The organism is Pseudomonas sp. MT92 (assembly GCF_058792515.1).
Genome location: NZ_JBXAFA010000010.1, coordinates 55,801 through 113,264 on the forward strand (window position 1 = coordinate 55,801; position 57,464 = coordinate 113,264).

At 59.9% G+C, this 57,464-nt stretch carries 45 protein-coding genes, 1 tRNA gene and 4 pseudogenes (1 of these 50 running past the window's edge); 26 read left to right on the plus strand and 24 right to left on the minus strand.

The window, feature by feature from the left end; genetic code table 11:
* Positions 1-70: 70 nt before the first annotated feature.
* Positions 71-793 (minus strand): lysophospholipid acyltransferase family protein, encoded by a 723-nt coding sequence (locus tag AC1Q6D_RS19165; protein ID WP_047531584.1) that lies wholly within the window; start codon positions 791-793, stop codon positions 71-73.
* 210 nt (positions 794-1,003) lie between these two features.
* A complete protein-coding gene (locus tag AC1Q6D_RS19170) occupies positions 1,004-1,693 on the minus strand; it encodes a crotonase/enoyl-CoA hydratase family protein (RefSeq protein ID WP_090463920.1) in 690 nt (229 codons plus the stop codon).
* A gap of 308 nt (positions 1,694-2,001) precedes the next feature.
* On the opposite strand from AC1Q6D_RS19170, the gene AC1Q6D_RS19175 reads away from it, so the two are divergent.
* Positions 2,002-2,091 (plus strand) — tRNA-Ser (locus AC1Q6D_RS19175).
* Between the two features lie 215 nt (positions 2,092-2,306).
* On the opposite strand, the gene AC1Q6D_RS19180 is transcribed toward AC1Q6D_RS19175, so the two are convergent.
* The gene (locus AC1Q6D_RS19180; protein WP_371919872.1) at positions 2,307-3,524 is read right to left on the minus strand and encodes an MFS transporter; all 1,218 of its coding nucleotides are present in this window, start codon (positions 3,522-3,524) and stop codon (positions 2,307-2,309) included.
* 264 nt (positions 3,525-3,788) lie between these two features.
* Positions 3,789-5,288, minus strand: a complete 1,500-nt coding sequence (gene pdxR / locus AC1Q6D_RS19185; protein ID WP_103402601.1) for a MocR-like pyridoxine biosynthesis transcription factor PdxR — start codon at positions 5,286-5,288, stop codon at positions 3,789-3,791.
* 232 nt (positions 5,289-5,520) lie between these two features.
* Between pdxR and AC1Q6D_RS19190 the strand changes: the two genes are divergently transcribed.
* The 6 genes and pseudogenes from AC1Q6D_RS19190 (at position 5,521) to AC1Q6D_RS19215 (ending at position 9,601) form a co-directional block, all read left to right on the plus strand.
* Positions 5,521-6,771 carry a benzoate/H(+) symporter BenE family transporter gene (locus AC1Q6D_RS19190; protein ID WP_103402602.1) on the plus strand — a complete coding sequence of 417 codons (1,251 nt, stop codon included), beginning with the start codon at positions 5,521-5,523 and terminating at the stop codon, positions 6,769-6,771.
* A gap of 15 nt (positions 6,772-6,786) precedes the next feature.
* Positions 6,787-7,005, plus strand: a pseudogene (locus AC1Q6D_RS19195) (heavy metal-binding domain-containing protein); the annotation flags it as partial.
* 141 nt (positions 7,006-7,146) lie between these two features.
* On the plus strand, positions 7,147-7,335 hold the full coding sequence (locus tag AC1Q6D_RS19200; RefSeq protein ID WP_103402740.1) for a hypothetical protein: 189 nt from the start codon (positions 7,147-7,149) through the stop codon (positions 7,333-7,335).
* A 310-nt stretch (positions 7,336-7,645) separates the two neighbouring features.
* Complete coding sequence (locus AC1Q6D_RS19205) at positions 7,646-8,014, plus strand: hypothetical protein (protein ID WP_047531564.1); 369 nt, start codon at positions 7,646-7,648, stop codon at positions 8,012-8,014.
* A 110-nt stretch (positions 8,015-8,124) separates the two neighbouring features.
* Positions 8,125-8,586 (plus strand): glycine zipper domain-containing protein, encoded by a 462-nt coding sequence (locus AC1Q6D_RS19210; protein ID WP_371919869.1) that lies wholly within the window; start codon positions 8,125-8,127, stop codon positions 8,584-8,586.
* A 319-nt stretch (positions 8,587-8,905) separates the two neighbouring features.
* Positions 8,906-9,601, plus strand: coding sequence for an HAD-IA family hydrolase (locus AC1Q6D_RS19215; protein ID WP_103402604.1), 696 nt, complete (start codon positions 8,906-8,908; stop codon positions 9,599-9,601).
* A 50-nt stretch (positions 9,602-9,651) separates the two neighbouring features.
* On the opposite strand, the gene AC1Q6D_RS19220 is transcribed toward AC1Q6D_RS19215, so the two are convergent.
* The 3 genes and pseudogenes from AC1Q6D_RS19220 to AC1Q6D_RS19230 all read right to left on the minus strand — a co-directional run.
* Entirely contained in the window at positions 9,652-10,398 is a 747-nt protein-coding gene (locus tag AC1Q6D_RS19220) for a 3-oxoacyl-ACP reductase family protein (RefSeq protein WP_103402605.1), read from the minus strand.
* Between the two features lie 530 nt (positions 10,399-10,928).
* Positions 10,929-12,206 (minus strand): O-acetylhomoserine aminocarboxypropyltransferase/cysteine synthase family protein, encoded by a 1,278-nt coding sequence (locus AC1Q6D_RS19225; RefSeq protein WP_103402606.1) that lies wholly within the window; start codon positions 12,204-12,206, stop codon positions 10,929-10,931.
* A 526-nt stretch (positions 12,207-12,732) separates the two neighbouring features.
* Positions 12,733-12,846, minus strand: a pseudogene (locus AC1Q6D_RS19230) (hypothetical protein); the annotation flags it as partial.
* 206 nt (positions 12,847-13,052) lie between these two features.
* On the opposite strand from AC1Q6D_RS19230, the pseudogene AC1Q6D_RS19235 reads away from it, so the two are divergent.
* Positions 13,053-13,451: pseudogene (locus AC1Q6D_RS19235) on the plus strand (methyl-accepting chemotaxis protein); the annotation flags it as partial.
* 279 nt (positions 13,452-13,730) lie between these two features.
* Here the strand turns inward: AC1Q6D_RS19235 and AC1Q6D_RS19240 are convergent.
* The 3 genes from AC1Q6D_RS19240 to AC1Q6D_RS19250 form a co-directional block, all read right to left on the minus strand.
* Positions 13,731-14,459, minus strand: coding sequence for an aspartate/glutamate racemase family protein (locus AC1Q6D_RS19240; RefSeq protein WP_103402607.1), 729 nt, complete (start codon positions 14,457-14,459; stop codon positions 13,731-13,733).
* 57 nt (positions 14,460-14,516) lie between these two features.
* Positions 14,517-14,915: a cytosine permease gene (locus tag AC1Q6D_RS19245; RefSeq protein ID WP_371919870.1), complete on the minus strand. Its 399-nt coding sequence runs from the start codon at positions 14,913-14,915 to the stop codon at positions 14,517-14,519.
* A 473-nt stretch (positions 14,916-15,388) separates the two neighbouring features.
* The gene (locus AC1Q6D_RS19250) at positions 15,389-16,129 is read right to left on the minus strand and encodes a phosphoadenylyl-sulfate reductase (protein WP_103402608.1); all 741 of its coding nucleotides are present in this window, start codon (positions 16,127-16,129) and stop codon (positions 15,389-15,391) included.
* A gap of 162 nt (positions 16,130-16,291) precedes the next feature.
* Here AC1Q6D_RS19250 and thrH point away from each other — a divergent pair, with 162 nt between their 5' ends.
* Positions 16,292-16,909, plus strand: a complete 618-nt coding sequence (gene thrH / locus AC1Q6D_RS19255; RefSeq protein WP_103402609.1) for a bifunctional phosphoserine phosphatase/homoserine phosphotransferase ThrH — start codon at positions 16,292-16,294, stop codon at positions 16,907-16,909.
* A gap of 110 nt (positions 16,910-17,019) precedes the next feature.
* Here thrH and pabB read toward each other — a convergent pair whose 3' ends face one another.
* From pabB to rloA, 4 genes are all read right to left on the minus strand, one after another.
* Complete coding sequence (gene pabB, locus AC1Q6D_RS19260) at positions 17,020-18,363, minus strand: aminodeoxychorismate synthase component I (protein WP_103402610.1); 1,344 nt, start codon at positions 18,361-18,363, stop codon at positions 17,020-17,022.
* A 108-nt stretch (positions 18,364-18,471) separates the two neighbouring features.
* Complete coding sequence (locus AC1Q6D_RS19265; RefSeq protein ID WP_047531533.1) at positions 18,472-19,458, minus strand: alpha-L-glutamate ligase-like protein; 987 nt, start codon at positions 19,456-19,458, stop codon at positions 18,472-18,474.
* Complete coding sequence (rloB, locus tag AC1Q6D_RS19270) at positions 19,458-20,993, minus strand: osmotic stress tolerance membrane protein RloB (protein WP_103402611.1); 1,536 nt, start codon at positions 20,991-20,993, stop codon at positions 19,458-19,460. Before rloB ends, AC1Q6D_RS19265 begins: the two co-directional genes overlap by 1 nt.
* A 5-nt stretch (positions 20,994-20,998) precedes the next feature.
* Positions 20,999-21,535 (minus strand): retropepsin-like aspartic peptidase RloA, encoded by a 537-nt coding sequence (gene rloA / locus AC1Q6D_RS19275; protein ID WP_047531528.1) that lies wholly within the window; start codon positions 21,533-21,535, stop codon positions 20,999-21,001.
* A 303-nt stretch (positions 21,536-21,838) separates the two neighbouring features.
* On the opposite strand from rloA, the gene AC1Q6D_RS19280 reads away from it, so the two are divergent.
* The 6 genes from AC1Q6D_RS19280 to prpD all read left to right on the plus strand — a co-directional run bounded on the left by AC1Q6D_RS19280 (position 21,839) and on the right by prpD (position 30,377).
* Positions 21,839-22,555, plus strand: a complete 717-nt coding sequence (locus AC1Q6D_RS19280; RefSeq protein ID WP_177329355.1) for a GntR family transcriptional regulator — start codon at positions 21,839-21,841, stop codon at positions 22,553-22,555.
* A complete protein-coding gene (prpB, locus tag AC1Q6D_RS19285) occupies positions 22,552-23,445 on the plus strand; it encodes a methylisocitrate lyase (RefSeq protein ID WP_047531524.1) in 894 nt (297 codons plus the stop codon). The genes AC1Q6D_RS19280 and prpB overlap by 4 nt, the downstream gene beginning before the upstream one ends.
* A gap of 146 nt (positions 23,446-23,591) precedes the next feature.
* A complete protein-coding gene (gene prpC / locus AC1Q6D_RS19290) occupies positions 23,592-24,719 on the plus strand; it encodes a bifunctional 2-methylcitrate synthase/citrate synthase (RefSeq protein ID WP_103402612.1) in 1,128 nt (375 codons plus the stop codon).
* 194 nt (positions 24,720-24,913) lie between these two features.
* The gene (acnD, locus tag AC1Q6D_RS19295) at positions 24,914-27,508 is read left to right on the plus strand and encodes a Fe/S-dependent 2-methylisocitrate dehydratase AcnD (protein WP_103402614.1); all 2,595 of its coding nucleotides are present in this window, start codon (positions 24,914-24,916) and stop codon (positions 27,506-27,508) included.
* Between the two features lie 66 nt (positions 27,509-27,574).
* On the plus strand, positions 27,575-28,765 hold the full coding sequence (gene prpF / locus AC1Q6D_RS19300; RefSeq protein ID WP_103402615.1) for a 2-methylaconitate cis-trans isomerase PrpF: 1,191 nt from the start codon (positions 27,575-27,577) through the stop codon (positions 28,763-28,765).
* A 34-nt stretch (positions 28,766-28,799) separates the two neighbouring features.
* Positions 28,800-30,377: a 2-methylcitrate dehydratase gene (prpD, locus tag AC1Q6D_RS19305; RefSeq protein WP_256590087.1), complete on the plus strand. Its 1,578-nt coding sequence runs from the start codon at positions 28,800-28,802 to the stop codon at positions 30,375-30,377.
* A gap of 118 nt (positions 30,378-30,495) precedes the next feature.
* On the opposite strand, the gene ppsR is transcribed toward prpD, so the two are convergent.
* A complete protein-coding gene (ppsR, locus tag AC1Q6D_RS19310; protein WP_047531512.1) occupies positions 30,496-31,314 on the minus strand; it encodes a posphoenolpyruvate synthetase regulatory kinase/phosphorylase PpsR in 819 nt (272 codons plus the stop codon).
* A gap of 175 nt (positions 31,315-31,489) precedes the next feature.
* Between ppsR and ppsA the strand changes: the two genes are divergently transcribed.
* The 8 genes from ppsA to AC1Q6D_RS19350 all read left to right on the plus strand — a co-directional run bounded on the left by ppsA (position 31,490) and on the right by AC1Q6D_RS19350 (position 39,685).
* Positions 31,490-33,865 carry a phosphoenolpyruvate synthase gene (gene ppsA, locus AC1Q6D_RS19315; RefSeq protein ID WP_090463871.1) on the plus strand — a complete coding sequence of 792 codons (2,376 nt, stop codon included), beginning with the start codon at positions 31,490-31,492 and terminating at the stop codon, positions 33,863-33,865.
* A 193-nt stretch (positions 33,866-34,058) separates the two neighbouring features.
* A complete protein-coding gene (locus AC1Q6D_RS19320) occupies positions 34,059-35,048 on the plus strand; it encodes an alpha/beta fold hydrolase (protein ID WP_103402617.1) in 990 nt (329 codons plus the stop codon).
* A 137-nt stretch (positions 35,049-35,185) separates the two neighbouring features.
* Positions 35,186-35,677, plus strand: coding sequence for a ribonuclease E activity regulator RraA (rraA, locus tag AC1Q6D_RS19325; RefSeq protein WP_103402618.1), 492 nt, complete (start codon positions 35,186-35,188; stop codon positions 35,675-35,677).
* A 35-nt stretch (positions 35,678-35,712) separates the two neighbouring features.
* Positions 35,713-36,708, plus strand: coding sequence for a zinc transporter ZntB (locus tag AC1Q6D_RS19330; RefSeq protein ID WP_103402619.1), 996 nt, complete (start codon positions 35,713-35,715; stop codon positions 36,706-36,708).
* Between the two features lie 63 nt (positions 36,709-36,771).
* Positions 36,772-37,020, plus strand: coding sequence for a hypothetical protein (locus AC1Q6D_RS19335; RefSeq protein WP_047531500.1), 249 nt, complete (start codon positions 36,772-36,774; stop codon positions 37,018-37,020).
* 2 nt (positions 37,021-37,022) lie between these two features.
* Complete coding sequence (locus AC1Q6D_RS19340; protein WP_008048604.1) at positions 37,023-37,847, plus strand: mechanosensitive ion channel family protein; 825 nt, start codon at positions 37,023-37,025, stop codon at positions 37,845-37,847.
* Positions 37,848-37,937: 90 nt separating this feature from the next.
* Positions 37,938-38,528 carry an RNA polymerase sigma factor SigX gene (gene sigX / locus AC1Q6D_RS19345; protein ID WP_075949123.1) on the plus strand — a complete coding sequence of 197 codons (591 nt, stop codon included), beginning with the start codon at positions 37,938-37,940 and terminating at the stop codon, positions 38,526-38,528.
* A 107-nt stretch (positions 38,529-38,635) separates the two neighbouring features.
* Positions 38,636-39,685 carry an OmpA family protein gene (locus AC1Q6D_RS19350; RefSeq protein WP_103402620.1) on the plus strand — a complete coding sequence of 350 codons (1,050 nt, stop codon included), beginning with the start codon at positions 38,636-38,638 and terminating at the stop codon, positions 39,683-39,685.
* An 85-nt stretch (positions 39,686-39,770) separates the two neighbouring features.
* Here AC1Q6D_RS19350 and cobA read toward each other — a convergent pair whose 3' ends face one another.
* The 7 genes and pseudogenes from cobA to AC1Q6D_RS19385 all read right to left on the minus strand — a co-directional run bounded on the left by cobA (position 39,771) and on the right by AC1Q6D_RS19385 (position 49,742).
* Complete coding sequence (cobA, locus tag AC1Q6D_RS19355) at positions 39,771-40,535, minus strand: uroporphyrinogen-III C-methyltransferase (protein WP_103402621.1); 765 nt, start codon at positions 40,533-40,535, stop codon at positions 39,771-39,773.
* A gap of 10 nt (positions 40,536-40,545) precedes the next feature.
* Complete coding sequence (locus AC1Q6D_RS19360; RefSeq protein WP_103402622.1) at positions 40,546-43,263, minus strand: nitrate reductase; 2,718 nt, start codon at positions 43,261-43,263, stop codon at positions 40,546-40,548.
* Between the two features lie 20 nt (positions 43,264-43,283).
* Positions 43,284-44,519: pseudogene (locus AC1Q6D_RS19365) on the minus strand (NAD(P)/FAD-dependent oxidoreductase); the annotation flags it as partial.
* Positions 44,520-44,809: 290 nt separating this feature from the next.
* Positions 44,810-46,477: a bifunctional protein-serine/threonine kinase/phosphatase gene (locus AC1Q6D_RS19370; protein ID WP_103402624.1), complete on the minus strand. Its 1,668-nt coding sequence runs from the start codon at positions 46,475-46,477 to the stop codon at positions 44,810-44,812.
* 7 nt (positions 46,478-46,484) lie between these two features.
* Complete coding sequence (locus tag AC1Q6D_RS19375; protein ID WP_103402625.1) at positions 46,485-47,696, minus strand: nitrate/nitrite transporter; 1,212 nt, start codon at positions 47,694-47,696, stop codon at positions 46,485-46,487.
* A 243-nt stretch (positions 47,697-47,939) separates the two neighbouring features.
* Positions 47,940-48,515, minus strand: coding sequence for an ANTAR domain-containing response regulator (locus AC1Q6D_RS19380; RefSeq protein WP_103402626.1), 576 nt, complete (start codon positions 48,513-48,515; stop codon positions 47,940-47,942).
* 15 nt (positions 48,516-48,530) lie between these two features.
* Complete coding sequence (locus AC1Q6D_RS19385; protein WP_103402627.1) at positions 48,531-49,742, minus strand: CmpA/NrtA family ABC transporter substrate-binding protein; 1,212 nt, start codon at positions 49,740-49,742, stop codon at positions 48,531-48,533.
* A 228-nt stretch (positions 49,743-49,970) separates the two neighbouring features.
* Here AC1Q6D_RS19385 and AC1Q6D_RS19390 point away from each other — a divergent pair, with 228 nt between their 5' ends.
* Positions 49,971-50,990 carry a quinone-dependent dihydroorotate dehydrogenase gene (locus tag AC1Q6D_RS19390; protein ID WP_103402628.1) on the plus strand — a complete coding sequence of 340 codons (1,020 nt, stop codon included), beginning with the start codon at positions 49,971-49,973 and terminating at the stop codon, positions 50,988-50,990.
* Positions 50,991-51,137: 147 nt separating this feature from the next.
* Here AC1Q6D_RS19390 and rmf read toward each other — a convergent pair whose 3' ends face one another.
* The gene (gene rmf, locus AC1Q6D_RS19395) at positions 51,138-51,353 is read right to left on the minus strand and encodes a ribosome modulation factor (RefSeq protein ID WP_003223300.1); all 216 of its coding nucleotides are present in this window, start codon (positions 51,351-51,353) and stop codon (positions 51,138-51,140) included.
* A 530-nt stretch (positions 51,354-51,883) separates the two neighbouring features.
* On the opposite strand from rmf, the gene rlmKL reads away from it, so the two are divergent.
* Together rlmKL and AC1Q6D_RS19405 are read left to right on the plus strand one after the other, a co-directional pair.
* Entirely contained in the window at positions 51,884-54,154 is a 2,271-nt protein-coding gene (gene rlmKL / locus AC1Q6D_RS19400; protein ID WP_103402629.1) for a bifunctional 23S rRNA (guanine(2069)-N(7))-methyltransferase RlmK/23S rRNA (guanine(2445)-N(2))-methyltransferase RlmL, read from the plus strand.
* 141 nt (positions 54,155-54,295) lie between these two features.
* The gene (locus tag AC1Q6D_RS19405; RefSeq protein ID WP_103402630.1) at positions 54,296-56,707 is read left to right on the plus strand and encodes a sensor domain-containing diguanylate cyclase; all 2,412 of its coding nucleotides are present in this window, start codon (positions 54,296-54,298) and stop codon (positions 56,705-56,707) included.
* 112 nt (positions 56,708-56,819) lie between these two features.
* Here the strand turns inward: AC1Q6D_RS19405 and dacB are convergent, their stop codons facing one another.
* On the minus strand, positions 56,820-57,464 hold the 3' portion of the coding sequence (dacB, locus tag AC1Q6D_RS19410) for a D-alanyl-D-alanine carboxypeptidase/D-alanyl-D-alanine endopeptidase (protein ID WP_103402631.1). It continues 816 nt past the right edge of the window; only the last 645 of its 1,461 coding nucleotides appear in the window; the start codon falls outside the window, past its right edge — the gene reads right to left on this strand; the stop codon is at positions 56,820-56,822.

Here is a 57,464-nt window from a genome sequence, read left to right on the forward strand (position 1 = left end):
CAGTGAAATCTATTGAGTTCGCAGGCAAAAATTCGCAGGCAAAAGAAAACCCGCACGCGGCGGGTTTCTTTCAAGCGGCTTGCAGTTGCCGGTCCATCGAGTCGATGCATTCGCGCATCTGCTCACGGCACTGGGCAATCAGCATCGGCAGGTCATCCAGGCTCAAGCCTGCCGTAGGAATCGCCGGTAGCGAGCGAATCAGAATTTTCCCACTGCGCCAGCGGTTCAATCGCATGTGCTTGACGTAACTGCTGACACACACCGGCACGATCGGCACCCCGGCAGCGATCGCCATTTGGAAGGCGCCTTTCTTGAACGGCAACAGCTCCTCGCCCAGATTGCGTGTGCCTTCCGGGAAGACCCAAATCGAGGTGTCTTCGTTTTGCAGGGTGTGGGTGGTGGTCAGCATCGACTGGCGTGCCTTATGCGCATTGCCGCGATCGATCAACACATTGCCGGCCAGCCAGAACAATTGGCCAAACAAAGGCACCCATTTCAGGCTCTTTTTGCCGATGCACACGGTACGGCGGGGCACCACGTTGCCAAACACAAACAGATCATAGTTGGACTGGTGGTTGGCGATGATCACGCAACTGTCGGGTTTGTCCATCAAGGGTCCGACATCGGCTTTTACCCGCAGGCGCAAAATACGCATCGCCGGCCACGCATAAAGGCGCGCGCACAAACGGCTGTTGTCAGGGTTGAACGGGCGACTCAGGCCCAGCAGGACGCCCAGCACGCCTGCCAGAATAAAGTGCAGGCCCATCAATGACATACGTAAAGCAAACAGCATTTGCAGGCCCATCGGGACAAAAGGTGGCGCAGTGTACGGATGTGCACTGTTTTCGGCAATTGCCGTTATATAGGTAGGAGATAGCGGATGTTTAAGTGCATGTTTCCGACTGAAGGGTCAGACCCGTGCTAGAGCAGTTGTGGGCTTTCAACAGACTGCATAGGAAAAGCCCGACACGACGGTCGGGCTTTTCGTTATTGCCGGCCCGGATTAGCCCAGATGTTCCTGATCCAGGATGATCGCGTTATCCAGGGCTTCCAAAAACTCTTTGCGCACTTTCAGTTTGGTGTTCTTGTGCGCGGTCATATTGATCTTCTTCAACTGACGAGCCGCAGCCAGCGCCGCGCCTTGCAGTTCCTCGGCCGATACCACGACGTCAAGGAAGCCGGCATCCACGGCGCTCTTCGGGTTGAACATCTCACCGTTGATGACCGAACGCGGGAATGCCGATTTGCTCAAGCGATCACGCGCGATCTCGATACCCGCGTGATGCATGGTCATGCCGATCTGCACTTCGTTGAGGCCGATGCTGAACGGGCCATCTGTACCAATGCGGTAGTCCGCCGACAACAGCAGGAAGGCACCCTTGGCCACCGCGTGGCCGGGGCACGCCACGATCACCGGGAAGGGGTGGGACAACAGACGACGGGCCAGTGTCGAGCCGGCAGTCACCAGCGCGACGGCTTCCTTGGGGCCGGACGTCATCACTTTCAGATCGTAGCCGCCCGAGAGAATCCCGGGCGTACCGGTAATGATCACCACCGCACGATCAGACACTGCCTGATCCAGCGCAGCGTTAAACGCAGCAATCACGTCCGGAGAGATGGCATTCACCTTGCCATTGCTCAAGGTCAGGGTCGCGATACCGTCTTCGAGATGGTAGGAAATCAACTCACTCATGACGCTATTCCTTTTATTAAAGTTGGGCAGACGTTACCCACCGTCACAGGCCAGGTAAAGCGCCGTGACTGACCCGCCAGTCACGCTTCGCGCGCCCGGCAAGCGTGCTCCGCTACGCCAGCCAAGCGTTGCCCTCTATATAGAAGGGCGGTCGGAGCCGGAGAATGGCCGGTTTGCCATTGCCTTCATCGGTTCAAAACCCTTGATCGAGTTAAGCGCATGAAAATTCTCAAAAAAATGTTTGCCAACAGAAAAGCTTTCGACTACATTAGCGCGCCTCGACAGACAGAACATGTTTGAAGAGATACGGTGAAGTGTCCGAGTGGCTTAAGGAGCACGCCTGGAAAGTGTGTATACAGGAAACTGTATCGAGAGTTCGAATCTCTCCTTCACCGCCACATTCAGTAAACGCAAACCCCTGATTTTCCTAGAGAAAGTCGGGGGTTTGTGGTTTTTGGCGTCTGAAAAAAGGCTCATATGGGAACACGGGTTGTTGTCAAAGCCGCTGACAGGGGGTGAGCCGCTCCTGGTGTTCAGGAAAGCGAAGTGCAACTTGTACTTGTGAATCGTCTTGTCGTCCCGTTCGACGATGCCGCAGAGGCCTTATCCCAAGTCATTTAAAGGCCTCAGGCAGGGGCGTCGATGTTCTGGTTCTTGCCAGGTACCACTCCTGCATCAGGGTCAGCACGACGGTCAGGCTCATGAATGTCACGCTGGCCCAGAAGATGGCCGTTGGGTGCCCTTGGTCCAGCATCCAGCCGAAGCCGATGGGCCCGATTGCGCCACCGATGTTGAAACCGGTGGAGACGATGCCGAAGGTTTTGCCTTCTGCACCCTTGGGCGATGCCGCCCGCACGAGCATATCGCGCGAGGGTGCGATCAACCCCGTCAGAAACCCCACGGCGCCAAGAGCGATGATCAATGCCAGTTCGCTCAATCGGGTCGTGGCGACGATGGCCGTCAACACGGCGGCCAGTGCAAAGGCAGTCGCGGCAACCACCCCATGACGTTGGGTACGATCGGCCAGCGCACCGCCGGCGAGCACGCCAAAGGCGCTGGCAAACAGGAACGCCGTCAGCGCCGAGTTGGCCCAGGGCAACGTTGCACCCTGTCCTTGCATGAGGGCGGCGACAGAAAACTTTTCAATCGCACTGGTGCTCAAGTTCAACAATACGAACAGCAAGGTCAGGCTCAGGATCATTGGCGAGAGCAGTGACAGCCTTCGGGTGCTGGCGATTTTGAGTGCAGGTTCGTGTGCGTGGTGAGTCCGAGTCACCCGTGCCAGCCCCGAGCCGGGTATCAACAACAGCCCCAGCGCGACAAAACCCACCAGCGCAGCGCCAACGAATGCGAGCCCCGGGCTGCTCGCAGTGGCGATCCCCAACAGAAAAACCGGTGCAATGGCAGCGCCCAGAAACCCGGCAAAGGTATGGACAGAGAATGCTTTGCCGATGTGGGCGGGATTGATTTCTTGAGAGAGCAACGCGTAGTTGGCCGGGTGGTAGACGGCGTTGGCAACCCCGGCCAATGCCATGGCAATCAGCAAACAGCCGTAGCTGGGGAACAGTGCGATCAGCAGGAAGCTGATGCTGCCCAGGGCAACCCCGGCGATCAGCAAACGCCTGGCCCCGTAATGATCAACGACAAAGCCCATAGGGGCCTGCACCAGTGCCGTGACGATATTGAAGATGCTCAGGGCCAGGCCCAGCTCGACATAACCCACGCCAAAAAAAACCGGCAGCAGGGGGAACAGGGCCGCCAACACCATGATGTGCAAATGACTGACAAAGTGCGCCGTTGCGACCTGAGGAAGCAATCCGACATGAACGATCGACATGGCTAAACCTGTTCTATGAGCATTAACGCTCTGGCAAGAAGTGGTCTGCCAAACCGGTTGGTTCTGCGCCTGCTGGCGGTCGAAACACTACGTGACCGGGTTGGCTCGGCGCTGATATTAAGCACGTCATGGTCTTGCGTAATAGTCCATTGTCGGCGAGGTAACCAGACCACTTCAAACATCGCCAGAGCGCGTGGCGCCGCTACTGCGCCGGTTGCCGCGATGTCGATGCGCGGTATTCCAATGCCAGACGTTGTCCTAGCGGGTTTTCAGTGCATGGGCCAGGCGCTGCATGGCCGCTTCGATTTCGTAAGCGGTCAAGGACGAGTAACCCAATAGCCAGCCTTGTTTCTTCCTCTCGCCGGCGTACAAACGGCTCAGGCCGGAAAGCTGTATGCCCGCGCTGGCCGCTTGGCGGATGGTTTTTTCCTCAGACCAGCCATCGCGCAGCAGGCAGGGGATTTGCAGTCCGCCGGGAGGGCGCAAGGCGGTAATGATGCCATCCAAATGCTTGCCGATCGCGTCGAGCATGCTGGTGCGGCGCCCGGCATACAGCTTGCGCATGGCCCGGATATGGGCGTTGTAATGGCCGTCTTCCATAAAGCGCGCCAGGGTCAGTTGCAGGATTTGCGGTGTGTGACCGTCCATCATGCTGCGCGCATAGGTGAAGGCTTTGATCAACTCATGGGGCAGTACCATGTAGCCCATTCGCAACCCAGGGTAGAGGGTCTTGCTGAAGGTGCCGATGTAGAGCGTACGCTGGTACTTGTCCAGGCCTTGTACGCAGGCGGTCGGCTGCCCGTCGTAGTGAAACTCGCTGTCGTAGTCATCTTCGATGACCCATTTGCCCTGCTGCGCCGCCCAGTTGATCAACTCAAGACGACGCTCCAGCGGCAGGGTCGCGCCGGTGGGGTATTGATGAGACGGCGTGACATAGACGCAATTGGCGCCGCTTCGGTCGGCGTTCAGCAGGTCGGTGCGTATGCCCAGTTCATCGACATCAATGGGCAGAACCCTGGTCTCGGCGGTTTCAAAGGCCTTCCTGGCGCCGTAGTAACCCGGGTTTTCCAGCAGGATCGGTTTGCCGGCATCCACCAACAACTGCGCACACAGAAAAAGGGCCTGGCGAGTGCTGCTCAGCACCATGATCTGGTCGGGGGTGCATTTGGCTCCGCGCTCAAGGTTCAAGTAGGTGGCAATCGCCTTGCGCAGCGGCTCGGCGCCTTGCGGGTCGCCATGCAACAGCACATTGGCGCGATACTCCTTCATGACCCGGCGTTGCAGGCGCTCCCAGACATCGGTGGGGAAGGTGCGGGTTTCCGGCAGGCCGGTCGCAAATGCCTTGATCACCTGCTGATCGTTCACACCGCCACTGTCGAGGATCATCCGCCCGCGCTGGCTCAAGCCCGCCCCCGGTGCCGCCTGGCTGCTTTTGACTTCCTGGGCCTTGATGCGGCGACGTGTCACGCCTCGCAATTCAGTGCCCACCGTTTCGCTGACATAACTGCCGGCCCCCTCGCGCCGCACGATAAAACCGTCCCGGTGCAGTTGCACGTAGGCGTTCTCCACGGTGTCGCGGGCAATTCCGAGTGACTTGGCCAACACCCGCGTCGCGGGCAGCTTCAAACCAGGGTCAAGGGCGCCGTCGAGGATCAGCTCACGCAGCGCGCGCTGAATCCGCTGGTGCAGATCCAGTAACTGAAACTCAGCGTCGTTGAGGCGTATTTTCAGCGTTTCCAGTTCGAACGTTTTCGCCATGCGGTCTGCCTTACTTCAATAAATTGGCCTGCAAAGGCAGGCCAGTCTATCCGTAGAATTCACCCCTCGCCACGGCCTTTGTGCGAGGCAAGCACGCACGTTGCGAGCGATTTTGAACAGCGGTGACTCAGCCATGGCCAGGTCACACGACTACGACGCAGGGCCGACGGCGTTGCCGTACATCATCCTCACTCGAGGCCGAACACTTCGTTTCGCAAGGAGCAAAGCCATCATGTCTTCTTCACCATCCTCGTCCACCCTGCGTCTACGCGACCTTGTGCATCCGATTGTCGCCGGCCTGATTTCAGTCATCGTCAATTATGGCGGCACGTTCATCCTGGTCTTTCAGGCCGCCAAGGTCGCCGGGCTCAGCCCCGAACTGACGGCGTCGTGGGTGTGGTCGGTGTCGATTGGCGTGGGTATTACCGGGCTGTTTCTCAGTTGGGCAAGCCGTGAGCCGATCATTACCGCCTGGTCGACACCCGCCGCGGCCTTTCTGGTCGTCGCACTGTCCACCACACCCTACGCCGAGGCTGTGGGTGCATACATCATTTCGGCCGCCGCCTTCGTTCTGCTGGGTTTGTCCGGCTGTTTCGAAAAAATCATCCGCCTGATTCCGCCGGGCGTGGCTGCGGGGCTGCTGGCCGGTATCCTGCTGCAGTTCGGTATCGGCGCGTTTGGTGGCATGAGTATTGATCCCGCGTTGGTCGCGTTACTGATTGCCGCTTACGTTGTGCTCAAGCGCTTTACCGCACGCTACGCAGTGGTGGGCATTCTGCTGCTGGGGCTGGTGTTTCTCCTGACGCAGGGGCGTGTGGATCTTTCCGGGCTGGAACTGCAATTCGCGGCACCGGTATTCACCCGGCCTGAGTTTTCGATCAATGCGTTGCTCAGCGTGGCGCTGCCGCTGTTTCTGATCACACTCACCGGCCAGTACATGCCGGGCATGCTGGTGCTGCGCAACGATGGCTTCAGCACCAGCGCCAATCCTATCCTGACGGTCACAGGGTTGGGCTCATTGCTGATGGCGCCCTTCGGTTCTCACGCGTTCAACGTTGCGGCCATCACTGCGGCCATTTGCACCGGCAAGGAAGCCTCGGAGGATCCGTCCAGGCGCTGGATCGCCGGGGTTGCCGCGGGTGTGTTCTACATTCTCGTCGGGATTTTCGGGGTGACCCTCGCCGCCGTGTTCATGGCACTCCCGGCCACCTTCATTACGACGCTGGCCGGGCTGGCCCTGCTTGGCACTATCGGCGCCAGCCTGGCCAGCGCCATGGCGGAGGTCAAATCCCGCGAAGCGTCGCTGATCACTTTTCTGGCATCCGCGGCGAACATCACCTTGCTGGGGATCGGTGGGGCGTTCTGGGGGTTGCTGATCGGTCTGGCGGCCTACGCCTTACTCAATGGCCGTTTGCCGCGTCGCGAGGCGCGGGTCATTCCGGTGGCCGACACCGTAGTAACCACCAAAGGCGCCAATCACTGATGTTCGCTTAACTGGATCTTCTCCGGAATGCGCGACTTCTTCGGTGGTCGCTCCCAGACATTGGAGCGTGCGCTGCAGGAAGCACGAATCCAGGCCACTGACGAAATCAAGGAGCGCGCCCTTGCGCTTCAAGCGGATGCGGTGGTGGGGCTCAATGATGAGATCGCCATGCCGGCCGGGAAGGGAGCAATGGTCGTGGTGTTGGTCACCGGTACGGCGGTGAAGCTCAGGTGATGCGTGGGCCATTCGTCGGGCACTCGGCAAGCTGAATAACAAGTCCAGTAATGACCAGCTAGTCTCAAAGGCTTCGTGATCGGTATTTTTCAGGCAAAGGGCTTGCCGGTATTGATCGCGCATTTGATAGGGGGTGAAGAGATGGCTGATCCGTACATTGAAGACGACGGGGCAGAGTTTCCGATCAACAATTGCGTGCAGTGTGGACAGACGGTCTATGTTGCGAGTTTCGGTGAAGATCAGACCGAGGTCGACAAGATCAAATCCAGGGCGCGCCGACTGTTGAAAGCCAAATTTTTACCCAGGGTAGCGGCACCGGTCAGGAAGTAATGAACCGCCAGCAGACCCCGTCATCGAGCGGGGTTTTTTATGTCTGGCGGATTGTTTAACTGTTTGTTTCTGCGAATTATCTTTCACAAAGTTTTCACATCGCCTTACGTAGGCTCAACTCATCCGTTAGAAAGCAACACCCTGCCCGTTCCCCAGCGGGCTTTTTTTTGCCTGGCATAAAACCTTTTCGATAAATGCTGTCCAACCGTCGCCAATAACGAGGTTGAGCGCACGCCTGTCTGGACTTTTTCGTCGCTAAAGCATTCAATCTCGCCCCTTTCGATTTACACCCTTTTTTGAGGTTTTTGTCATGCGTTTCACTCTGCCTGCTTTGGTTCTGGGTCTTCTGGTTGCTCAAGGTGCAATGGCTGGCGACGGCACGGCTGCCGTTGGTGGTGGTTTGGGCGGTGCGTTGGGTAACGTCGTGGGCCAGAGCATGGGTGGCAGCACCGGCGCAGCGATCGGTGCTGGCGTAGCGGGCGCGGCGGGCAGTGCCGTTGCGGCCAAGAAAGGCCATCGCACCAGCGCCGCCATTGGCGGTGGTGTTGGCGCGGCCGGTGGTTCGGTGATCGGCAACAGCCTGGGCGGCAAGACCGGTTCGACTATCGGTGCAGGCCTGGGTGGTGCATTGGGCGGCGGCGTTGGCAGCAATCTGGCCAAGGGTCACAAGCGTCACTGATCCTGATCGGCTGACTGAAAAAGCCCGGCTCGATGCCGGGCTTTTTCGTTTATGAACGATTTTCTCTACGTTGCCTCCAAGTGTTAAGCCCATTGAATGCGAGTTTCACCATGACAGCTATGACTGAAGGCAAGGAAGTGAAGATGTCCGGCCGTTTGAGGTTGCCAGCGCTGGTTTTAGGCCTGTTGCTCACACCACTGGCGATGGCGGCCGGTGACGGTACGGCGGCGGTCGGCGGCGGGTTGGGTGGTGCGCTGGGGAACGTGGTCGGTGGGCAAATGGGTGGCAGCACGGGTGCCGCGATCGGTGCCGGTGTAGGTGGTGCGGCAGGCAGCGCGGTCGGCGCGCCCAAGGGCAGTCGCACAGAAGCCGCGATTGGCGGTGGGCTGGGCTCCGCGGGTGGTTCGGTGATCGGTAACAGCCTCGGCGGCTCCACCGGATCGACCATCGGCGCAGGCCTGGGCGGGGCAGCGGGTGGTGCGGTTGGCAACAATCTGGGGAGCGACAACGGCAGATCCCATTCCGGTGGGGGTCATAAACACAAGAATAAACACAGAAACAAACATCACTGATGGGACATCGCACTCCCTCCGGAACCCGGCCAGGCGCCGGGTTTTTCGTTCCTGTCAGCAGGGTGCAGGAATGTTTGACTGAAGGTCGTCTCGAACGTCATACATCCCCAAGAGCTTGCGGCGAGCCGAGTTGAGTGGCGGTCGATCCTCCCGCCGACGATCTCCACGGCACGGGTACGAACGCGAACGACAGCCGCCCTTCGAGTTTTGCCCGTTGCCCTGAGCCAGCTGCGCTCGCTATGCTGCTGAAACCTTTAATCAGTCACCGAGGCGGTCGTAACCGGCCGCCTGGGATGTCGTTGAAAACGGATCAGATGCGATGAGTGCAGCGCTGGATGAGTTCGGCCCGATCAAGGCTGTGATATTCGATATGGACGGCTTGTTGCTGGACACCGAGGGCATCTACACCGAGGTCACGTCGATCATTGCCGGGCGCTATGGGCGGACGTTTGACTGGCGCATCAAGCAAAACATCATCGGTCGTGGCGCGGGTGATCTGGCGCGCTATGTGGTCGAGGCGCTGGATCTGCCCATCAGTGCCGAAGAGTTTCTGGTGATCCGCGAACCCCTCATGAGCGAGCGTTTTCCTACTGCTCAAGCCATGCCTGGCGCACAGGAACTGGTGCGGCATCTGAAGGCCAACAACATCCCCATTGCGGTGGGCACCAGCTCTTCGAGCCAGTCGTTCGGCCAGAAAACCACCTTGCACCGCGACTGGTTCGCGCTGTTCGACATTATCGTCACGGCCGATGACCCGGAAGTCGGCGCAGCCAAACCGGCGCCGGATATCTTTCTCACCGCAGCCCGACGCCTGGGTGTCGCCCCGCAAGACTGCCTGGTGTTCGAAGATTCACCCTTCGGTGTCACGGCGGCGAAAGCGGCAGGGATGACGGCGATTGCCATTCCCGATGCGGCAATGGCTGACGAAAAATACGCACACGCCGATGGCATTCTTCGTACGTTGAAAGCGTTCAAGCCAAGTGCTTGTGGGTTGCCGGCGCTCGAATGGGCCTGACAACGGACAATGTGGGAGCAAGCTCCCACATTTGATAAAGGTCTAACGCATCAGGCGCCGAAGCCACCATCGATGGTCAGGCTCGCACCGGTGATGTAGCCCGCCTCGGGGCCGGCGAGGTAGGCGACGAAACTGGCAATCTCTTCGGCTTTGCCATATCGGCCGACGGCCATCAATGGAATCAGGCTGTCGGCGAAGTCACCGTCGGCCGGGTTCATGTCCGTGTCGACCGGCCCCGGTTGCACGTTGTTGATGGTGATGCCTTTCGGGCCAAGATCGCGGGCCAGGCCCTTGGTCAGGCCGACCAGTGCCGACTTGCTCATGGCGTATGGGCCCCCACCGGCAAAGGGCATGCGATCGGCATTGGTACTGCCGATGTTGATGATCCGACCGCCAGCGGTCATGTGTCGGGCGGCGGCCTGGGTGGCGATGAACACGCTACGCACGTTGATGGCCAGGGTCTGGTCGAAGTCTTCGAGTTTGAAATCTTCCAGTGGCGCAACGGCCAGCACGCCAGCGTTGTTGACCAGGATATCCAGCTGTCCGAAGGCGTCTACCGTGGTGGTCACGGCGCCACGAATGGCATCGGCGTCGGCGCTGTCAGCCTTGATGGCCAGGGCTTTGCCGCCGTCAGCGATGATGCTGTTCTGCAACGCTTCGGCCTTGGCCGTGGAGCTGACATAGGTAAAGGCGACGGTTGCGCCTTCAGCGGCCAGTCGTTTGACGATGGCTGCGCCAATGCCCCGGGAACCGCCTTGAATCAAAGCCACTTTGCCGCTGAGGTTCTGAGTAGTCATATCGATCTCCAAAGTCCCGAGGCGAGATTGCCTTGGTTGATGGAGCCTAGTATCGATTCGGGATTACAGGCTGTCTTCGGTGCTCAATAAAAAATAACATCAAGGAATGCACCGGTCTTCAGAAGATGTAACGGTACTGCATTAATTATTGAAATTAATAAGACGAAACCCTATCAAGATGAAATCTAAGACGTCTGTGGTGTCGCCTGAAATGATTGAAAAAACTACGGGTTAGTAATGTTTGGTTTGTTAGGGGTTGTATTGATCAGTTCAAGGAGAGGCGACTTTTTATAGTCGATTGCAGGTCCGCGGTCAGTGGAGGAATATCAATCACCCTTCCTCGGCGATGCCAGAAACGCAGATGAAAAACGCCAGGTAATGAAGTCTTGTTACCCTCCAACTCCACGCCCCCAGTGGTGTGGAGTTTTCTGACTTGCATCAAGGCACCCAGTTCTCCAGGGTGAGTCCATCATCCTTTTTGTATGGGCAAATCCAAGCCGACATCCCTGCAGCATGCAGGCTACTTGCCCTTAGAGATGAGTTGAATCCAGCGCTTGCTGCAAATCGTCTATCAGGTCTTCAATCGCCTCAATGCCTACCGAAAGACGAATCATTTCTGGCTTCACCCCGGCCTTCGCTTGTTCCTGTTCGTTCATCTGCCGATGGGTAGTAGAGGCCGGGTGGCAGGCCAGAGACTTCGCGTCACCGATGTTCACCAGGCGTTTGAAAATGTGCAGAGCGTCGTAGAAACGGACACCGGCTTCATAGCCGCCCTTCAAGCCAAACGACAGGATCGCCGATGGTTTTCCCTGCATGTATTTCTGCGCCAGTGCGTGGTGTGGATGGTCCGGCAGGCCGGCGTAACTGACCCATTCAACCTCAGCGTGACCTTGCAGGAATTGCGCAACCTTCATGGCGTTTTCGGTGTGTCGTTCCATGCGCAGTGCCAGGGTTTCCAGGCCTTGCAGTAGCAGGAACGCGTTCATCGGTGCCAGCGCCGCTCCAGTGTTGCGCAGTGGCACCGTGCGGGCGCGCGCGATGAAGGCGGCGGGGCCGAATTTCTCGGTGTACACCACGCCGTGATACGCCGGTTCGGGTTGGTTGAGACCGGGAAATTTCTCCGGGTATTGGCTCCAGGGGAAGGTGCCGCTGTCGACGATCACACCCCCCAGGGAATTGCCGTGGCCGCCGACATATTTGGTCACCGAGTGCACGACAATGTCGGCACCGAACTGGATCGGCTTGCACAGGATCGGCGTAGCCACGGTGTTGTCAACCATCAGTGGCACACCACGGGCGTGAGCAACATCGGCGAGTGCTTCCAGGTCGATGATATTGCCCGCCGGGTTGCCGATGCTTTCGCAGTACACCAACTTGGTGTTGTCATCGATCAGTTCTGCGATGGCCTCGGCGGAGTCGTTTCGGGCAAAACGAACATCCACGCCGAAGCTCGGCAGAAGGTGAGCGAACAGGGTATACGTACCACCATAGAGTTGCGGGGTGGTGACGATATTGTCACCGGCGCGGGTCAGGGTCTGGATCGCATAGTGAATTGCGGCACTGCCAGCCGAGACGGCCAGGGCCGCGATACCACCTTCGAGGGCGGCAATGCGTTGCTCCAGCACATCGTTGGTGGGGTTCATGATCCGCGTGTAGATATTGCCGGGCACGTCCAGGTTGAACAGGTCGGCGCCGTGCTGGGCGTTATCGAATTCGAAGGCGACGTTCTGATAGATCGGCACGGCGACGGCCTTGGTGGTCGGGTCCGACTTGAAGCCGTGGTGCAGCGCGATGGTTGCGTCTTTCATGATTGTTATCGATCTCCTTTATGTGTCCCGGATTTTGTGTCAACAGCCCTTCGATTAAACCGATACCCGGCTCCGAGTGGGTATTGTCCATTTTTTGCTGATGTTTCCCAGCATTTCCATGCTGATTGCCCTGTGTTTTCCTGTTCGAAAAGTGAGCAGAACCCGTTGAGCACCTGGCTCAGTTTTTCAGTCGAAAAAACCGCCTTTACCGGGGCAGTTTTCGGTCAGCGGCCACACTTACAGTTCCAAGCCATTTGCAGGCTCACTCTAACGAAACCTGGGATTGTTGCTCCACCACGTTCGTACATCCGGTATACAGGGCAGCACAAGGCCTGGGTGCAGGCTTTGTGCCAGGTGCCAACTTACTGTTTTTAAAAGAAATTAAATCCACATGCTTAAGCCGAAGTGTCTGTCGAGTGACAGTGTTGATGAAGTTCTGTTGCTGGACCGACAGTCGGTTTACTGTGGTGCGCAATAGACGAAGGCCAGCGCGAGTGCTGGCCTTCTTAAAGGGGATATCAGATTTTCAGGCGGTCTGCTTGCTGTCACCTCCAATCTGCCAGGCATAGCTTGGTCCGGTGCCGTTGATCTCCCGGTCGCCGATGATCCGCTCTTTGTGAATCAATGGGGTATGCGAGGCCTTGCCGACCTGGGTGCCGCTGGCGACCCTGTTGGTGAGCACGTATTGCATCGTGCACTTATTTGATTCACGAATGTTTCATTCGGATAGCCAGCAACGACCTTCTACTCCTCTGACCTGCTACCCCGCGCGGACATCCTTCAACGTGGAGGATTTCGCGTAATCCAGCATTGATTTATGAGCTCTTGAGCGTCAGCGATGGATAGCAAGCTAGAACCTTGGCCACACGAACATCCTGCGCCGCTCACGACATTCGGCAGATGGTCGAAGGCCCGCAAAATGAAACGCAAATAGCCGTGGGGTTTATGGAGAACGGAGTCAAGGATGTTGACAACAGCTTGCGCCTGGCCGAAGAGGCATCTTCGGAAAATGTGCAACTGCATCAGGCAGTGGAAAGCATGTTCAGCATTATTCAGCAGCTTAATGAGCGCAGCCTTGATTATGGAAAAACAATCAAACAGGTCGATCAGTCTTCCGCAGAGATGCGCCAGACGGTGGTCGTGCTGCAGACCAGTGCAGAAACGGTAAGGCTTGACGCCAACAAGTTGCAAAAACTAGTGGGGCTGTTCGAGGTGAGCAATAACTCCCGGCAAAGTACTGCTTGAAGCTTTGCCGCGTACTTCCCATTGCCGCAAACAGACCCCAAGGCCTTTTATTTTTCGATGCCATTGAGCATTTATCCTCCCTGACCCAGGCGCATGGTTACCTTCATTGAGCAGGTAACCCTGTGTAAACCAAAAGTTAATAGTGGTCGCTATGGAAACCTTCAGCAGTGTTTCCGGCTCCCACAGTTTTTGTGTCGTTCCACAATGATGCACACGACACCTGACTATGGGAGCGAGGGGGACCTCAGGCGGTGTTCCGATGATTAACGATAACGCGGTCTACCTGCCAAACCGCCCCGGCCAGCCAATGATTTTTTTCGGCCGTGGCGTTGCATAAGTCCGTACCTTCGACGTCGACAACCCCAGGCGCACCAGGGATTCGGCAATGGTCACCGCCGCCGTCACCCCGTCCACCACCGGCACTCCGGTGCGTTGGCGAATCTGTTCATCCAGCCCGGCCATGCCGCCGCAGCCCAGGCAAATCACTTCGGCCTTGTCCTGGGTCACCGCCAGTTCGGCCTGATGCACGATAGCCTCCAGTGCGCGTTGCGGTTCGTGCTCCAGTTCCAGTACCGCCAGACCACTGGCCCGCACCGACGCGCAGCGATCCCAGAGCCCGGACAGTTTGAGGCGATCCTCGATCAGCGGCACCGTGCGGTCGAGGGTGGTGACCACCGAATAGGCATGGCCGAGGAACATCGCGGTGCTCGCCGCCGCATCGGTGATGTCCACCACCGGCACGTTAAGCAGTTCCTGCAGGCCTTCGCGGCCGTGCTCGCCGTAGCCGGCCTGAATCACGGCGTCGAACGGTTGGTCGTAGGACATCACCCGATCCATCACGGCAATGGCCGCCAGATAACTTTCGAAGTTGCCTTCGATGGAGTCGGCACCGAAGTGAGGGGTCAGGCCGACGATTTCCGTGCCGGGGGCTGCAACGGCCTGGGCCGAGCGGGCGATGGCCTGGGTGATGGATTCGGTGGTGTTGACGTTGACCACGAGAATTCGCATGGGGAGTCCTTATAGTGCGGTGGTTCTGCGGCCCGGACTCGCCGGGCCGCCAAGTGATTAATGACTGACGTTGTCGACCGCGATCGCTTCGCCGCTGACATCGGCGTAGTGCGGTTGGCGTTTGGCGATGATCAGGTAGAGCATTCCGGCAATCCCGGCGGCGGGAATGAACGCCGCCACGGCGCGCAAGTTGACCCCGCGGCTGTAGTAATAGGCGCCAGTCGGGTCTTCGCTGTACAACTGCGGCACGTTGACCTGACCTTTTCGCACCAGCCAGTAGTCGACCATGATCACGCCGTACAACGGCCCGAGCAGGGCACCGAGGCCCGACAGGAAGTACACGATCACCAGCGGGCAGTTGTAGAGGTTCCACGGCAGGCTCCTGATGCTCGACGCCGCGGTGACTGTGCATGAGCGCGAGGGTTCGACAAATCTTCGTCGCGGGGCGAATACCATTGGTTACGGGGCATCTGCAGCCTGTACGGGATAGGGCGCTTCAGGCTTGCGGATCTGGTGTGTGTATGTTTTGAGTTGATTGTATACAAAAAATGTATGCACCTTTGCCAGATCTATGCCAGCCAGGAATCTATGAATTCGGCTGCTCATTTCGTTTTGTTATGAGATGGCGCTAAGTGACTGAAAATATGGCGATATAAATTGACCGTTCGAACAGGTATTTATTTTTCGACAGGCTTTGTGGGAAAGGTCGACGCAGGGGGTCGGAAAGGCAGGATGTAACTTTTTCGGGCGCGGAAACTAAAAGTGCACACATAAATGGCACTGATGGTGACATTTGTGTGTACACATTTTTGGGCATGAGCCCAGCAGGAGCGAGCCTGCGCGCGATGGTCGTTAACGATAACGCTGAAAACCTGACGCCCCGCGGCGTTCTCGGGTTCATCGCGAGCAGGTTCGCTCCTACGGTGGGTTTACGCTTTGGACTTGCTGATGATATTGCCCGCGTGCAGCCCGCATTCCTTCTGCGTGGCCTCTTCCCACCACCAGCGGCCTTCGCGTTCGTGCTGGTTCGGCAGCACCGGACGGGTGCAGGGTTCGCAGCCGATGCTGATGAACCCGCGCTCATGCAGGCTGTTATACGGCAGTTCCAGCATGCGGATGTAACCCCAGATCTCTTCGCTGGTCATTTGTGCCAGCGGGTTGAATTTGTACAGGGTGCGTTCCGGGGTGGAAAACGCGCCGTCGATTTCCATCACGGCGACTGCGCTGCGAGTGCCGGGGCTCTGATCGCGGCGTTGGCCGGTGGCCCAGGCTTTCACGCCTGACAGCTTGCGCCGCAGCGGCTCGATCTTGCGGATGCCGCAGCATTCGCCATGGCCGTCCTTGTAGAAACTGAACAGGCCCTTTTCCTTCACGAACGGTTCAAGTTTGGTGTAGTCCGGCGACACCAGTTCGATGTCGATCTTGTAGTGCTCGCGCACTTGATCGATGAAGCGGTAGGTCTCGGGGTGCAAGCGACCGGTGTCGAGGCTGAACACCTTGACGTTCTTGTTCAGCTTCCAGGCCATGTCCACCAGCACCACATCCTCGGCACCGCTGAAAGATATCCACAGGTCATCGCCAAACTCGGCGAAGGCGAGTTTCAGGATGTCCTGGGCGGATTTACTGGCATAGGTCGTGGCGAGTTCCACGACGTCGAACGTTGGGCTCATCAGGGCGGCTTCCTACAGGTCATTGGCGCTGGGCGCTCTATATGGACCGATGGTAACAAAAAGCTGCGCCGGTCGGGGTGTCCTCTGCGTTGCGCGGTTGGGGAGTAATCGCTAGAGTTCGGGCTCGCTCGACTCAATAAACAATACAAATGGGAGTGTCTTGTGGAAATTGCCTGTCTGGACCTTGAAGGTGTGCTGGTCCCGGAAATCTGGATCGCCTTCGCCGAAAAAACCGGGATCGAATCCCTCAGGGCCACCACCCGGGACATTCCCGACTACGACGTGTTGATGAAGCAGCGCCTGCGGATTCTCGACGAACACGGCCTGAAGCTTGCGGATATCCAGGAAGTGATCGCCACGCTCAAGCCGCTGGACGGCGCCATCGAGTTCGTCAACTGGCTGCGCGAGCGCTTCCAGGTGGTGATTCTGTCGGACACCTTCTACGAATTTTCCCAGCCGTTGATGCGTCAACTGGGCTTCCCGACCTTGCTGTGCCATCGTTTGATCACCGATGATGCCGGCCGGGTGACCAGCTATCAGTTGCGTCAGAAAGATCCGAAGCGCCAGTCGGTGTTGTCCTTCAAGAGCCTGTACTACCGGGTCATTGCCGCCGGTGATTCCTACAACGACACCACGATGCTGGGTGAGGCCGATGCTGGCATTCTGTTCCATGCACCGGACAACGTGATCCGCGAGTTCCCGCAGTTCCCGGCGGTGCACACCTTTGAAGACCTGAAACAGGAATTCATCAAGGCTTCCAACCGCGCCCTGAGCCTGTAACGCGCCCCCTGCAGGAGCGAGCCTGCTCGCGATGGACGTCAACGATTACGCGTTTAGTCTGAAAGCGAGCCGGGTCTCAGCAGGCTCGCTCCCACAGGGAATGGTGTTAATCAGAGGCTTTGCAGGGTATCGAGCAACACCTTCACCTTGGTGATCGATTCCTGATATTCGGCTTGCCACTCGGAATCGGCGACAATCCCGCCGCCGCCCCAGCAACACACCTGCCCATCTTTCATCAGCAAGCTGCGAATGGCGATGGAGCTGTCCATCTCGCCGCGCACGTCCAGATACAGCAGCGAGCCGCAATACAGTCCGCGCCGGGTCGGTTCGAGCTCGTCGATGATTTGCATCGCGCGAATTTTCGGTGCCCCGGTAATCGAGCCGCCGGGGAAACTGCCGGCGATCAAATCCAGTGCATCACGATCCTCCGCCAACATGCCGGTGACACTGCTCACCAGGTGATGGACGTTCGGGTAACTTTCAAGGCTGAACAATTCCGGCACCGAGACCGAACCGGTCCGGCAGGTGCGACCGAGATCGTTGCGCAGCAGGTCGACGATCATCAGGTTTTCCGCGCGATCCTTGGCGCTGGCCAGTAGTTCGGCGGCATTCGCCGCATCTTCGGCGGGCGTGACGCCGCGAGGGCGAGTGCCTTTGATTGGCCGGGTTTCAACCCGTCGCTCACTGACTTTGACGAAGCGCTCCGGCGACAGGCTCAGTACGGCGGCACCGTCGGGCAAGCTCTGGAAACCGGAAAACGGTGTCGGGCACGCCGCCCGCAACGCGCAGTACGCGGCCCATGGATCGCCCTGGCAAGGGGCGCGGAAGCGCTGGGCGAAGTTGACCTGATAGCAGTCACCTGCCTGGATGTATTGCTGAATCCGCTCAATGGCGTGGCGATATTGATCGGCGCTCAGGTCGGCACTCATCGGCCCTTGCAGTTTGAAAGCCTCGACCGGTTCAATCGCAGGCTGCTCGAACAGCTGTATCAAACGCTCGCGCTCGCCGTCAGCCAGCGCAGGATGAAACACCAGTTGGCTGGTCATCCGTTGGTGATCGCTGATCAACGCCCAGTCGTACACACCGAAGCGCGCATCCGGCAGTTGCAGGTCGTCCAGGGCCTGGCTCGGCAGGTGTTCCAGATGGCGGCCGAAGTCGTAGCTCAAGTAGCCGATCAAGCCGCCAGCGAACGGCAGTTCACAGGCCGAAGGCAGGGACGCTTCGCCGAGCCGCGTCAGGTTTTCCCGCAGGCGTTGCAGGAAATCAGCGCCGCTTTCGTCAGGCAATACCGTCAGTTGTTCCAGCGGCCAGGCGCTGAGCAGGTCATAGCGCCCGCGTTCGGCACTTGGCCGGCCGCTGTCGAGCAGCACGGCACCGGGGGCATGGCGGATGGCCGCGAAATAATCGGCGGGGTTGGCGCGATAGGGAAGCGGGTGTACGGAACAGGTCAACATGAGTGAGGGCGATCGGCCGTTGAGGCGGGGTGGCGATTGTAGTCCCCTCGGCGAATTGCTCCTAGAGGGGAAGTCGGGGATTGGCAGGCTGAGGGCGATTGGCGGGGTTCAGCCCTCGACGGTCGGGATATGCCCGAACATCTCCTGCACAAAGGCTACGCGCTCTTCTACGGTTTCGGTCACGCCGCGAGCCTTCAGGTCTTCGAGTCGCGCTTCGACCGCATGGGTGCGCAGGGTCAGGCCGCAGTCGTTGGCAATCTGGATGTTCAAGCCTGGCCGCGCATTGAGTTCGAGAATCAGCGGACCTTTTTCCTGGTCCAGCACCATGTCGACACCGATGTAGCCCAGGCCACACAGCTCGTAGCACCCGGCGGCGAGTTTCATGAAGCCGTCCCAGTAGGGCAGTTGCACGCCGTCAACGGCGTTGGTGGTGTCCGGGTGTTTGTTGATGATGTTGTTCAGCCAGGTGCCGCGCAAGGTCAGGCCGGTGGCCAGGTCGACACCGACGCCGATGGCGCCCTGGTGCAGGTTGGCCTTGCCGCTGGACTGGCGGGTCGGCAGGCGCAGCATGGCCATGACCGGGTAACCCATCAGCACGATGATGCGGATGTCCGGCACGCCTTCATAACTGATGCTCTTGAAGATCTGGTCCGGGATCACCCGGTATTCGATCAATGCCCGGTCACGATGCCCGCCGAGGGAGTACAGGCCGGTCAGGATGCTGGAGATATGGTGCTCGATCTCCTCATGACTGATGATCTTGCCCGATACCGTGCGAAAGCGGCCCTCGAAGCGGTCGGCAACCACAATGATGCCGTCACCGCCGGCGCCCTGGGCCGGTTTGATCACGAAGTCGCTGCGTTCGCCGATGATATCGCCGAGCTTGTCGATTTCCTTCTCGGTGGAAATCACGCCATACAGTTCCGGCACATGAATACCGGCGGCGATGGCTCGCTCCTTGGTGAGGATCTTGTCGTCGACGATCGGGTACAGGCTGCGCTTGTTGTACTTGAGCACATAGTCCGCGTTGCGTCGGTTGATCCCCATGATGCCCCGCGCTTCCAGGGCCTTCCAGGTCTTCCAGAAGCCGAACATCAGCTGTCAGCCTTCTTCAGAAAAGCCTTGAACCGCACCAGTTCGGTCAGGCGATAGCCGCGATAACGACCCATCGCCAGCATGAAGCCCACCATGATCAGCAGGACCGCCGGGAAGGTGAAGACGAAGTACACCAGCTCCGGCACGGTCATGATCAAGTGGGCCAGGGAGGCTGCGAACAGTGTGCCGATCGCCACTTTCATGGCATGGCTTGCACCGCGTTCTTCCCAGGTGATCGACAGGCGTTCAATGGTCATGGTCAGAATCACCATCGGGAACAGTGCCACGGACAACCCGCGCTCCAGGCCAAGCTTGTGGCTGAACAGGCTGATGGCCGCAATCAGTACCACCACGAACGTCAGCACCACGGACAGCCTCGGCAGCATCTGCAGCTTCAGGTGTTCGAGGTAGGAACGCAGCGACAGCCCCAGTGCCGTGATGATGGTAAACAGCACGATGCCGAAACCGAGCTGGGTCTCGCGGAAGGCCAGGGCGATCAGCACCGGGGTAAAGGTGCCCAGTGTCTGCAGGCCGACCAGGTTGCGCAGGATCAGGATCACCAGCACGCCGATCGGGATCATCACCATGATCATGAAGGTCTGCTGGGTTTGCAGCGGCAGGCCGTACAACGAGTATTCGAGGAAGTTGGCGTCAGTGTTTTCGTCGGTCAGCTTCGCCAGGCGAATGGCGTTCATTTCACTGTTGTTCAGGCTGAAGGTCACGTTGGCCTTTTTGCCGCCATCGACGGTGATCAGGTTTTCGTCGCCCGTCCACCACAGCAGGCGGTCGGTTGGCAGCCCCTGTTCACCGGTCTCCGGGTTGAAGTACAACCAGTCGGTGCCGTTGAAGCTGCGCAGCCAGAGTTCCGGGGTTTGCGGCTGGTCGGCCACCAGGCGAATGGTGTGGACTTTCTCGATGGGTACGTGGGCGATGGACAGCAGCAGTTCGACGATTCGGGCCTTGTGCACGGTGGACGGATCACCGGCCAGCAGCAACTTCACGTTGTCGTCGTTGAGGTTGTTGACCCGCTTGATGGCTTCGCCGATGAACGTCTCGACGTCGGCCGAGTGTTGGCGAATCGGTGCGAGCAGGGCTTCGGCAGCGATTTTTTCCGGACCCTCCACGGCGATGCTGTCGCGGAAAGTCGGGCCCTTGACCTTGGACTTTTCACCGGAGTAACGCTTGGTCAGCACCAGGCGGTAATACAGCGTCTGGTTGCCCTTGGCCCGGCGTGCCGACCAGGTGACCTTGCGATTGCCGTCGACCCGGTTCACGGCGACACCATAGTTATTGGAGATGAAGCTCTCGTTGAGGCTGACGAAGTCGCGGCTCAGGGGTGGCACGAACATCTGGATCTTGACCGGGTCCTTGGCACTGGCGACGAACTCGACCTTGGCGTCGATGTTCCACAAGTCGTCGGTGGCGTCTTCGGTGACCGGGATCCCGAGCACGAAGATCTGATAGGCCGTGACTGAAATGCCTAGGATCACCAGGATGGCGATCAGCAGTTTCAGATGGAGGGTAAGAGAGCGCATTTAAATTACTCTGCGGTATGAGCGTCGGTGGTGCAGGCGGGTTTGCCGGCAGCATATTTAAGGCTGGGGTCGACCAGCGCGTCGAAGCGTTTGAGCGCTTCGGAGCCAATCAGGAGCGGGTATTGGAAAGCGCTGCGGTCGGTCAGGTTCACTTCGATGCTGCGCAGGGCCGAGCCCATGCAGATATCCAGCTCGATCACCGGGCGGGCCGTGTACTTCTTGCCTTCTTCCGGGTCGTAGTCGCCGGCCCGACGCTTGATCTTGCTGACCCGGGCCAGCGGTCGTTCGATCGGGTGCGAATGGGCGGCGTCGATGGCCAGATAGAAACGCACCCACGATTCGCCGTTGCGTTTGAAGCGCTTGATGTCGCGGGCGCTCAGGGAAGCGGTTTTCGCTCCGGTATCAAGCTTGGCGGCCACTTCGAGGTCGATACCGCCCAGGGACGCGTATTCATTGAGGCCGTATACGGTCTTTTCCCCTGCCGCCGCGAAGCCGGGCAGGCAAAGAAAATAAAGGAATGTGGGGAAGGGCTTGAGTCTCATAAATCCTGGTGCGCAGCGGTCCGTACTTCGATTCAAGGCCCTGGCATCGCTGCACAAGTTCCCTCGTATGCCTATCAGGGTTTTATGACAGACAGTGCAGATGCGGCAAACAAATGCGGGCGGCATTCTAGCACGGTGGTTTTGTGGCGCCAGCGCTGACCGGCGGCTATAAACAGCAGTTCATGTGTGGTGATGGTGCAGACGGTTATTAGACGATTGTCGACAATATCTAATTATCCTTTGACTAAGACGCCTTGATTCGCTAGTTTTTGCGGCATTAGCTTTCAAGGTGTCGACAATATGCTGGATCAACTCGATCCCCCGCTGGTAACCCAGGATGATTCGGAAACACTTTCCGAAAACGTCTTCCGGCGCATTCAGGCGGCCATCGTCAAGGGTGAGATCGCCCCGGGCAGCAAAATCTCCGAGCCAGAGCTGGCGCGCACCTATGGCATCAGCCGGGGGCCGCTGCGTGAGGCCATCCACCGCCTCGAAGGCCAGCGCCTGCTGGTGCGCGTACCCCACGTCGGTGCGCGGGTGGTGTCGCTGAACCATGCCGAATTGCTGGAGCTTTACGAAATCCGTGAGTCCCTCGAAGGCATGGCCTGTCGCCTCGCCGCCGAGCGCATGACCCTCGAAGAAATCGACGAACTGCGCCAGGTTCTCGAAACCCATGAACGCGATGAAGCGTTTCAGGCGGGTCGGGGCTACTACCAGCAGGAAGGCGATTTCGACTTCCATTACCGAATCATCCAGGGCAGCGGCAACCGTACCCTGACGCAAATGCTCTGCGGCGAGCTGTATCAATTGGTGCGCATGTACCGCATCCAGTTTTCCACTACGCCCAATCGCCCGCGCCAGGCCTTCGCCGAGCACCACCGAATTCTCGATGCCATCGCCGACCGTGACGGCGAACTGGCCGAGTTGTTGATGCGCCGCCACATCGGCGCTTCCAAACGCAATATCGCCCGTCATTATCAGGACGGCGCCAACCCGACAGCCAAACGAGGTGAGTCATGAGTTTGAACAAGAGCACTCCAGGCCAGCGTTTCCGCGATGCGGTCGCCAGCGAGCATCCATTGCAAGTGGTCGGCGCGATCAACGCCAACCACGCGCTGCTGGCCAAGCGCGCCGGTTTCAAGGCGATCTACCTGTCGGGTGGCGGGGTGGCTGCCGGTTCCCTTGGCGTACCTGACCTGGGCATCACCGGCCTTGATGACGTGCTGACCGACGTGCGTCGCATCACCGACGTCTGCGACCTGCCGCTGCTGGTGGACGTGGACACCGGTTTCGGCTCCTCGGCGTTCAACGTCGCCCGTACCGTCAAGTCGATGATCAAGTTCGGCGCGGCGGCGATTCACATCGAAGACCAGGTCGGCGCCAAGCGTTGCGGCCACCGTCCTAACAAGGAAATCGTGTCGCAGCAGGAAATGGTCGACCGTATCAAGGCCGCCGTCGATGCCCGTACCGATGACAGCTTCGTGATCATGGCCCGTACCGACGCCCTGGCAGTGGAAGGTCTGGAATCTGCCCTGGATCGCGCCGCCGCGTGCATCGAGGCCGGCGCCGACATGGTGTTCCCGGAAGCCATCACCGAACTGGAGATGTACAAGCTGTTCGCCAGCCGCGTGAAAGCGCCGATCCTGGCCAACATCACCGAATTCGGCGCGACACCGCTGTACACCACCGAGCAACTGGCCGGTGCCGATGTATCGCTGGTGCTGTACCCGCTGTCGGCTTTCCGCGCCATGAACAAGGCGGCCGAGAACGTCTACACCGCGATTCGCCGCGACGGCACGCAACAGAACGTCATCGACACCATGCAGACTCGCATGGAGCTTTACGATCGCATCGACTACCACACCTTCGAACAGAAGCTCGACGCGTTGTTTGCGCAAAAGAAAGGCTGAATCAAACCCTGTAGGAGCGAGCCTGCTCGCGATGGACGCCAACGATAACGCGGTGTCCCTGATGCACCGAGGTGATCCGTCCACCTTCGCGAGCAGGCTCGCTCCTACAAGTTTCCCTAACAAATTCAAGAAGACTGGAGACAGTAATGGCCGAAGCAAAAGTACTCAGTGGCGCCGGACTCCGTGGCCAGGTTGCCGGGCAAACCGCACTGTCCACCGTGGGCCAGTCGGGCGCAGGCCTGACCTATCGCGGCTACGATGTTCGCGAACTGGCGGCTGACGCACAATTCGAAGAAGTCGCCTACCTGCTGCTGTACGGCGAATTGCCGAGCAAGGCACAACTGGCGGCCTACATCAGCAAGCTGAGCAAGCTGCGCGACCTGCCGCAAGCGCTGAAAGAAGTGCTGGAACGCATCCCCGCCGACGCCCACCCGATGGACGTGATGCGCACCGGTTGCTCGTTCCTGGGCAACCTGGAACCGGAGCTGGACTTCTCCGAGCAATACGACAAGACCGACCGCCTGCTGGCCACGTTCCCGGCGATCATGACCTACTGGTATCGCTTCAGCCACGATGGCAAGCGCATCGACTGTGTGACCGACGAGCCGTCCATCGGTGGCCATTTCCTGCACCTGCTGCATGGCAAAAAGCCGAGCGAGTTGCATGTCAAAGTGATGAACGTGTCGCTGATCCTCTATGCAGAGCACGAGTTCAACGCTTCGACCTTCACTGCACGGGTTTGCGCATCGACCCTGTCCGACCTGTATTCCTGCATCACCGCGGCTATCGGTTCGCTGCGCGGTCCGCTGCACGGCGGCGCCAACGAAGCGGCGATGGAAATGATCGAGCGTTTCTCGTCGCCTGAAGAGGCGGTCGAGGGCACCCTCGGCATGCTGGCGCGCAAGGACAAGATCATGGGCTTCGGCCACGCGATCTATAAGGACAACGATCCACGCAACGAGGTGATCAAGGGCTGGTCGAAAAAACTCGCCGACGAAGTGGGCGACAAGGTGTTGTTCCCGGTTTCCGAAGCCATCGACGCCACCATGTGGGAGCAGAAAAAACTGTTCCCGAACGCCGACTTCTACCATGCCTCGGCGTACCACTTCATGGGCATCCCGACCAAGTTGTTCACGCCGATCTTCGTTTGCTCGCGCCTGACCGGCTGGGCCGCCCACGTGTACGAACAACGCGCCAACAACCGCATCATCCGCCCGAGCGCCGAGTACATCGGCGTCGAGCAGCGCAAGTTCGTGCCAATCGAACAACGCTGAATGGTCGGGGCCTGCACCGGGATCTGAGTTCACGCAGATCCCTGTAGGAGCGAGCCTGCTCGCGATGGAATGTCATACACATTGGTGTCGACTGACACACCATCGCGAGCAGGCTCACTCCCACAGTGGAAAGTGTTGACTTCATGCCCGGTGCCATCCCCACCCTTTGTAATTACCGTGACCGAGTCCTGACGATGAACACAAAATTTCGCAAATCGCTGCCTGGCAGCCAGCTGGATTACTTCGATGTCCGTGCGGCTGTCGAAGCCATTCAGCCAGGCGCCTACGACACCCTGCCGTACACCTCTCGCGTGCTGGCGGAAAACCTTGTGCGTCGCTGCGACCCGGCCACGCTTAACGAATCCCTGAAGCAGTTCATCGAGCGCAAGCGCGACCTCGACTTCCCGTGGTTCCCGGCCCGCGTGGTGTGCCACGACATTCTCGGCCAGACCGCGCTGGTCGACCTCGCCGGCCTGCGTGACGCCATCGCCCTGCAAGGCGGCGACCCGGCGCAAGTGAATCCGGTGGTGCCGACCCAATTGATCGTCGACCACTCCCTGGCCGTCGAGCGCGGTGGCTTCGATCCGCAAGCGTTCGAAAAGAACCGCGCCATCGAAGACCGTCGTAACGAAGACCGTTTCCACTTCATCAACTGGACCAAGAAGGCGTTCAAGAACGTCGACGTGATCCCGCCGGGCAACGGCATCATGCACCAGATCAACCTGGAGAAAATGTCTCCGGTGATCCAGGTCCGTGATGGCGTGGCGTTCCCCGACACCTGCGTCGGCACCGACAGCCACACCCCTCATGTCGATGCGCTGGGTGTAATCGCCATCGGCGTTGGTGGCCTGGAAGCGGAAAGCGTGATGCTCGGTCGTGCATCGTGGATGCGTCTGCCGGAAAGCGTGGGCGTTGAATTGACTGGCAAGCTGCAGCCGGGCATCACCGCCACCGACATGGTGCTGGCGCTGACCGAGTTCCTGCGCAAGCAAAAAGTCGTCGGCGCATGGCTGGAGTTCTTCGGCGAAGGCGCTGCCGCGCTGACCCTCGGCGACCGCGCGACCATCTCCAACATGGCCCCGGAATACGGCGCCACGGCGGCGATGTTCTACATCGATCAGCAGACCATCGACTACCTCAAGCTCACCGGTCGTGAAGACGATCAGGTGCAGTTGGTGGAGAACTACGCCAAGACCACAGGCCTCTGGGCTGACAGCCTGAAGGACGCGCAATACGAGCGCGGCCTGACGTTCGACCTGTCCACGGTAGTGCGCAACATGGCCGGCCCGAGCAACCCGCACGCCCGTGTCGCGGTGTCGGATCTGGCGGCCAAAGGCATCTCCGGCAAGTGGGAAGATGTGCCGGGGCAAATGCCCGACGGCGCGGTGATCATCGCCGCCATCACCAGTTGCACCAATACCAGCAACCCGCGCAACGTGATCGCCGCCGGCCTGCTGGCGCGCAACGCCAACAAGCTGGGTCTGACCCGCAAGCCATGGGTGAAGTCGTCCCTGGCGCCTGGCTCGAAAACCGTGGCGCTGTACCTGGATGAAGCCGGCCTGACCACCGAGCTGGAACAACTCGGTTTTGGCGTCGTCGCCTTTGCCTGCACCACCTGCAATGGCATGTCCGGCGCTCTGGATCCGGTGATCCAGCAAGAGATCATCGACCGCGACCTGTACGCCACCGCCGTGCTGTCCGGTAACCGCAACTTCGACGGACGGATCCATCCGTACGCCAAGCAAGCGTTCCTCGCGTCGCCGCCACTGGTGGTCGCGTACGCCATTGCCGGCACCATCCGCTTCGACATCGAGAAGGATGTGTTGGGTGTGGTTGACGGCAAGGAAATTCGCCTCAAGGACATCTGGCCAAGCGACGAAGAAATCAACGCGGTAGTCAAAGCCTCGGTGAAGCCGGAGCAGTTCCGTCAGGTGTACATCCCGATGTTCGCCATCCACGAAGACACTGGCCCGAAAGTCGCGCCGCTGTATGAGTGGCGCGAGATGAGCACCTACATCCGCCGTCCGCCGTACTGGGAAGGCGCGCTGGCCGGTGCCCGTCCGCTCAAGGGCATGCGCCCGCTGGCCGTGCTGCCGGACAACATCACCACTGACCACCTGTCGCCGTCGAACGCGATCATGCTCGACAGCGCCGCCGGTGAATACCTGGCGAAAATGGGCTTGCCGGAAGAGGACTTCAACTCTTACGCGACTCACCGTGGTGACCACCTCACCGCGCAGCGCGCCACCTTCGCCAACCCGAAACTGTTCAACGAAATGGTTCAGGAAAACGGCAAGGTCAAGCAGGGCTCGCTGGCTCGTGTGGAGCCGGAAGGCAAAGTCATGCGGATGTGGGAAGCCATCGAAACCTACATGGACCGCAAGCAGCCGCTGATCATCATCGCCGGCGCCGACTACGGTCAGGGCTCGTCCCGCGACTGGGCGGCCAAGGGCGTGCGCCTGGCTGGCGTGGAGGCGATTGCCGCTGAAGGTTTCGAGCGCATTCACCGCACCAACCTGGTGGGCATGGGCGTGTTGCCGCTGGAATTCAAGCCGGGCACCAATCGTCACACCCTGGCCATCGACGGCAGTGAAACCTATGACGTGGTGGGCGAACGCACCCCGCGCGCCGAGCTGACGCTGGTGATCCATCGCAAGAACGGCGAGCGCGTCGAAGTGCCGGTGACCTGCCGTCTCGACACCGCCGAAGAAGTGTCGATCTACGAGGCCGGCGGCGTGTTGCAACGCTTCGCCCAGGACTTCCTCGAAGAATCGGCGGTTGCCGTTTAACACACGCTGCACAGACACGGGACTTTGAGTCCCGTGTCTTTTTCCAGATCAGGAGTAACGAGCACCATGGCTCATGCACCGCAAATCAAGATTCCCGCCACCTACATGCGCGGCGGCACCAGCAAAGGCGTGTTCTTCAGCCTGCGAGACTTGCCTGAAGCGGCCCAGGTTCCAGGCCCGGCCCGCGACGCCTTGCTGCTGCGCGTAATCGGCAGCCCCGACCCGTACGAAAAACAAATCGACGGCATGGGCGGCGCGACGTCGAGCACCAGCAAAACCGTGATTCTGTCGAAAAGCATCAAGGCCGATCACGACGTCGATTACCTGTTCGGTCAGGTCTCCATCGACAAGCCTTTCGTGGACTGGAGCGGCAACTGCGGCAACTTGTCCGCGGCGGTCGGTTCGTTCGCCATCAGCAACGGTCTGGTGGACGCCAGCCGCATTCCGCACAACGGCGTGGCCGTGGTGCGCGTATGGCAGGCCAACATCGGCAAGACCATCATCGCCCATGTGCCGATCACCAACGGCGAAGTGCAGGAAACCGGCGATTTCGAACTCGACGGCGTGACCTTCCCGGCCGCTGAAGTGCAGGTCGAATTCATGGACCCGGCCGCGGAAGAAGAGGGCGGTGGCGGGTCGATGTTCCCGACCGGCAACCTGATCGATGATCTGGAAGTGCCGGGCGTCGGCACCCTCAAGGCGACCATGATCAACGCCGGCATCCCGACGATTTTCGTCAATGCCGAAGACATCGGCTACAAGGGCACCGAGTTGCAGGGCGCGATCAACGGCGACCCCAAAGCACTGCTGATGTTCGAAACCATCCGTGCCTACGGCGCGCTGCGTATGGGCTTGATTGCCAACATCGACGAAGCCGCCAAGCGCCAGCACACGCCGAAAGTGGCGTTCGTGGCCAAGCCGGCTGACTACGTGTCCTCGAGTGGCAAAACCGTTGCGGCGGGTGATGTCGACCTGTTGGTGCGTGCGTTGTCGATGGGCAAGTTGCACCACGCGATGATGGGCACGGCGGCTGTCGCCATCGGCACCGCGGCGGCGATTACTGGCACCCTGGTCAACCTGGCGGCGGGCGGAGTCGAGCGCAACGCGGTGCGCTTCGGTCACCCGTCCGGCACCTTGCGCGTCGGCGCTGAAGCCAGTCAGGTGAACGGCGAGTGGACCGTGAACAAAGCCATCATGAGCCGCAGTGCGCGGGTGTTGATGGAAGGTTACGTTCGCGTGCCCGGTGATTCGTTCTGACCCATGCCCTATCGTAGGAGCGAGCCTGCTCGCGATGAACCTGAGAGCACCACGGGGTGTCAGGTACCCAGCGTTATCGTTGACAACCATCGCGAGCAAGCTCGCTCCTACAAAGGGTGAAACGAACATGAGCGCCAACGTTGACCTCAACAATCGCCCGGACTATGACCAGGTGCTGCAGGACATCGCCGATTACGTACTCGATTACACCATCGAGTCCCGGGAAGCCCTCGACACCGCTCGCAACTGCCTGATGGACACCCTTGGCTGCGGCTTGCTGGCCCTGCGTTTCCCTGAGTGCACCAAACACCTGGGGCCCATCGTCGAAGGCACTGTCGTGCCGTTCGGCGCTCGCGTGCCCGGCACCAACTACCGCCTCGATCCGGTCAAGGCGGCCTGGGACATTGGCTGCATCGTGCGCTGGCTTGACTACAACGATACCTGGCTCGCGGCCGAGTGGGGCCATCCGTCGGATAACCTCGGCGGCATTCTCGCGGTGGCCGATCACTTGTCGCAAAAGCGTCTGGCCAATGGTGAGGCGCCGTTGACGGTTCGCACGGTGCTGGAAGCGATGGTCATGGCCCATGAGATTCAAGGCGTGATCGCGCTGGAAAATTCGTTCAATCGTGTAGGCCTTGATCACGTCATTCTGGTGAAGGTCGCCTCGACGGCGGTCTGCGCCAAGCTGATGGGGGCAGACCGCGAGCAGTTACTCTCAGCGCTGTCTCACGCCTTCGCCGACGGCCAGGCGCTGCGCACCTATCGCCATGCACCGAATGCCGGCTCGAGAAAATCCTGGGCGGCGGGCGACGCGTCCAGTCGTGGTGTTCGTCTGGCGGACATCGCCATGCGCGGCGAGATGGGCATTCCCGGTGTGTTGAGTGCCGGGCAGTGGGGCTTTTATGACGTGCTGTTCAGCCACACCAATAAGGACCTGGCGCTAAAGCCCGAAGACAAACGGGCGTTCAGTTTTTCCCGGCCGTACGGCAGTTATGTGATGGAAAACGTGCTGTTCAAGATCAGTTTTCCCGCCGAGTTCCACGCACAAACAGCCTGTGAAGCCGCAGTGACGCTGCACCCGCAGGTGCGAAATCGTCTTCACGACATCGACCGGATCGTCATCACCACCCACGAATCGGCGATACGCATCATTTCCAAGGTCGGCCCTTTGGCCAATGCCGCCGACCGCGATCACTGCCTCCAGTACATGACCGCGGTGCCACTGGCATTCGGCAATCTGGTGGCCGAATACTACGAAGATGACTTCCACAAGGCACATCCGATCATCGATGTGTTGCGCGAGAAAATGGTCATCGTCGAAAACCCGGTTTACACCCGCGAGTACCTGGAGGCCGACAAGCGTTCCATCGCCAATGCCGTTCAGGTGTTTTTCAAGGACGGTACCAGCACCGAGAACGTGGTGGTGGAGTACCCGATCGGGCATCGGCGGCGCCGTGCCGACGGTATTCCATTGCTGGAGGAGAAGTTCAAGGCGAACTTGCTGACTCGATTCACCGGCCAGCGTAGCGCCGAGATTTTTGCGTTGTGCAAGGATCAGGCAGCGCTTGAAGCGACGCCCGTTAATAGATTTGTGGATTTGTTTGTGATCTAGAAGACCGCGTTATCGCTCAATCGCCAGCAGGCTGGCTCCCACCGTTGATTTGCGTTCACCGCAAATCCCCTGTGGGAGCCAGCCTGCTGGCGATAAGGCCGGAACCGGCGATAGAAACTTACTTGAAGCGCCGCTCGACGCCTTTTTCCACGAGGATCTTCGCCGAGATCTCTTCAACGGAAAAATGCGTGGAGTTGATGTGCGGGATGTTCTCGCGGCGGAACAGGTTTTCCACTTCGCGCACTTCGAACTCGCACTGGGCGTAGCTCGAATAGCGGCTGTTGGGCTTGCGCTCGTTGCGGATCGCGGTGAGGCGGTCCGGGTCGATGGTCAGGCCAAACAGTTTGTGCTGGTGGGCGCGCAGGGCGCTTGGCAGTTGCAGGCGCTCCATGTCGTCTTCGGTCAGCGGGTAGTTGGCGGCGCGGATACCGAACTGCATGGCCATGTACAGGCAGGTGGGGGTCTTGCCGCAACGCGACACGCCCACCAGGATCAGGTCGGCTTTGTCGTAGTAGTGCGTGCGGGCGCCGTCGTCGTTGTCGAGGGCGAAGTTCACCGCCTCGATCCGCTCCATGTAATTGGTGTTGGCGCCGATGGAGTGGGATTTGCCGACGGTGTAGGAAGAATGCTCGGTCAGTTCCTGTTCGAGAGGCGCCAGGAAGGTCGAGAAAATGTCGATCATGAAACCATTGGAAGTCGCAAGGATCTCACGAATGTCCTGATTGACGATGGTGTCGAAGATAATCGGACGGAAGCCGTCGGTTTCGGCGGCTCTGTTGATTTGTTGTACCATGGCCCGCGCTTTATCCGCGTTGTCGATGTACGGCCGGGTGAATTTGCTGAAGGTAATGTTCTCGAACTGCGCCAGGAGGCTTTGACCCAGGGTTTCGGCGGTAATGCCGGTGCCATCGGAGATAAAGAAAGCAGATCGTTTCATTTGCACCTTGGGCCTTAAGCTAGTAACGAATCTTGGATATGATAGGCGCGATTTGCCGGCCGCCATTGGCCCGCATTCTCACTTATTTTCCAGGTCCAGGCCATACAGCTGGCAAACGCTCTTCCGAGCAAACCGGCTTCTGAGCTTTTCCAACACAGTTAGTGGAGAGATCACCTTGGTAGAGTACGTAGTTTCCCTCGATAAGCTCGGCGTCCATGATGTGGAGCATGTGGGGGGCAAGAACGCATCCCTGGGCGAGATGATCAGCAACCTTGCAGGTGCCGGTGTATCGGTGCCTGGTGGCTTCGCCACGACCGCTCAGGCATATCGTGATTTCCTGGAACTGAGCGGCCTGAACCAGCAGATTCACGACGCCCTTGATGCCCTGGACGTCGACGACGTGAACGCCCTGGCCAAGACCGGCGCCCAGATCCGTCAATGGATCATGGAAGCCGAGTTCCCTGAAAAACTGAACACCGAAATCCGCACGGCATTCGCCACGCTGTCCGCCGGCAACCCTGACATGGCCGTGGCCGTGCGTTCTTCCGCTACCGCCGAAGACCTGCCGGACGCTTCCTTCGCTGGCCAGCAGGAAACGTTCCTGAACATCCGTGGTGTCGAAAACGTCATTCGCGCCGCCAAAGAGGTGTTCGCCTCGTTGTTCAACGACCGCGCCATTTCCTACCGTGTCCACCAGGGTTTCGACCACAAACTGGTTGCCCTGTCGGCCGGCGTGCAGCGCATGGTCCGCTCCGAAACCGGCACGGCCGGCGTGATGTTCACCCTCGATACCGAATCGGGTTTCCGTGACGTGGTGTTCATCACCGGCGCCTACGGCCTGGGTGAAACCGTCGTGCAAGGCGCGGTGAACCCGGATGAGTTCTACGTCCACAAGGGCACGCTGGCTGCCGGTCGTCCGGCGATCCTGCGCCGCAATCTGGGCAGCAAGGCCATCAAGATGATCTACGGCGACGAGGCCAAGGCCGGTCGTTCGGTCAAGACCGTCGATGTCGACAAGGCCGATCGCGCGCGTTTCTGCCTGACCGACGCCGAAGTCAGCGAACTGGCCAAGCAGGCGATGATCATCGAGAAGCACTACAAGTGCCCGATGGACATCGAATGGGCCAAGGACGGTGACGACGGCAAGCTGTACATCGTGCAGGCCCGTCCGGAAACCGTGAAGAGCCGCACCCAGGCCAACGTCATGGAACGTTACCTGTTGAAAGAAACCGGCACCGTGCTGGTGGAAGGCCGTGCCATCGGCCAGCGCATCGGCGCCGGCAAGGTCCGCATCATCAAGGACGTGTCCGAGATGGACAAGGTCCAGCCAGGCGACGTACTGGTTTCCGACATGACCGACCCGGACTGGGAACCGGTCATGAAGCGTGCCAGCGCCATCGTCACCAACCGTGGCGGCCGTACCTGCCACGCGGCGATCATCGCCCGTGAACTGGGGATCCCGGCCGTGGTCGGTTGCGGTAACGCCACCCAGCTGTTGAAAGACGGCCAGGGCGTGACCGTTTCCTGCGCTGAAGGCGACACCGGTTTCATCTTCGAAGGCGAACTGGGCTTCGACATCAAGAAGAACTCCGTGGATGCCATGCCGGAGCTGCCGTTCAAGATCATGATGAACGTCGGCAACCCGGACCGTGCTTTCGACTTCGCGCAGCTGCCGAACGCCGGTGTGGGTCTGGCCCGTCTGGAGTTCATCATCAACCGCATGATCGGCGTGCACCCGAAGGCGCTGCTGAACTACGACGGTCTGCCGTCGGACATCAAGGAAAGCGTCAACAAGCGAATCGCCGGTTACGACGATCCGGTCGGTTTCTATGTCGAGAAGCTGGTTGAAGGCATCAGCACCCTGGCGGCAGCGTTCTGGCCGAAAAAGGTCATCGTGCGTCTGTCGGACTTCAAGTCCAACGAATACGCCAACCTGATCGGCGGCAAGCTCTACGAGCCGGAAGAAGAAAACCCGATGCTGGGTTTCCGTGGCGCCTCGCGTTACATCAGCGAATCGTTCCGTGACTGCTTCGAACTCGAATGCCGTGCCCTCAAGCGCGTGCGCAACGAGATGGGACTGACCAACGTCGAAATCATGGTGCCGTTCGTCCGCACCCTGGGTGAAGCGAGCCAGGTGGTTGACCTGCTGGCGGAGAACGGTCTGGCCCGTGGCGACAACGGTCTGCGCGTTATCATGATGTGCGAACTGCCGTCCAACGCCATCCTGGCTGATGAGTTCCTTGAGTTCTTCGACGGCTTCTCCATCGGTTCCAACGACCTGACCCAGCTGACTCTGGGCCTGGACCGTGACTCCGGGATCATCGCGCACCTGTTCGACGAGCGTAACCCAGCGGTCAAGAAGCTGCTGGCCAACGCCATTGCCGCGTGCAACAAGGCCGGCAAGTACATCGGCATTTGCGGTCAGGGCCCTTCGGACCACCCGGACCTGGCCAAATGGCTGATGGAACAAGGCATCGAAAGCGTATCGTTGAACCCCGATTCCGTACTGGAAACCTGGTTCTTCCTGGCTGAGGGTCAGGCGCAGGCTTGATCCAGTGTGAACGGGCCGCTCTCTTGTAGGAGCGAGCCTGCTCGCGATGGTCGTGAACGATCATGCGCGTTTACTGAATAAACGCGTTGTTCTGGAGTCCATCGCGAGCAGGCTCGCTCCCACAGGGGCGGTGCCTTTAAGATTCAAGTAGGGCGGGCTCCTCCGGATGCCGCCCTTTTTTGTGCAAGAACTTATGCAAAGCAGCAGCAACCTATTTCCTGTCGCCCTGATCAGCGCCGAGCGGCGCGGCGATCTGAGCGAAGATGTTTATCGTTTAAAACCCGGCAACAGCCCCGATGGCACCGTCGAAATTGCGGTGACTCGCCTAGGCATGGCCGATGAGCCCGCGGTGCGTGGCGTGCCGGTCATCCTGTTGCACGGCAGTTTTTCCAATCGACGTTTCTGGTTTTCCGCGAAAGGGCTGGGGCTCGGCGTCTATCTGACGCGCCTGGGCTTCGACGTTTGGATTCCGGAAATGCGCGGTCACGGCCTCTCACAGCGCAATCAGAACTACCGCAAGAACCGTGTCGCCGACTACGCTCGTTACGATTTGCCGGCCATTGGCGCGTTCGTGCGTGAGCAAAGCGGCCAGGTCCCACACTGGATCGGCCACTCGCTGGGCGGCATTACCCTGGCAGCCGCATTGGGCGGTCAATACATCGGTGAGCCCGTGGTGGCGTCCGCGGCGTTCTTTGGCGCGCAGGTCAGTCGCACGTACTGGCCGTTGAAAATCCCGCCGGTGGAGTGGAGCGGTCGTTTCATTCTCAAGCGTTTTGCCCAGCTGTCGGGTTCACGGCTCAAACGCGGCCCGGAGGACGAGCCGATTGGCCTGGCCCTGGAAAGCATGCGTTGGCATGGCCTGTTCGGGCGCTTTGGTGATGCAGACAAGGACTGGTGGGCGGGTTTGGCCGAGGTCAGTTTGCCGGTGCTGGCGGTGAGTGCCGCCGGTGATCATCAGGATCCGGCCTGGGCTTGTCGCAAGCTGTTCGATCAGATGGGGTCCGAGCACAAGCAATTTATCAACCTGGGTCGCGAGCAGGGCTTTACCGATAATTTCGGTCACGTTGAAATGTTGGTCAGCAAAGCCGCACAGGCTGAAGTCTGGCCATTGGTGGCCCGTTGGCTGGCGGATCAGCAAACCCCTCTGCTGGGTGAAACAGCGGATTTGGCCGCGGCGATTTGAACCCGACGCTCTATCAAGGGCATTTCGCTCTGATCGGCTAGCGGCTAAGATATGACGCATTGAGCTGTTCTGGTCATTTTCGATGACTGAGTCATCACTGATGTTCGTGCTTTCTTCCTCTTCACAGGAGTTTCTCGATGAACCATTACCTAACGCCTGACCTGTGCGACGCCTATCCGGAGCTGGTGCAGGTGCTGGAACCGATGTTCAGCAATTTTGGCGGCCGTGATTCCTTTGGCGGCGAAATCGTGACCATCAAATGCTTCGAAGACAACTCGCTGGTCAAGGAGCAAGCCGAGCTCAAGGGAGATGGCAAGGTACTGGTGGTCGATGGTGGCGGCTCCCTGCGTCGCGCGCTGCTGGGCGACATGATCGCCGAGAAGGCCGCGAAAAACGGCTGGGAAGGGCTGGTGATCTACGGTTGCATCCGTGACGTTGACGTCATCGCGCAAACCGATCTGGGCGTTCAGGCCCTGGCCAGCCACCCGATGAAAACCGACAAGCGCGGTATCGGTGATCTGAACGTGGCCGTAACCTTTGCGGGCGTGACCTTCCATCCGGGCCATTACATCTATGCGGACAATAACGGCGTGATCGTCTCGCCAAGCCCGCTTGCAATGCCCGAGTAAGTTTTGGTCGATTTTTTTTGAAGAATGGAATGCGGATGTTCGAGGAAGAAAACGCGCAATGGGGGCTGGTACATGCCCTGGTGCTGGATGGTAAAGGCGGCGCGCGTTCGATAGCCCGGACTGAACTCGATGAACTGCAGCTCCAGGCCCATGAAAGCCTGTGGCTGCACTGGGATCGCAGTCATCCGCAAACCCAGACCTGGCTGCGCAAATCCAGTGGCCTGAGCGAATTCAGCTGTGATCTTTTGCTGGAAGAAAACACCCGACCGCGTCTTTTACAGCTTTCGGACAGCGAACTGCTGCTATTTTTGCGCGGGGTCAATCTGAATCCGGGGGCCGAGCCTGAAGACATGGTCTCGGTGCGAATCTTCGGTTCTGCCCAGCGTGTCATCTCCCTGCGTTTGCGCCCGTTGCGCGCCACGGAGGAACTGCTGGAGCAACTGGCGGAGGGCAAGGGACCGAAAACAGCCTCCGAACTCATCCTGTGCATGGCGCAGTACCTGACCAACAAGTTGCAGGATCTGGTCAGCGACCTCTCGGAAGTGGTCGATGAGGAAGAAGAAAAGCTGGATACCGACGAACGGTATACACCGGAACACGGAGCTGTTTTGCAGATCCGTCGCCGGGCGGCGGCGTTGAAGCGGTTTCTCGCTCCGCAGCGGGATATTTTTGGTCAACTGACGCGGATCAAACTGCCCTGGTTCGTCGACGATGATGGTGATTACTGGAACGAATTGAACAACAGTCTGACCCGCTATCTTGAAGAGCTGGAGTTGACCCGGGAGCGGGTAGGGCTGGTCCTTGAGACCGAAGACCGACGATTGAGCGTGCGCATGAACCGCACGATGTACCGCTTCGGGATCATCACCGGGATTTTTTTGCCAATGAGTTTTTTGACCGGTCTGTTGGGGATCAACGTCGGTGGAATTCCATTCTCTGCGAGCCCTTATGGCTTCCTGATTGCCTGCCTGATGATGGTCTCGGTGGCATTGGGGCAGTGGTGGTTATTCCGACGTTTGCGCTGGGTTTGAAAGTGGCCCATGTGACCCGGGTAAATTTGATCGCGTCTTTCACAGACATCACGAGAGGTGCGTATGCACGATCCGTTTGAACAGTCTTTGCGTGACATGCTCAAGGCATCACCGTCCACCCGGGACGACGATGCGTGCCTTGGTCGTGTACTGAAAACCGCCAACCGCCAGGTCGGTGCCGGTGATTTGTTCAGCCTGCTGGGCCGTTGGTTGCCCGCCCTGATGATCGCCGTTAATAATGGATCGGCCCATGTCGCGCCGGTGTCCCGTCTTCGTAAACCTGCTGCCCGCACTGCTGATAAGGCTGATTGAATATGGAACTTGATCTCTGGACTCAGAGCCTCGTCACTGCCATGACCGCGTTGTGGACCAAGGTTGCCAACTTCATTCCGAACCTGTTCGGCGCACTGGTTGTGCTGCTGTTGGGTTTTGTCGTGGCCAAATTGCTGGACACGCTGCTCTCCAAGTTGCTGGCCAAACTGGGCCTCGATCGCCTGATGGGCGGCACCGGTCTGACCAAGTTGCTATCTCGTGCCGGGCTACAGGTACCGATTTCTACCCTGATCGGCAAGATTGTCTATTGGTTCGTTCTGCTGATTTTTCTGGTTTCTGCGGCAGAATCCCTTGGACTTGAACGAGTTTCGGCTACGCTGGACATGCTCGCGTTGTATCTGCCGAAGGTCTTTGGCGCAGCGCTGGTGTTGCTGGTGGGGGTCTTGCTCGCGCAACTGGCCAACGGACTGGTGCGCGGCGCGGCAGAAGGCGTAGGCCTGGACTACGCTTCTGGCCTTGGGCGAATTGCCCAGGGATTGGTCATCATCATCAGTATTTCGGTCGCGATCAGCCAGTTGGAGGTCAAGACTGACCTGCTCAACCATGTGATTGTGATTGTATTGATTACCGTTGGTCTGGCGGTTGCGCTGGCCATGGGATTGGGAAGCCGGGAAATTGCCGGCCAGATTCTTGCGGGAATCTATGTGCGTGAGTTGTACCAGGTTGGGCAACAAGTGCGTGTTGGCGAGGTCGAAGGCCAGATCGAAGAGATCGGCACGGTTAAAACCACATTGCTGACCGATGAGGGTGAGCTAGTCTCTCTTTCCAATCGGATCCTTCTCGAACAGCATGTGAGTAGCCGCTAACCCGGCAAACCCTGCTAATGTATGCCGCCGCAAAATGCCCGCTGATGCTGGCTGCGGCGGACATTGACCTGACTGTCGGCCCGACTTGTTTTGAATAAAGCCCAATCGCTATCCATGCGCTACGACCCCCGCGAGCTCTCTGATGAGGAGTTGGTCGCGCGCTCGCACACCGAGCTGTTTCACGTAACGCGCGCCTATGAAGAACTGATGCGGCGTTACCAACGAACATTATTTAACGTCTGCGCACGATATCTCGGGAACGATCGCGACGCAGACGATGTCTGTCAGGAAGTGATGTTGAAGGTGCTGTATGGCTTGAAGAATTTCGAGGGCAAATCGAAGTTCAAGACATGGCTATACAGCATCACTTACAACGAATGCATCACTCAGTATCGGAAAGAACGGCGAAAGCGTCGCTTGATGGACGCCTTGAGTCTCGACCCCCTCGAAGAAGCGTCTGAAGAAAAGGCGCCGAAACCGGAGGAAAAGGGTGGACTCGATCGCTGGCTGGTGTATGTGAACCCGATTGACCGCGAAATTCTGGTGCTACGATTTGTCGCAGAGCTGGAGTTTCAGGAGATCGCAGACATCATGCACATGGGTTTGAGTGCAACAAAAATGCGGTACAAACGCGCTCTAGACAAATTACGTGAGAAATTTGCAGGTATTGCTGAAACTTAGTTCGGCGCAAATATCTCTTACGTGTAGGCAAGTTCTGATAGACTTGCCGCCGAGTTGTCCCCCGGTTTGCGGGACTGCTTCACAATCACCAGATGGGGATTTAACGGATGAAACTGAAAAACACCTTGGGCTTGGCCATTGGTACTCTTATTGCCGCCACTTCGTTCGGCGCTCTGGCACAAGGCCAAGGCGCAGTTGAAGGCGAGCTCAACTACGGGAAAAAGTACAACGACAGCGTTAACAACGTTGAAGATGGCTACACTCCTGGCGCTTCCATCGGTTACTTCTTGACCGACGACGTGTCGTTGAACGCGACCTACAACGCAGATGACTACACCCGTTCGAACAACGGCACTGGCGGTCAGAAAATCAAAGGCGACCAGTTCGGTCTGAACGCTCAGTACCACTTCAACAACGCTGGCGACGCACTGCGTCCTTACGTTCAAGGTGGTGTTAAGCACGGCAGCATGACCAACGTAGCCGCTGACGGCCACACCGGTCGTGACCAGTCGACTTTCCTGACTGCAGGCGCCGGCGTTAAGTACTACTTCCTCGAGAACTTCTTCGCCCGTGCTGGCGTAGAAGCTGACTACAAGCTGGACAACGGCAAGTGGGACTACATCCCGTCCGTAGGTCTGGGTGTGAACTTCGGTGGCGGCTCCAAGCCTGCTGCTGCTCCAGTTCCAGCACCAGCTGAAGTCTGCTCCGACAGCGACAACGATGGCGTATGCGACAACGTTGACAAGTGCCCTGACACCCCAGCCAACGTAACCGTTGACGCTGATGGTTGCCCAGCAGTTGCTGAAGTGGTTCGTGTTGAGCTGGACGTGAAATTCGACTTCGACAAGTCGGTAGTCAAGCCTAACAGCTACGGCGACATCAAAAACCTGGCTGACTTCATGAAGCAGTACCCATCCACCACCACTACTGTTGAAGGTCACACTGACAACGTCGGTCCTGACGCTTACAACCAGAAACTGTCCGAGCGTCGTGCAAACGCCGTTAAGCAAGTTCTGACCAACCAGTACGGTGTTCAACCGTCCCGCGTTCAGTCTGTTGGCTACGGCGAATCTCGCCCAGTTGCTGACAACAAAACTGAAGCTGGCCGTGCAGTTAACCGTCGCGTAGAAGCGCAGGTTGAAGCTCAAGCTAAGTAATTAGCCCGCAGCTCTGAGAAAAGCCCGGCTCAGGCCGGGCTTTTCTTTGTCTGCGATTTGATGAAACAAGTGGCAATCCGGCAGATCAGGCGTTTTGATCGGCCACCATCGCGGGCAAGCCACGCTCCCACTGAGAAGACATTGCACAGGCCGCCACGGTGCCGATGACCAGAATGGCCGGGCTCTTGAGCTGGAAGGCGCCGGCATCTTCCTCCATCGCCGACAGGTCACTCCGACACTCCCGTTGGTGGGGCAGGGATGCGTTTTCAATCATCGCCACTGGCGTATCCGTCGCCATTCCACCGGCCAGCAACTGTTCGCGGATTTCGCCGAGCTTGGCCACCCCCATGTAGATCACCAGGGTTGTTCCGCTTTGGGCCAGCGCCTGCCAGTTCAGACGACTGCCGTCCTGGGTATGGGCAGTGACCAGCGTCACGCCGCGCGCGACACCGCGCAGGGTCAGCGGAATAGCGCATTGTGTCGCGCCCGCGAGTCCGGCCGTGATGCCATTGACCAATTCAACCTCCACCCCACGTTCACGCAACCACGCCGCCTCTTCGCCGCCGCGCCCGAAAATGCAGGGATCGCCGCCCTTGAGCCGCACCACGCATTTGCCCTGGCGCGCGTAACGCAGCATCAGTCGATGAATGAACGCCTGCGGGGTAGAGCGACATCCGCCGCGTTTGCCCACGGGGATGATGTGCGCGCCGACGCAATGCTCCAATACTGCGTCATTTACCAGGTCATCGATCAGCACGACATCGGCCTCTCTCAATGCCCGAACGGCCTTGAGGGTCAGCAATTCCGGATCGCCAGGTCCTGCGCCTACCAGCCAGACTTTTGCGTTCATAGTGTTTTCCTCACGAGGTGACCGCGACCGGTCGCGCCTTGGCGACCAGCAAACGCTTGATTTCCGGGACGCACGAGCCGCATTGCGTACCGCAGCCCAATTCTTGTTTCAGACCCTGCAAGTCCAATCCCCGGGCGATACCGGCGCAAACCGCGCTTTGGCTGACGTTCTTGCAATTGCACAGGGTTTTGTCACCGGTCGCCGACGCGCCTGCCTGACCTGGTGGCGCGCTGAGCGGCGCCAGTAACCAGCGCCGAAGTTGTTCGTCGGTACGACCTTCCCGCCAAAGATTCAGCAGCCAGTGTTGGGCGAGGGTTTCCCCAGCCAGGCGAATGGCGGTAATTCGGCCGTGGTCGATACGGACCCGCTTGCCTATGGAGCGCAGCGGGTCGTCGTAGGCCAACACCGGACCTTCATGCAGTCCCATGTGTTGATCGATATCCCGGAGCCATTGCGGGTCCGGTGCTGTGGCGCTGGCAGCGCGTATAAGCAACGCTGGGCGTTCACGGCCTGTCAGGCTGAGGCTTGCGTAGGAAAACGTCTCACAGAGGGGGCGTAGCGTCTCAAAATGCTGTTGTACATCGCCCTCGATCAGTGCGAACAGTCTCCAGGGCAACTGAACCGGCTCCAGGCGCACGCCACTGTGCTTGAGTTCGGGTTGCTTCGACAGCGGATCAAAGGCGGGGAGGGTGAGACTGTTCACGCCGCCCTTGAGAAAGCGATCGCCCCAATGCATGGGCAAAAACGCCTGACCGGGACGCACGTTGTCGTCGCTGCTGACCGGCACAATCACCTCGCCGCGCCGGCTTTTCAGGCTGACAAGGTCGCCTGGTTCCAGGTCATGTTGGCGCAGCTCTTGCGGATGCAGGCTCAAGACCGCTTCGCCCACGTGGCCGAACAGTTGCGCAGCGGTGCCGGTGCGACTCATGCCATGCCATTGATCACGCAAGCGACCGGTGATCAGGGTCAGCGGGAAGTGTGCATCGCGTTGCTCCTGGGCGGCGCGGAAAGGCTCGGCGATGAATTGTGCGCGACCGTTGGCGGTCGGGAAGACGCCGTCGCCGTACAGGCGTGCGGTGCCTTCGCTGGCATTCGCGGGGAAGGGCCATTGCTGCGGGCCGATCCGATCGATCAGGCCATGGCTGATGCCGGACAAATCCAGGTCTCGCCCGCGAGTCAGTTGTTTGAATTCATCGAAGAGCTGCGCCGGGGCTTCAAAGGCAAACAGGCTGGGTTGTCCGGGGCGTAGATTTTTTTCCAGGCGCTGTGCGAAATCTACGGTGATCGCCCAATCGGGCCGCGCTTCACCGGGTGCGACGATGGCCTGGCGGACGTGGGAAATGCGTCGTTCGGAGTTGGTCACCAGGCCGTCTTTTTCGCCCCAACTGGCGGCAGGTAGCAACAGGTCGGCGAATGCGGCGGTTTCGGTGGTGCGAAACGCTTCCTGCAACACCACGAACGGACAGGTTTGCAATGCAGCGCGCACGGCGTTCTGGTCCGGCATCGATTGCGCCGGGTTGGTGCAGGCGATCCACAGCGCCTTGATCTTGCCGCTGCGCACTTGCTCGAACAGTTCGATGGCAGTCAGCCCGGTATTGGCCGGGAGCTGTTCGACGCCCCAGTAAGCGGCCACTTCAGCGCGGTGTTCGGCATTGGCGGCTTCACGATGCCCGGGCAACAGGTTCGACAGACTGCCGGTTTCCCGACCGCCCATGGCATTGGGCTGACCGGTCAGGGAGAAAGGTCCTGCGCCGGGGCGGCCAATTTGTCCGGTGGCCAGATGCAGATTGATCAGCGCGCTGTTTTTGGCGCTGCCAGCGGTCGACTGATTCAACCCCATGCACCACAGGGACAGAAAACGCTCAGAGGTACCGACCCATTCGGCGCACTGGCGCAGCTGTTCGACGCTGATCCCACACAGCTGCGCAACCATCGAAGGCGTGTAGTCGTGTACCAGATGCTTGAGTTCCGTCAGACCTTGGGTGTGCGCTTTGATGAAGTCGTGGTCGACCCGGTTTTCCCACAGCAGTAAGTGCAAAATCCCATGGAACAAAGCGACATCGGTTCCCGGCAGAATCGCCAGATGCAGGTCAGCCAAATCACAGGTATCGGTGCGGCGCGGGTCGATGACGATGATTTTCATCTGCGGGCGGCGGGATTTGGCCTCCTCCAGGCGACGAAACAGCACCGGATGGGCGTAGGCCATATTGCTGCCGACGATCATCACGCAATCGCTGGATTCCAGGTCTTCGTAGCTGCAGGGCGGTGCGTCGGCGCCGAGGCTGCGTTTGTAGCCCACCACCGCTGAAGACATGCACAGCCGTGAATTGCTGTCGATGTTGTTGGTGCCCACCAGCGCTCGCGCCAGTTTGTTGAAGGCGTAGTAATCCTCCGTGAGCAACTGTCCGGAAATGTAGAACGCAACACTGTCCGGGCCATGTTCGGCGATGGTGCGGGCAAACACGCTGGCGGCGTGATCGAGGGCGGTGTCCCAGTCGGTGCGACTGCGGGCCAGGCCTTTGCCCAGGCGCAGTTCGGGATACAACGCTCGCGCGCTCAGGTCGCCGGTCAAATGCAGGGTCGAGCCCTTGCTGCACAGTTTGCCGAAGTTGGCCGGATGGGCTGGATCGCCGCTGACGCCGAGGATGCGCTCGCCGTCGTGCTCGATCAGCACGCCGCAGCCGACCCCGCAGTAACAACAGGTGGACGCAGTGATCTGGCGGTTCATCAGGCGACTTCCCGTGTCGTTCCGGCGTCACCCAAGGCCTGTTCCAGGGTAAAGGAATGGCCGAACATCAGTTGATCGCGGATTTCGCCGATGACCTGATGCTCGAGGATTTGCCGAAAGTACCAGCCGCCGTCGGCCGTATCGCCGTACAGGCAGGCCCCGACCAGTACGTCGTCCTTGATTACCAGCTTTTTGTAGACGCCACTGATGGGGTCGGTGAGGGTGATGGTTTCGGTGCCTTCACCGCCCATGTAGTCACCGGCGGAAAACAGGTCGATGCCGGTGACTTTCAATTTGGTCGAGGTCACCGAGCCCTTGTAAGTGGCGAAACCCAGTTGTGCGAGGTGATTGGCGCAGACCTTGGCCTGGTCGAACAGCGGTGCAACCAGCCCATAGGCGATGCCGCGATGGCTGGCGCATTCGCCAATGGCGTAGACCCGTGGGTCGTAGGTTTGCAGGGTATCGTTGACCAGAATCCCGCGGCCGCAAGGGAGGCCGGATTGTTCCGCGAGTTCGATGTTGGGGCGGATTCCGGCAGCCATCACCACCAGATCGGCGGGAATGATGTCGCCGTTCTTGAACTCGACTGAGCCGACCCGGCCATTGCCGGCATCGTGCAACGCCTGGGTTTGCTCGCAGAGACGAAAGTGCAGGCCGCGGGCCTCCAGGGCATTTTGCAGTAACTGACCGCTGGTCTTGTCCAGTTGCCGATCCAGCAACCATTTGCCGAGGTGCACGACGGTGACGTGCATGCCGCGCAGCATCAGCCCGTTGGCAGCTTCCAGCCCCAGCAGCCCGCCACCGATGACCACCGCGTGTTTATGGGTTTTGGCGGTGTCGATCATGACCTGGGTGTCGGCAATGTCGCGGTAGCCGATTACGCCCTGCAGCGTGTTGCCGGGAATCGGCAGGATGAACGGGCTGGAGCCGGTGGCGATCAACAGGCGATCGTATTCGGCCACGGTGCCGTCTTCGGCAATGACCCGGCGTCTGACCCGGTCGATTTCCACGGCTCTGCGGTTGAGCAGCAACTTGATGTCGTTTTCCAGGTACCAGTCCAGGTCGTTGAGTACGATCTCTTCGAAGGTCTGCTCGCCAGCCAGCACCGGCGACAGCAGGATGCGGTTGTAGTTGGTATGGGGTTCGGCACCGAAGACCGTGATGTCGTACAGCTCGTTGCTCAGTTTCAGCAGTTCTTCAAGGGTACGAACGCCGGCCATGCCATTGCCGATCATCACCAGTTTGAGCTTTTTCATCAGGTTCTCCGGGGAACAACGACCCGCCTCATCAGGCTTTCCAGGTCGTGCTCGACAATTTCGCGCAAACAAAAAAAGGCGTCCCGCCAGTTGCCTGACGGGGACGCCTTTGTCCGGTCCCGTTCTCTCGGGAAGCGCAGTCTTCGTCGTTGAAGCCTGCACGTTATGTGTGATGGGAAGGCTAATGCAGTGGTTGTGCCAAGTCGGTCAAGTCCGTGGTTCGCGGTGTCTGCGCGCGCCCGCCCTGGGCAAACGGCGTTTTATTGCACCGAATCAACGCGCGGCGCCCACTAATGGAGCGCCAACACCAGCAGCACCAGATTCGCCACCAGCGACATCAGCGCCAGGGTCCGCCACACCTTCAACGGCTCGCGCTCCAGTAACGGTTTGGGGCGCACGCTCAAACTGCGGCGCTCGCCCTGTTCCATCAGCAATAACCACTCTTCCGACGTTTCAAAGCGTTGATCCGGATCCGCCGCTACCGCGCGTTCCAGGGTTTGCATCAGCCATTCCGGGAGGTCGGGGCGATAGCGGCTGGCATTCACCGGAACGCCGAACCGTGGGCGTTGGAACGCTTCGATTTCGCCGTAGGGAAAATGCCCGGTGAGCAGGACATACAGGGTCACGCCGACCGAGTACAAATCCTGTTGCGCGCTCGGCGGGTCGCCGCGAAACGCTTCTGGCGCAATGTAGCTGGGGGTTCCGGGCAGCGCAGAGGGCTCGTCGAGGGACAAGCCGGGGCAATAGGCGAGCCCGAAATCGAGCAGCCGTAACTCGCCGTCGTCCCCCAGCAGCAGGTTCTCCGGTTTGATATCGCGGTGCAGTATCTGCCGCCGATGCAGCATACCCACCGCTCGCAACAGGCGTTCGGCCAGGTCTTGCCATTGGGCCAGCGGCAGCGGCCCGACTTGCTCATGCAGCTGGGCCAGGGTCGATCCTGAATATTCGCGCATCACGTAGTACAAATGCTGACGCTGACTGGCGGCATGCACTTCGGGGAAATGACGCCCGGCTACACGCTTGAGAAACCATTCTTCCGACAACAACGCTTGCCCGGCCGGATGATCGTCGCGCAGGTGAGCGGGCAGGGTTTTCAGCAGCCAGGCCTGTCGCTGACTGTCACGCACGCGATAAAGCAGGGATTGCTGGCTCTGGCCGACGATCCCTTCGACTTGCCAGCCCTCGAATTCCTGGCCCGGTTTCAGTGCGGGCGGCAGCGGCCATTGCTGCAGTTGAATCAACGCATCGCCGATGCTGGTTTCACCCAGGGCATCGACCCGCACCAGCAAGGCGCTGGCATTGTCCTGGCTGCCGGCCAGGTGCGCGGCATTGACCAGGGTGTGTGCGGCGCTGTGCAGGTCCGGTTGGTCTCGCAGAATCGCGGCAATGGCCGTGTCACCCAGGACCGCCCAGACCCCGTCGCTGAGCAGCACAAAGCTTTCATCAAGGCGCAATTCGCCGTCGAGGAAGTCCAGCACCAGGTGCTGATCGAGCCCCATCGCTCGTTTGAGCACATGCTGCATGCCCGGTTGGTCCCAGACGTGATCCTCGCTGATGCGCTGCAATTGATCGGCATGCCAGCGATACACTCGGCAGTCGCCCACATGGGCCAGGGTGAAGCGCCGCCCGCGCATGACCAATGCGCTGACCGTGGTCAGCAGCGGTTGTCCACCGCCGTTGGCCTGCAGCCAGCGGTTCTGCGCCAGAAGCAGGCGATCCAGTGCCTGGGCGACGCCCCAGGTTTCCGGGGTGGCGTAATAATCCAGTGCCAGTGCCTGCAGGGTGGAACGAGCGGCCAACCCACCGTCGGCGCACTGGCTGACACCGTCGGCGATGGCGAACAGGTAACCCTTGCTCGCCGCCAGTGCCGGGGCCGGTGTGACCAGCCGCAACGCGTCCTGGTTTTCTTCGCGTGGGCCGATGGCGCTGGCTTCGGCGAAACTCAGTTGCAGGCTCATCGCCGGCTCAGACCCGTGCAGCGGTCACGGCAGCCGAACCCCAGGTGGTTCTCCAGCGACGTTTCACCCCGTGCAGGCCGAACCAGGCGAGGACGCCGAGGCTGGCGAACAACCACAGTGCCATTTGGTAGCTGCCGGTGCTTTGCTTGATCGCACCCATGCCGGCCGCCAGGGCAAAACCGCCGATGCCGCCGGCCATGCCGATCAGGCCGGTCATCACGCCGATTTCCCGACGAAAGCGCTGCGGCACCAACTGGAACACGGCGCCATTGCCCGCACCAAGGCCGAGCATGGTGCAGACGAAAAGTGCCAGCGCAGCGTAGGAACTCGGCAGGTTGAATCCGACGGCAGCAATGCAGATCGCGGCCACGGTGTACATCGCCAGCAGGGTGCGGATGCCGCCGAAACGGTCCGCCAGGGCACCGCCCAAGGGGCGCATCAGGCTGCCGCCGAACACGCAGGCGGCGGTGTAGTAGCCGGCCGTCACCGGGCTCAGGCCGTATTGATCGTTGAAATAGCCGGGCAGGGCACTGGCCAGGCCAATGAAGCCACCGAAGGTCACGCTGTAGAAAAACATGAACCACCAGCTGTCGCGGTCGCCCAGGGCCTTGAAGTAGTCGGCCATCGACTTGGCTTTCGGCCGTTCAGGCGCGTTTTTGGCCAGCCAGGCGAAAACGATCAACGACAGGATCAGTGGAATGAGGGCAAAGCCGAACACGTTGCTCCAGCCATACGCAGCCGCGAGAACCGGCGCAATCAACGCGGCGAACACCGTGCCCGAGTTACCGGCGCCGGCGATTCCCATGGCCTTGCCCTGATGCTGCGGCGGATACCATTGCGACGCCAGCGGCAGGGCCACGGCGAACGACGCACCGGCCATACCGAGGAACAGCCCCAGAACCAGGGCCTGCTCGTAGCTGTGGATGCCCAGTTTCCAGGCACCGAACAGGGCGCAAATGACGATCACCTGGCCAATCAGGCCAGCGGTTTTCGGCGACAGGCGATCAGCCAGCATGCCCATGATGAAGCGCAGTACCGCACCGGCCAGAATAGGCGTGGCCACCACCAGCCCTCGCTGTTGTGTGGTCAGGTGCAGGTCGGCGGCGATTTGCACGGCCAGTGGGCCAAGCAGGTACCACACCATGAAGCTCAAATCGAAATAGAGGAAGGCTGCGAACAGGGTCGGGGTATGGCCGGATTTCCAGAAGCTTGAATTCATCGCGCACCTCAGCTGATAGGAGTCTCGAACGGGAGTCATGCAGGTGGGGCGCCTTGAGGGCTGCACCACCCGCCCCGGGCAATGGGGCCAAAACAAAAAAAACGCCGCCACCTGATTCGCCATGGGGCAAATGAGGTGAGCGACGTCTTTGTCGTAGGTGGGGCAACCGCCGTTGGTTACCTGTGGGGATTACTTAGCGAGATCTGTGCCAATACCGTGAAACCGAGTGAGGGCAGCAGGGTTTCAGCCCAGCAGTTCACCCATGGCGATGATCTGCTCCGCCACCTGAATCAGCTTCTGCTGGCGGCTCATGGCCTGGCGGCGCATCAAGGTGTAGGCCTCTTCTTCGTTGCAGTCCTTCATTTTCATCAGCAGCCCTTTGGCCAACTCGATGCGCTTGCGCTCGGCGAGCTGTTGGTCGCGGGCGTGCAGTTGCGCGCGCAGGGCCTGGTCGCTTTCGAAGCGCGCCATGGCCACGTCGAGAATCGGCTGCAAGCGCTGAGCGTGAATGCCTTCGACGATGTAGGCACTGACCCCGGACTTGATCGCCTGGCGCATCACGTCCGGGTCGTGTTCGTCGGTGAACATCACGATCGGGCGTGGTTGGTCGCGACTGACCAGCACCACTTGCTCCATCACATCGCGGCCCGGTGACTCGGTATCGATCAGAATCACATCCGGACGCACCGTTTCGACGCGCCCGGGCAGGTCGATGGTCAATCCTGATTCGTCGATTACCTCGAAGCCGGCCTCGGTCAGTGCCGCCTTCAGGCGTCCGACTTTTTTTGCGGTGTCGTTGATCAGCAGAATACGCAACATGTTCGCAGTCTCCTGTCAGCGGTTGGCTAATCGATGCGAGCTATTGCTCATGGCGTGCAGCTTGAAACTGCGGGCATAACCGGCAGGGTCCGAGCCGTCCCAGACCTTGCCGTCGATCAACTGGCTGCTGCGCATCTCTTTGCCCAGTGCGGCGACGCCGACGGCGCAGGCGGCCTCACGATACAAGTCCAGTTGTTGCACCTGGCGGGCCACCGCCAGGTAATCCGGATCGTCGCGCAACAGGCCCCAGCGACGGAACTGGGTCATGAACCACATGCCATCGGACAGGTACGGCAGATTGACCTCGCCCCCACCGTGGAAGCGCAGGGCGTGCGGATCCTGCCAGCGATTGCCGAGACCGTCGTCGTAGTCGCCCAGCAAACGCGGCTCGATGCATTCGAGCGGCGCATCGAGGTATTGCGCGGCACTGAGCAATTGCGCGGTGCTGCGACGATTTTCAGTGCTTTCTTCGATAAAACGACTCGCCTGCAGAATCGCCATTACCAATGCGCGGGCGGTGTTCGGGTATTGCTCGACGAACGCGCGGGTGCAACCCAGGACTTTTTCCGGATGATCGGGCCAGATGGCCTGGGTGGTCGCCATCGTGAATCCAAGGTTCTGTTGCACCGCACTGGCCGACCAGGGCTCGCCGACGCAGAAACCGTCGATCCGTCCCGCTTGCAGGTGCGCAACCATTTGCGGCGGCGGCACCACTACGCTCTCGACGTCCTGCAACGGGTGAATGCCCTGGCTGGCGAGCCAGTAATACAGCCACATGGCGTGGGTGCCGGTGGGGAAGGTCTGGGCGAAGGTGAGTTTTGGGCGACTTTGGTGCACGTGCCGGTCCAGTGCTTCAGGACTGGTCACACCCAGCGCTTGCAGGCCGTGGGAGAGGTTGATGCTCTGGCCGTTCTGGTTCAGTCCCATCAGCACGGCCATGTCCGTTGGTGCTACACCGCCGATGCCCAGGTGCACGGCGTAGATCAGGCCATAGAGGCTGTGGGCGGCGTCGAGTTCACCACTGACCAGTTTGTCCCGCAGGTTGGCCCAGGATGACTGGCGCTTGAGGTTCAAGGTCAGGCCGTAAGGCTGGGCGAAGCCCTGGGTGGCGGCGACCACGACCGAGGCGCAGTCGCTCAGGGCCATGAAGCCGAGGTTGATTTCGGACTTTTCCGGGGCATCGCTGCCATTGACCCAGGCCAGCGGGCCGGCTGATGGTTCGTTCATCGCGTCTTCACCTTGCAAAAAAAGCGTCGTCCCGCGTCCTTGCACGCGCAAGGGCGGATGACGACGCCATTGTCCTGGCACTCATACCGCCGTTGGCATGGGTGCTGATGTCAGGATCGGTGCAAGGCATATGCCATCGTCCGTTGATTGAATCGCGCGCCTCGCCTGCGGGCCGCTTGCCCGGCTATAATCGCCGCCACTTTTCATAGCCCAGAGTCAAAGCCGCCCATGTACACCCTGGCCCGTCAGCTGTTGTTCAAACTTTCCCCGGAAACCTCCCACGATCTGTCCCTGGACCTGATCGGCGCAGGCGGGCGTCTGGGGCTCAACGGCTTGTTGTGCAAGGCCCCGGCGAAGGTGCCGGTGACGGTCATGGGCCTGGACTTTCCGAACCCGGTGGGACTGGCGGCCGGTCTGGACAAGAACGGCGCGGCCATCGACGGCTTTGCGCAGCTGGGTTTTGGCTTTGTCGAAATCGGCACCGTCACCCCGCGTCCACAACCGGGTAACCCCAAGCCACGTCTGTTCCGCCTGCCGGAAGCCGAGGCGATCATCAATCGCATGGGCTTCAACAACCTCGGCGTCGATCACCTGCTGGCCCGCGTTGCTGCGTCCAAGTACAAAGGTGTGCTGGGCATCAACATCGGCAAGAACTTCGATACTCCGGTCGAGCGCGCGGTCGACGATTACCTGATTTGCCTGGGCAAGGTTTACGCCCATGCCAGCTATGTGACGGTCAACGTCAGCTCGCCGAACACGCCGGGGCTGCGCAGCCTGCAATTCGGTGACTCGCTCAAGCAACTGCTGGCCGACCTGGCCACGCGTCGCGCGGAACTGGCGCTGCGCCACGGCAAACACGTGCCCCTGGCGATCAAGATCGCGCCGGACATGAGCGACGAAGAAACCGCGCAGGTCGCGCAAGCGTTGATCGATACCGGGATGGACGCGGTCATCGCCACCAACACCACCTTGAGCCGCATAGGCGTCGAAGGCATGGAGCATGGTGACGAGGCGGGTGGTTTGTCCGGTGCACCGGTTCGCGACAAGAGCACCCACACCGTGAAAGTACTGGCGGCCGAATTGGGTGGTCGTTTGCCGATCATCGCGGCGGGCGGCATCACCGAAGGCAAGCACGCGGCGGAAAAAATCACCGCAGGGGCGAGCCTGGTGCAGATTTACTCGGGCTTCATCTATAAAGGGCCGGCACTGATTCGTGAGTCGGTAGACGCCATCGCAGCCCTGCGTTAATCCCTGTGGGTATGCCGATGAGTTTTGAACCGACATAAAAAAGGGCTCCTTTAAGGAGCCCCTGGGCCGGAGCCCGCCGTCCGGATGGGACGTGCGTGGTTAATTGGTTGCGTAATCAGATTTTCGTGTCGGAGTGTGTGCCCTGTATTAGCCGACGGCGTGAAGTTCGTTGAGTCTGTGGATTCCCGCAGTGCCGGTCATACCGTCCCAGTTGTCGCCGCGTCCTTCTCGCCAGCCGTTGATCCAGGCTTGGCGTACCGACGGTAGAGTAAATGGGCAAAGCTCACGGGATTTGCCACCAACGCCATATTGATATCCGCGCAAAAACGCTCTTTCCAACGGATCACGCTTAAGTCTTCTCATAGGGTGTAGCCCTCACTTGTTGACTGTTTTCATCGCGTCGACCTCAATCGAGGTCAGGCAGAAAAACTCTGCCGTTGGGGGCTCGCTGCCGGCGTGGCGAGCCAAGGTGTTGGCGTCGTTGCGGCGCCAACCTGAGTTGAGTTCTAACCAATGCGTCACATCGAGGGAATGATCGTTTTGTCATAAGGACGTAACGATAAAGATGCTATGGCCATAAGTAACACGATGTTCGTCGCGTATTTATTGATCAAAGCCCTGTATGATCGGCCCCCCGCAGGATGCCGGGGTTAGTCCTTTGGTGAGAATGTCTCGCGTTGCAGTGCGGGATTATTCGACGAAGGGTCGACTTGTGACATTTTGTTGCATCAACTTTTTTATCTGTCCTTGCATCTAAGCTCATTTAACCCGAGCAGCAGGGGTGGAATGGCACACCTTCGTGCCACGCGGGCGCTCTTCGAGAAAAGCGCCTGATTGAAAACCGGGCAGGCAATGCGTTGCCGGCTCACTCAGCTAAAGGCTCTGGAACTCCCATGTCCGATCGTTTCGAACTCTTCCTCACTTGCCCCAAAGGCCTTGAAGGCCTGCTCATCGAGGAAGCCGTCGGGCTTGGCCTTGAGGACGCTCGTGAGCACACCTCTGCCGTGCGCGGCATGGCCACCATGGAAACCGCTTATCGCCTGTGCCTGTGGTCGCGCCTGGCGAACCGCGTGCTGCTGGTGCTCAAGCGTTTCCCGATGAAGGACGCCGAAGACCTCTATCACGGCGTGCTCGATATCGAGTGGCAAGACCACATGCTCAACGACGGCACCCTGGCCGTCGAGTTCAGCGGTCACGGCTCGGGCATCGACAACACTCACTTCGGTGCCTTGAAGGTCAAGGACGCCATCGTCGACAAACTGCGCACTCCGCAGGGTGATCGCCCGTCCATCGACAAGCTCAACCCGGACCTGCGCATCCACCTGCGCCTGGACCGTGGCGAAGCGATCCTCTCCCTCGACCTGTCCGGCCACAGCCTGCACCAGCGCGGCTACCGCCTGCAGCAGGGCGCGGCGCCGCTGAAGGAAAACCTTGCGGCCGCCATCCTGATCCGTTCCGGCTGGCCACGCATCGCGGCCGAAGGCGGCGCACTGGCTGACCCAATGTGCGGTGTCGGTACATTCCTTGTCGAAGCGGCAATGATCGCCGCCGACATGGCGCCGAACCTGCGCCGCGAGCAGTGGGGCTTCACCGCGTGGCTCGGCCACGTGCCGGCGTTGTGGAAAAAACTCCATGAAGAAGCCGTCGAGCGTGCGGCGGCCGGTCTGGCCAAGCCACCGCTGTGGATTCGCGGTTACGAAGCCGACCCGCGCCTGATTCAGCCGGGCCGCAACAACGTCGAGCGTGCCGGCCTGAGCGAGTGGATCAAGATCTACCAGGGCGAAGTCGCGACCTTCGAGCCGCGCCCGGACCAGAACCAGAAAGGCCTGGTGATCTGCAACCCACCGTACGGCGAGCGTCTGGGCGACGAGGCGAGCCTGCTCTACCTCTACCAGAACCTCGGCGAACGCCTGCGTCAGGCTTGCCTGAACTGGGAAGCGGCCGTGTTCACCGGCGCGCCGGACCTGGGCAAGCGCATGGGCATCCGCAGCCACAAGCAGTATTCGTTCTGGAACGGCGCCTTGCCGTGCAAATTGCTGCTGATCAAGGTATTGCCGGACCAGTTCGTCACCGGCGAGCGCCGCACTCCGGAACAGCGTCAGGCCGAGCGTGAGCAAGCGGTCTACGATCAGGCACCGACCGAGCCGCAAGAGCGCAAGTACAACAAAAACGGCAATCCGATCAAACCGGCTCCGGCACCTGCGCCGGTGATCGAGCAGCCGCGCCTGAGCGAAGGCGGGCAGATGTTTGCCAACCGCCTGCAAAAAAACCTCAAGGCGCTGGGCAAGTGGGTCAAGCGTGAGGGCATCGATTGCTACCGCGTCTACGATGCCGACATGCCGGAATACTCCATGGCCATCGACCTGTATCACGATTGGGTCCACGTTCAGGAATACGCCGCGCCGAAATCCATCGACCCGGAAAAGGCGTCGGCGCGCATGTTCGATGCCCTGGCGGCGATTCCGCAGGCCTTGAACATCGACAAGAGTCGCGTGGTGGTCAAGCGTCGCGAGCGTCAGAGCGGCACCAAACAGTACGAACGTCAGGCTGCGCAGGGCAAGTTCGTCGAGGTCAATGAAGGCGGTGTGAAGCTGCTGGTGAACCTGACCGATTACCTCGACACCGGCCTGTTCCTCGATCACCGGCCGATGCGCATGCGCATTCAGAAAGAGGCCGCCGGCAAGCGCTTCCTCAACCTGTTCTGCTACACCGCGACGGCCAGTGTTCATGCGGCCAAGGGCGGTGCGCGCAGCACCACCAGCGTTGATCTGTCGAAAACCTATCTGGACTGGGCGCGCCGCAACCTGTCGCTGAACGGTTTTTCCGACAAGAACCGCCTGGAGCAGGGCGATGTGATGGCCTGGCTGGAAAATGCTCGCGAAGAGTACGACCTGATCTTCATCGACCCGCCGACGTTCTCCAACTCCAAGCGCATGGAAGGGATCTTCGACGTGCAACGTGACCAGGTGCAGTTGATTGACCTGGCCATGGCACGTCTGGCGGCAGGCGGGGTGCTGTACTTCTCCAACAACTTCCGCAAGTTCGAGCTGGAACCCAACCTCAGCGAGCGTTATGCGGTCGAGGAAATCACCGCCCAGACCATCGATCCGGATTTTGCCCGTAACGGCAAGATCCATCGTGCCTGGAAAATCACGGCCCGCTGACACCGGGAAGATTGGATCCACAGAGCCTTGATTTTTAAAGGCTCTTGGATTCCTTCCGCACTGGTCAAATTAGTGGCTAATAGCTATAACTCCTCTCACGGCCAAAGGGCTTTCCTGCACCTGGCGTTTTGAGTTGCGTTTATGTCGTTGCACGCCGTGCGCCCAAAGATCCTGGGTTTTATCAGCGAAGACGTGTCGGCCTGGCTGGTCGCGCTGCTGGTATTGCTCGTCGGCGGGGTCCTCACCGGGTTGCTCGCCTGGTCGACCCTGAACCTGTTTCACCATCAACTGCGGCAACGTTTCCAACTGCTGGCCAGTGAGCGTTACAGCCGTATCGAAGAACGTTTTGAAGACCAGGAGCAGCGCCTCGATGGCCTGCGTCGGTTCTTTGCCAATTCCGATGCAATCTCCCGTGAAGAATTCAACGGCTATACACAGCCTCTGTTACGCCGTACCCAAGCCTATTCGTTCGCCGAACGCATCAGTGGTGATCAGCGGGCGGCGTTCGAGCGTCGGGTGCGGGATGAGGGCCTGACGAATTTCACCGTGCGTGAGCTCACCGCCGACGGCCAACTGCAACTGGCCGGGGAGCGTGATGAGTACGTGCCGGTACTGTACAGCCAGACACAAAGCAAACTTGGGTCGCCGCTTGGCTACGACTTGCTGGCCCAGCCCTTGCGGCGCGCAACCCTGGAGCGGGCCGACCAGCATCGGGGCATGGCGGTGTCGCAACCGATGCATCTGGTCAGTATCGAGCCGGCTTATGCGCGGGGCGTGCTGCTGGTCGCGCCTGTCATGTCGCGCGATGACCCCGATGCAGCGAAGAACAAGCCCTTTGGTTATGTCATGGCGGTGATCAGCATGCGCCAGTTGCTGGCCGACGGGTTGCCAGAGGCCGGGCGTGACTATCTCTCGGTGCGCATTCTCGACTTATCCACAGACGATCAGCACGAAGTGCTGTTTGAGTCACCCAATGCCCCGGCCCTCAGTGAACTGTCGTCGACTCGCCTGGTGCGCCTGGCGGATCATGATTATCAGGTCGATATCCAGCCCAGCGAGGCCTTCCTGCAGGCCAACCATTCGTCGGTGACCTCGTTGGTGGTGCTCGGCGGTTTGCTCAGTGTGTTGCTCAGTGCCTTGCTTTATGTGCTGGTCAGTCAACGTCAGCGCGCGTTGAAGCTGGTCGATCAGCGGACCGAGGAACTGCGCGCTCGCGAGCAGGAATTACGCGGCACCCACGGCCAGCTACGCGGCGTGTTGAACGCCGCGACCCAGGTAGCGATCATCGCCACGGACTTGCGTGGGGTCATCAGCACCTTCAATGCCGGCGCCGAACAGATGCTCGGCTACCGCGCTGCCGAAGTGGTGGGGCACATGACCCTGGAAAACCTGCACCTGCCCCGCGAGCTCGCTGCACGTTCGGCAGAGTTGAGCGCACGTTATGGCAAACCGGTGCCGACCTGCCAGGCGATGCTGGTCGAGGGCAGCGTGGAAGGCAGTGTGGAGGGCGGCCATGAAGGGCGGGAATGGACGCTGGTGCGTGGTGATGGCAGCTATTTGATGGTCAACATGCTGGCGACCCCGGTGCTCGACGAGCAGGGTTTGTGGGTCGGACACCTGGCCATTTGCATCGACATCACTGAACGCAAACGCGTGCATGAGGCGCTGGCCGCTCGCGACTTGCTGTTGAAGAAACTCAGCGCCCATGTCCCCGGCGGGATCTACCAGTTCAAGATGGAGTTCGACGGACGCTTCAGTGTGATTTACGCCAGCGACGGTATCCGCGAGATCTACGAGCTCGATCCGGACGTTCTGTTGCTCAACGCCGAAGCGATGTTCACGCGGATTCACCCCCAGGACACCACTCGGGTTCGTGCGTCGATACGCGCCTCTGCCGACACCCTCAGCCCCTGGCGTGAAGAGTACCGGGTGCAGCTTCCCCAGCGTGGCCTGCGCTGGGTGCGCGGCGAGGCGACCCCGGAGGAACTGCCCGGCGGTGGCGTACTCTGGCATGGCTATATCTCGGACATTTCCGATTTGAAACGGGTGGAGGAGGAGCTTCGGGCGCTGTCGGTCACCGACTCCCTGACCGGTATCCACAACCGCCGCTATTTCCAGGAACGCCTGACCAGCGAGATGGCCCGGGTCGAGCGCGGCAGTGGAGAACTTTCGGTGATCATGCTCGACATCGACCACTTCAAGCGTATCAATGACCAATATGGTCACGCGGTGGGCGACCGGGTATTGCAGGCCGTGTGCGAGCGCATCGGCCAGCGGCTGCGTCGCACGGATGTGTTCTGTCGACTGGGTGGCGAGGAGTTCATGGTGCTTTGCCCGGATATTGGCAGCGCACAGGCCTATTTGCTGGCGGTGGAGTTGTGGCAAAGCTTGCGCAGTGCACCGATCGATGGCGTGGGAGTCGTCACGGCGAGTTTCGGGATTGCCAGCTGGCGGGTGGGTGAGGGCGCGGATGCGCTGTTGCTGCGGGCGGACTCGGGGGTCTATGTGGCAAAGCTTGAAGGTCGGGATCGGGTGCAGGGCGAGGCGGACTGACCGACGCAATCCCTGTAGGAGCCAGCCTGCTGGCGATGGTGCATCAGCTACAGAGTTGTAGACTGACACACCATCGCCAGCAGGCTGGTTCCTACACGGGTTTTGCCGTGTCTTACAGAACCGAAGCGGTCTGCGCCACTTTCGGCTGGCGGTACAGGTCCAGCAGTACCTGATCGAGCACCGACGAGGCACCGAACGGAGCCTTGTCGTTGAGGATCGCCACCACCGCCCAGGTATTGCCATTGATATCGCGGCTGAAGCCGGCGATCGCGCGCACCGTGTTCAGGGTGCCGGTCTTGACGTGGGCTTCACCACGCATCGCGGTGGTTTTCAGGCGTTTGCGCATGGTGCCGTCGGTGCCGGCAATCGGCATCGAACTGATGTACTCGGCGGCGTAAGGGCTGTGCCACGCGGCTTGCAGCATTGACGCCATTTCCCGGGCGCTGACCCGCTCGGCGCGTGACAGACCGGAGCCGTTCTCCATCACCAGGTGCGGCGCGGTGATGCCTTTCCTCGCCAGCCACTGACGTACCACGCGCTGGGCAGCCTTGGCATCGTCGGCATCGGCGTCGGTGCGGAATTTCTGGCCCAGGCTCAGGAACAGCTGCTGAGCCATGGTGTTGTTACTGTATTTATTGATGTCGCGGATGATCTCCGCCAGGTCTGGCGAGAATGCCCGTGCCAGCACCTTGGCATCCTTGGGCGTTGGTGCCAGGACATCCCTGCCCTGAATGCTGCCACCCAGTTCTTTCCAGAT

Excerpts from the sequence above, each read along its gene's own strand:
- AC1Q6D_RS19165 (WP_047531584.1), bottom strand. The coding sequence starts at position 793 with ATGCTGTTTGCTTTACGTATGTCATTGATGGGCCTGCACTTTATTCTG.
- AC1Q6D_RS19170 (WP_090463920.1), bottom strand. The coding sequence starts at position 1,693 with ATGAGTGAGTTGATTTCCTACCATCTCGAAGACGGTATCGCGACCCTG.
- pdxR (WP_103402601.1), bottom strand. The coding sequence starts at position 5,288 with ATGGCGAAAACGTTCGAACTGGAAACGCTGAAAATACGCCTCAACGAC.
- AC1Q6D_RS19190 (WP_103402602.1), top strand. The coding sequence starts at position 5,521 with ATGTCTTCTTCACCATCCTCGTCCACCCTGCGTCTACGCGACCTTGTG.
- AC1Q6D_RS19200 (WP_103402740.1), top strand. The coding sequence starts at position 7,147 with ATGGCTGATCCGTACATTGAAGACGACGGGGCAGAGTTTCCGATCAAC.
- AC1Q6D_RS19205 (WP_047531564.1), top strand. The coding sequence starts at position 7,646 with ATGCGTTTCACTCTGCCTGCTTTGGTTCTGGGTCTTCTGGTTGCTCAA.
- AC1Q6D_RS19210 (WP_371919869.1), top strand. The coding sequence starts at position 8,125 with ATGACAGCTATGACTGAAGGCAAGGAAGTGAAGATGTCCGGCCGTTTG.
- AC1Q6D_RS19215 (WP_103402604.1), top strand. The coding sequence starts at position 8,906 with ATGAGTGCAGCGCTGGATGAGTTCGGCCCGATCAAGGCTGTGATATTC.
- AC1Q6D_RS19220 (WP_103402605.1), bottom strand. The coding sequence starts at position 10,398 with ATGACTACTCAGAACCTCAGCGGCAAAGTGGCTTTGATTCAAGGCGGT.
- AC1Q6D_RS19225 (WP_103402606.1), bottom strand. The coding sequence starts at position 12,206 with ATGAAAGACGCAACCATCGCGCTGCACCACGGCTTCAAGTCGGACCCG.
- AC1Q6D_RS19240 (WP_103402607.1), bottom strand. The coding sequence starts at position 14,459 with ATGCGAATTCTCGTGGTCAACGTCAACACCACCGAATCCATCACCCAG.
- AC1Q6D_RS19245 (WP_371919870.1), bottom strand. The coding sequence starts at position 14,915 with ATGGTATTCGCCCCGCGACGAAGATTTGTCGAACCCTCGCGCTCATGC.
- AC1Q6D_RS19250 (WP_103402608.1), bottom strand. The coding sequence starts at position 16,129 with ATGAGCCCAACGTTCGACGTCGTGGAACTCGCCACGACCTATGCCAGT.
- pabB (WP_103402610.1), bottom strand. The coding sequence starts at position 18,363 with ATGTTGACCTGTTCCGTACACCCGCTTCCCTATCGCGCCAACCCCGCC.
- AC1Q6D_RS19265 (WP_047531533.1), bottom strand. The coding sequence starts at position 19,458 with ATGTTCGGCTTCTGGAAGACCTGGAAGGCCCTGGAAGCGCGGGGCATC.
- rloB (WP_103402611.1), bottom strand. The coding sequence starts at position 20,993 with ATGCGCTCTCTTACCCTCCATCTGAAACTGCTGATCGCCATCCTGGTG.
- rloA (WP_047531528.1), bottom strand. The coding sequence starts at position 21,535 with ATGAGACTCAAGCCCTTCCCCACATTCCTTTATTTTCTTTGCCTGCCC.
- prpB (WP_047531524.1), top strand. The coding sequence starts at position 22,552 with ATGAGTTTGAACAAGAGCACTCCAGGCCAGCGTTTCCGCGATGCGGTC.
- prpC (WP_103402612.1), top strand. The coding sequence starts at position 23,592 with ATGGCCGAAGCAAAAGTACTCAGTGGCGCCGGACTCCGTGGCCAGGTT.
- acnD (WP_103402614.1), top strand. The coding sequence starts at position 24,914 with ATGAACACAAAATTTCGCAAATCGCTGCCTGGCAGCCAGCTGGATTAC.
- prpF (WP_103402615.1), top strand. The coding sequence starts at position 27,575 with ATGGCTCATGCACCGCAAATCAAGATTCCCGCCACCTACATGCGCGGC.
- prpD (WP_256590087.1), top strand. The coding sequence starts at position 28,800 with ATGAACCTGAGAGCACCACGGGGTGTCAGGTACCCAGCGTTATCGTTG.
- ppsR (WP_047531512.1), bottom strand. The coding sequence starts at position 31,314 with ATGAAACGATCTGCTTTCTTTATCTCCGATGGCACCGGCATTACCGCC.
- AC1Q6D_RS19320 (WP_103402617.1), top strand. The coding sequence starts at position 34,059 with ATGCAAAGCAGCAGCAACCTATTTCCTGTCGCCCTGATCAGCGCCGAG.
- rraA (WP_103402618.1), top strand. The coding sequence starts at position 35,186 with ATGAACCATTACCTAACGCCTGACCTGTGCGACGCCTATCCGGAGCTG.
- AC1Q6D_RS19330 (WP_103402619.1), top strand. The coding sequence starts at position 35,713 with ATGTTCGAGGAAGAAAACGCGCAATGGGGGCTGGTACATGCCCTGGTG.
- AC1Q6D_RS19335 (WP_047531500.1), top strand. The coding sequence starts at position 36,772 with ATGCACGATCCGTTTGAACAGTCTTTGCGTGACATGCTCAAGGCATCA.
- AC1Q6D_RS19340 (WP_008048604.1), top strand. The coding sequence starts at position 37,023 with ATGGAACTTGATCTCTGGACTCAGAGCCTCGTCACTGCCATGACCGCG.
- AC1Q6D_RS19350 (WP_103402620.1), top strand. The coding sequence starts at position 38,636 with ATGAAACTGAAAAACACCTTGGGCTTGGCCATTGGTACTCTTATTGCC.
- cobA (WP_103402621.1), bottom strand. The coding sequence starts at position 40,535 with ATGAACGCAAAAGTCTGGCTGGTAGGCGCAGGACCTGGCGATCCGGAA.
- AC1Q6D_RS19360 (WP_103402622.1), bottom strand. The coding sequence starts at position 43,263 with ATGAACCGCCAGATCACTGCGTCCACCTGTTGTTACTGCGGGGTCGGC.
- AC1Q6D_RS19370 (WP_103402624.1), bottom strand. The coding sequence starts at position 46,477 with ATGAGCCTGCAACTGAGTTTCGCCGAAGCCAGCGCCATCGGCCCACGC.
- AC1Q6D_RS19375 (WP_103402625.1), bottom strand. The coding sequence starts at position 47,696 with ATGAATTCAAGCTTCTGGAAATCCGGCCATACCCCGACCCTGTTCGCA.
- AC1Q6D_RS19380 (WP_103402626.1), bottom strand. The coding sequence starts at position 48,515 with ATGTTGCGTATTCTGCTGATCAACGACACCGCAAAAAAAGTCGGACGC.
- AC1Q6D_RS19385 (WP_103402627.1), bottom strand. The coding sequence starts at position 49,742 with ATGAACGAACCATCAGCCGGCCCGCTGGCCTGGGTCAATGGCAGCGAT.
- AC1Q6D_RS19390 (WP_103402628.1), top strand. The coding sequence starts at position 49,971 with ATGTACACCCTGGCCCGTCAGCTGTTGTTCAAACTTTCCCCGGAAACC.
- rmf (WP_003223300.1), bottom strand. The coding sequence starts at position 51,353 with ATGAGAAGACTTAAGCGTGATCCGTTGGAAAGAGCGTTTTTGCGCGGA.
- rlmKL (WP_103402629.1), top strand. The coding sequence starts at position 51,884 with ATGTCCGATCGTTTCGAACTCTTCCTCACTTGCCCCAAAGGCCTTGAA.
- AC1Q6D_RS19405 (WP_103402630.1), top strand. The coding sequence starts at position 54,296 with ATGTCGTTGCACGCCGTGCGCCCAAAGATCCTGGGTTTTATCAGCGAA.